At 56.6% G+C, this 57,671-nt stretch carries 52 protein-coding genes (2 of these 52 cut by a window edge); 19 read left to right on the top strand and 33 right to left on the bottom strand.

Annotated elements, in window-relative coordinates; all coding sequences use genetic code 11:
• The 3 genes from iscS to trmJ all read right to left on the bottom strand — a co-directional run.
• A protein-coding gene (iscS, locus tag CWM52_RS06325) for a cysteine desulfurase (RefSeq protein ID WP_100683323.1) crosses the window boundary here: on the bottom strand, window positions 1-440 show its 5' end (the start). Its footprint begins 775 nt before the window's first position; 440 of the gene's 1,215 nt are visible here — the first part of the coding sequence; its start codon is at window positions 438-440; its stop codon lies beyond the left edge, outside the window.
• Between the two features lie 174 nt (window positions 441-614).
• A complete protein-coding gene (gene iscR / locus CWM52_RS06330; protein ID WP_041146727.1) occupies window positions 615-1,106 on the bottom strand; it encodes a Fe-S cluster assembly transcriptional regulator IscR in 492 nt (163 codons plus the stop codon).
• Between the two features lie 229 nt (window positions 1,107-1,335).
• On the bottom strand, window positions 1,336-2,067 hold the full coding sequence (trmJ, locus tag CWM52_RS06335; protein WP_100683324.1) for a tRNA (cytosine(32)/uridine(32)-2'-O)-methyltransferase TrmJ: 732 nt from the start codon (window positions 2,065-2,067) through the stop codon (window positions 1,336-1,338).
• A 120-nt stretch (window positions 2,068-2,187) separates the two neighbouring features.
• Here trmJ and suhB point away from each other — a divergent pair, with 120 nt between their 5' ends.
• Window positions 2,188-2,991, top strand: coding sequence for an inositol-1-monophosphatase (gene suhB, locus CWM52_RS06340; RefSeq protein WP_100683325.1), 804 nt, complete (start codon window positions 2,188-2,190; stop codon window positions 2,989-2,991).
• Between the two features lie 41 nt (window positions 2,992-3,032).
• On the opposite strand, the gene CWM52_RS06345 is transcribed toward suhB, so the two are convergent.
• A complete protein-coding gene (locus CWM52_RS06345; RefSeq protein WP_100683326.1) occupies window positions 3,033-4,013 on the bottom strand; it encodes a nickel/cobalt transporter in 981 nt (326 codons plus the stop codon).
• Complete coding sequence (locus CWM52_RS06350) at window positions 4,004-4,642, bottom strand: DUF1007 family protein (RefSeq protein WP_100683327.1); 639 nt, start codon at window positions 4,640-4,642, stop codon at window positions 4,004-4,006. Before CWM52_RS06350 ends, CWM52_RS06345 begins: the two co-directional genes overlap by 10 nt.
• A gap of 124 nt (window positions 4,643-4,766) precedes the next feature.
• Here CWM52_RS06350 and csiE point away from each other — a divergent pair, with 124 nt between their 5' ends.
• A complete protein-coding gene (gene csiE, locus CWM52_RS06355; protein ID WP_100683328.1) occupies window positions 4,767-6,044 on the top strand; it encodes a stationary phase inducible protein CsiE in 1,278 nt (425 codons plus the stop codon).
• Here the strand turns inward: csiE and CWM52_RS06360 are convergent.
• The 4 genes from CWM52_RS06360 to CWM52_RS06375 all read right to left on the bottom strand — a co-directional run bounded on the left by CWM52_RS06360 (window position 6,041) and on the right by CWM52_RS06375 (window position 12,869).
• Window positions 6,041-7,174, bottom strand: a complete 1,134-nt coding sequence (locus CWM52_RS06360) for a 3-phenylpropionate MFS transporter (protein ID WP_100683329.1) — start codon at window positions 7,172-7,174, stop codon at window positions 6,041-6,043. The genes csiE and CWM52_RS06360 overlap by 4 nt on opposite strands.
• A 66-nt stretch (window positions 7,175-7,240) precedes the next feature.
• The gene (locus CWM52_RS06365; RefSeq protein WP_100683330.1) at window positions 7,241-8,089 is read right to left on the bottom strand and encodes an aldose 1-epimerase; all 849 of its coding nucleotides are present in this window, start codon (window positions 8,087-8,089) and stop codon (window positions 7,241-7,243) included.
• The gene (locus tag CWM52_RS06370; protein ID WP_100683331.1) at window positions 8,089-9,525 is read right to left on the bottom strand and encodes a sugar porter family MFS transporter; all 1,437 of its coding nucleotides are present in this window, start codon (window positions 9,523-9,525) and stop codon (window positions 8,089-8,091) included. The genes CWM52_RS06365 and CWM52_RS06370 overlap by 1 nt, the downstream gene beginning before the upstream one ends.
• 68 nt (window positions 9,526-9,593) lie before the next feature.
• Window positions 9,594-12,869 carry a DUF5107 domain-containing protein gene (locus tag CWM52_RS06375; protein WP_100683332.1) on the bottom strand — a complete coding sequence of 1,092 codons (3,276 nt, stop codon included), beginning with the start codon at window positions 12,867-12,869 and terminating at the stop codon, window positions 9,594-9,596.
• Between the two features lie 113 nt (window positions 12,870-12,982).
• Here CWM52_RS06375 and CWM52_RS06380 point away from each other — a divergent pair, with 113 nt between their 5' ends.
• Entirely contained in the window at window positions 12,983-14,179 is a 1,197-nt protein-coding gene (locus CWM52_RS06380; protein ID WP_100683333.1) for an ROK family transcriptional regulator, read from the top strand.
• 153 nt (window positions 14,180-14,332) lie between these two features.
• Here the strand turns inward: CWM52_RS06380 and hcaR are convergent, their stop codons facing one another.
• A complete protein-coding gene (gene hcaR, locus CWM52_RS06385) occupies window positions 14,333-15,217 on the bottom strand; it encodes a DNA-binding transcriptional regulator HcaR (RefSeq protein ID WP_100683334.1) in 885 nt (294 codons plus the stop codon).
• A 132-nt stretch (window positions 15,218-15,349) separates the two neighbouring features.
• On the opposite strand from hcaR, the gene hcaE reads away from it, so the two are divergent.
• The 6 genes from hcaE to CWM52_RS06415 all read left to right on the top strand — a co-directional run bounded on the left by hcaE (window position 15,350) and on the right by CWM52_RS06415 (window position 20,112).
• A complete protein-coding gene (gene hcaE / locus CWM52_RS06390) occupies window positions 15,350-16,711 on the top strand; it encodes a 3-phenylpropionate/cinnamic acid dioxygenase subunit alpha (RefSeq protein ID WP_100683335.1) in 1,362 nt (453 codons plus the stop codon).
• Window positions 16,708-17,226, top strand: coding sequence for a 3-phenylpropionate/cinnamic acid dioxygenase subunit beta (hcaF, locus tag CWM52_RS06395; RefSeq protein WP_100683336.1), 519 nt, complete (start codon window positions 16,708-16,710; stop codon window positions 17,224-17,226). The genes hcaE and hcaF overlap by 4 nt, the downstream gene beginning before the upstream one ends.
• Window positions 17,226-17,546 (top strand): 3-phenylpropionate/cinnamic acid dioxygenase ferredoxin subunit, encoded by a 321-nt coding sequence (gene hcaC / locus CWM52_RS06400; protein WP_100683337.1) that lies wholly within the window; start codon window positions 17,226-17,228, stop codon window positions 17,544-17,546. Before hcaF ends, hcaC begins: the two co-directional genes overlap by 1 nt.
• Window positions 17,543-18,355 (top strand): 3-phenylpropionate-dihydrodiol/cinnamic acid-dihydrodiol dehydrogenase, encoded by an 813-nt coding sequence (gene hcaB, locus CWM52_RS06405; RefSeq protein WP_100683338.1) that lies wholly within the window; start codon window positions 17,543-17,545, stop codon window positions 18,353-18,355. The genes hcaC and hcaB overlap by 4 nt, the downstream gene beginning before the upstream one ends.
• Window positions 18,356-18,364: 9 nt before the next feature.
• On the top strand, window positions 18,365-19,567 hold the full coding sequence (hcaD, locus tag CWM52_RS06410) for a phenylpropionate dioxygenase ferredoxin reductase subunit (protein ID WP_100683339.1): 1,203 nt from the start codon (window positions 18,365-18,367) through the stop codon (window positions 19,565-19,567).
• Window positions 19,568-19,689: 122 nt separating this feature from the next.
• The gene (locus tag CWM52_RS06415) at window positions 19,690-20,112 is read left to right on the top strand and encodes a DoxX family protein (RefSeq protein ID WP_100683340.1); all 423 of its coding nucleotides are present in this window, start codon (window positions 19,690-19,692) and stop codon (window positions 20,110-20,112) included.
• 68 nt (window positions 20,113-20,180) lie between these two features.
• Here CWM52_RS06415 and glyA read toward each other — a convergent pair whose 3' ends face one another.
• Window positions 20,181-21,434 carry a serine hydroxymethyltransferase gene (gene glyA, locus CWM52_RS06420; RefSeq protein ID WP_100683341.1) on the bottom strand — a complete coding sequence of 418 codons (1,254 nt, stop codon included), beginning with the start codon at window positions 21,432-21,434 and terminating at the stop codon, window positions 20,181-20,183.
• Window positions 21,435-21,756: 322 nt separating this feature from the next.
• On the opposite strand from glyA, the gene hmpA reads away from it, so the two are divergent.
• Complete coding sequence (gene hmpA, locus CWM52_RS06430; protein ID WP_100683342.1) at window positions 21,757-22,947, top strand: NO-inducible flavohemoprotein; 1,191 nt, start codon at window positions 21,757-21,759, stop codon at window positions 22,945-22,947.
• A gap of 47 nt (window positions 22,948-22,994) precedes the next feature.
• Here hmpA and hutG read toward each other — a convergent pair whose 3' ends face one another.
• The 4 genes from hutG to hutU are packed head-to-tail and all read right to left on the bottom strand — an operon-like array spanning window position 22,995 to window position 28,131.
• On the bottom strand, window positions 22,995-23,798 hold the full coding sequence (hutG, locus tag CWM52_RS06435; protein ID WP_100683343.1) for an N-formylglutamate deformylase: 804 nt from the start codon (window positions 23,796-23,798) through the stop codon (window positions 22,995-22,997).
• Window positions 23,791-24,999, bottom strand: coding sequence for an imidazolonepropionase (gene hutI, locus CWM52_RS06440; RefSeq protein ID WP_100683344.1), 1,209 nt, complete (start codon window positions 24,997-24,999; stop codon window positions 23,791-23,793). The genes hutG and hutI overlap by 8 nt, the downstream gene beginning before the upstream one ends.
• Window positions 25,000-25,009: 10 nt before the next feature.
• A complete protein-coding gene (locus tag CWM52_RS06445; RefSeq protein ID WP_100683345.1) occupies window positions 25,010-26,401 on the bottom strand; it encodes a purine-cytosine permease family protein in 1,392 nt (463 codons plus the stop codon).
• Window positions 26,402-26,454: 53 nt separating this feature from the next.
• Window positions 26,455-28,131: a urocanate hydratase gene (gene hutU, locus CWM52_RS06450; RefSeq protein ID WP_100683346.1), complete on the bottom strand. Its 1,677-nt coding sequence runs from the start codon at window positions 28,129-28,131 to the stop codon at window positions 26,455-26,457.
• Between the two features lie 506 nt (window positions 28,132-28,637).
• Between hutU and CWM52_RS06455 the strand changes: the two genes are divergently transcribed.
• The 5 genes from CWM52_RS06455 to CWM52_RS06475 are packed head-to-tail and all read left to right on the top strand — an operon-like array spanning window position 28,638 to window position 33,509.
• The gene (locus CWM52_RS06455) at window positions 28,638-29,735 is read left to right on the top strand and encodes an ABC transporter ATP-binding protein (RefSeq protein ID WP_100683347.1); all 1,098 of its coding nucleotides are present in this window, start codon (window positions 28,638-28,640) and stop codon (window positions 29,733-29,735) included.
• Window positions 29,732-30,376 carry an ABC transporter permease gene (locus tag CWM52_RS06460; protein WP_100683348.1) on the top strand — a complete coding sequence of 215 codons (645 nt, stop codon included), beginning with the start codon at window positions 29,732-29,734 and terminating at the stop codon, window positions 30,374-30,376. The genes CWM52_RS06455 and CWM52_RS06460 overlap by 4 nt, the downstream gene beginning before the upstream one ends.
• A gap of 2 nt (window positions 30,377-30,378) precedes the next feature.
• Window positions 30,379-31,059: an ABC transporter permease gene (locus CWM52_RS06465; RefSeq protein ID WP_100683349.1), complete on the top strand. Its 681-nt coding sequence runs from the start codon at window positions 30,379-30,381 to the stop codon at window positions 31,057-31,059.
• Between the two features lie 31 nt (window positions 31,060-31,090).
• Complete coding sequence (locus CWM52_RS06470; protein ID WP_100683350.1) at window positions 31,091-31,966, top strand: ABC transporter substrate-binding protein; 876 nt, start codon at window positions 31,091-31,093, stop codon at window positions 31,964-31,966.
• 10 nt (window positions 31,967-31,976) lie between these two features.
• Window positions 31,977-33,509, top strand: coding sequence for an HAL/PAL/TAL family ammonia-lyase (locus CWM52_RS06475; protein ID WP_100683351.1), 1,533 nt, complete (start codon window positions 31,977-31,979; stop codon window positions 33,507-33,509).
• A 34-nt stretch (window positions 33,510-33,543) separates the two neighbouring features.
• Here CWM52_RS06475 and CWM52_RS06480 read toward each other — a convergent pair whose 3' ends face one another.
• Window positions 33,544-34,101 (bottom strand): HutD family protein, encoded by a 558-nt coding sequence (locus CWM52_RS06480; protein ID WP_100683352.1) that lies wholly within the window; start codon window positions 34,099-34,101, stop codon window positions 33,544-33,546.
• Entirely contained in the window at window positions 34,098-34,859 is a 762-nt protein-coding gene (gene hutC, locus CWM52_RS06485) for a histidine utilization repressor (RefSeq protein ID WP_100683353.1), read from the bottom strand. Before hutC ends, CWM52_RS06480 begins: the two co-directional genes overlap by 4 nt.
• A 107-nt stretch (window positions 34,860-34,966) precedes the next feature.
• Here hutC and CWM52_RS06490 point away from each other — a divergent pair, with 107 nt between their 5' ends.
• Window positions 34,967-36,334 carry a formimidoylglutamate deiminase gene (locus CWM52_RS06490; RefSeq protein ID WP_100683354.1) on the top strand — a complete coding sequence of 456 codons (1,368 nt, stop codon included), beginning with the start codon at window positions 34,967-34,969 and terminating at the stop codon, window positions 36,332-36,334.
• A gap of 68 nt (window positions 36,335-36,402) precedes the next feature.
• Here the strand turns inward: CWM52_RS06490 and glnB are convergent, their stop codons facing one another.
• The 5 genes from glnB to purL all read right to left on the bottom strand — a co-directional run bounded on the left by glnB (window position 36,403) and on the right by purL (window position 45,058).
• Window positions 36,403-36,741, bottom strand: coding sequence for a nitrogen regulatory protein P-II (gene glnB, locus CWM52_RS06495; RefSeq protein ID WP_041146740.1), 339 nt, complete (start codon window positions 36,739-36,741; stop codon window positions 36,403-36,405).
• Window positions 36,742-36,954: 213 nt separating this feature from the next.
• On the bottom strand, window positions 36,955-38,292 hold the full coding sequence (glrR, locus tag CWM52_RS06500) for a two-component system response regulator GlrR (protein WP_100683355.1): 1,338 nt from the start codon (window positions 38,290-38,292) through the stop codon (window positions 36,955-36,957).
• Window positions 38,279-38,983, bottom strand: a complete 705-nt coding sequence (gene qseG, locus CWM52_RS06505; RefSeq protein ID WP_165785352.1) for a two-component system QseEF-associated lipoprotein QseG — start codon at window positions 38,981-38,983, stop codon at window positions 38,279-38,281. Before qseG ends, glrR begins: the two co-directional genes overlap by 14 nt.
• Before the next feature lie 17 nt (window positions 38,984-39,000).
• Window positions 39,001-40,437, bottom strand: a complete 1,437-nt coding sequence (locus CWM52_RS06510) for a sensor histidine kinase (protein WP_100683386.1) — start codon at window positions 40,435-40,437, stop codon at window positions 39,001-39,003.
• A 733-nt stretch (window positions 40,438-41,170) separates the two neighbouring features.
• Window positions 41,171-45,058, bottom strand: a complete 3,888-nt coding sequence (gene purL / locus CWM52_RS06515; RefSeq protein WP_100683387.1) for a phosphoribosylformylglycinamidine synthase — start codon at window positions 45,056-45,058, stop codon at window positions 41,171-41,173.
• Window positions 45,059-45,313: 255 nt separating this feature from the next.
• Between purL and mltF the strand changes: the two genes are divergently transcribed.
• Window positions 45,314-46,846, top strand: coding sequence for a membrane-bound lytic murein transglycosylase MltF (gene mltF, locus CWM52_RS06520; protein WP_227521265.1), 1,533 nt, complete (start codon window positions 45,314-45,316; stop codon window positions 46,844-46,846).
• On the opposite strand, the gene tadA is transcribed toward mltF, so the two are convergent.
• Both tadA and yfhb read right to left on the bottom strand, forming a co-directional pair.
• Complete coding sequence (gene tadA, locus CWM52_RS06525; RefSeq protein WP_100683358.1) at window positions 46,843-47,382, bottom strand: tRNA adenosine(34) deaminase TadA; 540 nt, start codon at window positions 47,380-47,382, stop codon at window positions 46,843-46,845. The two genes, mltF and tadA, sit on opposite strands and share 4 nt — an antisense overlap.
• A gap of 26 nt (window positions 47,383-47,408) precedes the next feature.
• On the bottom strand, window positions 47,409-48,044 hold the full coding sequence (gene yfhb, locus CWM52_RS06530) for a phosphatidylglycerophosphatase C (RefSeq protein WP_100683359.1): 636 nt from the start codon (window positions 48,042-48,044) through the stop codon (window positions 47,409-47,411).
• Window positions 48,045-48,262: 218 nt separating this feature from the next.
• On the opposite strand from yfhb, the gene CWM52_RS06535 reads away from it, so the two are divergent.
• Both CWM52_RS06535 and CWM52_RS06540 read left to right on the top strand, forming a co-directional pair.
• Window positions 48,263-49,111: a MurR/RpiR family transcriptional regulator gene (locus CWM52_RS06535; RefSeq protein WP_100683360.1), complete on the top strand. Its 849-nt coding sequence runs from the start codon at window positions 48,263-48,265 to the stop codon at window positions 49,109-49,111.
• A 56-nt stretch (window positions 49,112-49,167) separates the two neighbouring features.
• Complete coding sequence (locus CWM52_RS06540) at window positions 49,168-49,428, top strand: YfhL family 4Fe-4S dicluster ferredoxin (RefSeq protein WP_100683361.1); 261 nt, start codon at window positions 49,168-49,170, stop codon at window positions 49,426-49,428.
• An 18-nt stretch (window positions 49,429-49,446) separates the two neighbouring features.
• On the opposite strand, the gene acpS is transcribed toward CWM52_RS06540, so the two are convergent.
• The 9 genes from acpS to rseB all read right to left on the bottom strand — a co-directional run.
• Window positions 49,447-49,827 carry a holo-ACP synthase gene (acpS, locus tag CWM52_RS06545; RefSeq protein WP_100683362.1) on the bottom strand — a complete coding sequence of 127 codons (381 nt, stop codon included), beginning with the start codon at window positions 49,825-49,827 and terminating at the stop codon, window positions 49,447-49,449.
• A complete protein-coding gene (gene pdxJ, locus CWM52_RS06550) occupies window positions 49,827-50,558 on the bottom strand; it encodes a pyridoxine 5'-phosphate synthase (protein WP_100683363.1) in 732 nt (243 codons plus the stop codon). Before pdxJ ends, acpS begins: the two co-directional genes overlap by 1 nt.
• An 8-nt stretch (window positions 50,559-50,566) precedes the next feature.
• Window positions 50,567-51,310 (bottom strand): DNA repair protein RecO, encoded by a 744-nt coding sequence (recO, locus tag CWM52_RS06555; RefSeq protein WP_100683388.1) that lies wholly within the window; start codon window positions 51,308-51,310, stop codon window positions 50,567-50,569.
• A 131-nt stretch (window positions 51,311-51,441) separates the two neighbouring features.
• Window positions 51,442-52,347 (bottom strand): GTPase Era, encoded by a 906-nt coding sequence (gene era, locus CWM52_RS06560; RefSeq protein WP_100683364.1) that lies wholly within the window; start codon window positions 52,345-52,347, stop codon window positions 51,442-51,444.
• Entirely contained in the window at window positions 52,344-53,024 is a 681-nt protein-coding gene (gene rnc / locus CWM52_RS06565; RefSeq protein WP_002914065.1) for a ribonuclease III, read from the bottom strand. Before rnc ends, era begins: the two co-directional genes overlap by 4 nt.
• A 295-nt stretch (window positions 53,025-53,319) precedes the next feature.
• On the bottom strand, window positions 53,320-54,294 hold the full coding sequence (gene lepB / locus CWM52_RS06570) for a signal peptidase I (RefSeq protein WP_100683365.1): 975 nt from the start codon (window positions 54,292-54,294) through the stop codon (window positions 53,320-53,322).
• 16 nt (window positions 54,295-54,310) lie between these two features.
• A complete protein-coding gene (lepA, locus tag CWM52_RS06575) occupies window positions 54,311-56,110 on the bottom strand; it encodes a translation elongation factor 4 (protein ID WP_100683366.1) in 1,800 nt (599 codons plus the stop codon).
• A gap of 187 nt (window positions 56,111-56,297) precedes the next feature.
• Window positions 56,298-56,777, bottom strand: coding sequence for a SoxR-reducing system protein RseC (gene rseC, locus CWM52_RS06580; protein ID WP_100683367.1), 480 nt, complete (start codon window positions 56,775-56,777; stop codon window positions 56,298-56,300).
• Window positions 56,774-57,671, bottom strand: the 3' portion of a protein-coding gene (rseB, locus tag CWM52_RS06585) for a sigma-E factor regulatory protein RseB (protein WP_100683368.1). It continues 59 nt past the right edge of the window; 898 of the gene's 957 nt are visible here — the last part of the coding sequence; its start codon lies beyond the right edge, outside the window; it ends in the stop codon at window positions 56,774-56,776. The genes rseC and rseB overlap by 4 nt, the downstream gene beginning before the upstream one ends.

Genomic DNA, 57,671 nt, shown 5'->3' on the forward strand with positions numbered 1-57,671 from the left:
AGGATGGTGTCGTCACGCATCGTGGCTTCCAGCTCTTTCAGATCGATAATCCCGTTGCGCTGCGGCGCCAGGTAGGTGACGTCGAAACCTTCACGCTCCAGCTGGCGACAGGTATCCAGAACCGCTTTGTGCTCGGTTTTGCTGGTGATAATGTGCTTGCCTTTTTTCTGATAAAAGTTGGCTGCACCTTTAATCGCCAGGTTGTCGGATTCCGTTGCACCGGAGGTAAAGACGATTTCACGCGGATCGGCGCCGACCAGTTCAGCAATCTGATTACGGGCGATATCAACCGCCTCTTCAGCCTGCCAACCGAAACGGTGTGAACGAGAGGCCGGGTTACCAAAGGTCCCGTCCAGGGTCAGGAACTGCATCATTTTCTCGGCAACACGCGGATCCACCGGCGTTGTTGCGGAGTAATCGAGGTAAATCGGTAATTTCATTGCTCTTTAACTCCGTACATCACTCAATGCAAGGAACCAGGCAACCGGCTTGATGTACGACCGGGGACACGGGATGTCGCAACATTCCGGCCTGATTCTGAAATCTCTTTTTTATCGTTTTACTCTGACCCTTTCAGCCTGCCGCAGCGATGCCGCAAGCTGAAACAGGACGAGTTACGCACGCAGCTTGACGTCAATGGCGTCCTGAGTGCGGGTATTGCGCTGGGATTCATGGCTATGCTGACGACCTGAAACATCGAGAATTTCTTGGTTATTCACCAGTTCACCCAGGGTGATATTGTTCAGGAAGCTGGTCAGACGTTCGCTCAGGTCACGCCACAGCGCGTGGGTCAGGCATTTATCGCCGCCCTGGCAGCCGCCTTTACCCTGACAACGGGTCGCGTCAACCGATTCGTCTACTGCGCTGATCACTTCGCCTACGGCGATGCTGCCCGCTTCTTTACCTAACAAATAACCGCCGCCTGGGCCACGTACGCTGGATACCAGACCATTTTTACGCAGACGGGAAAACAGCTGTTCCAGATAGGACAGCGAGATCCCCTGACGTTCAGAAATATCAGCCAACGGAACCGGGCCCGATTCAGAGTTGAGCGCAACGTCCAGCATCGCGGTCACAGCATAACGCCCTTTAGATGTCAGTCTCATGTCTTACTTAACCTCAAACTCGCCCCTGCCCGGGCTTTTTATTAATATGGGTATTGCATAGCAAGGGCAAGTCTGACATTCCCGAGTAATTTGGTCAACTATTTACTTGACTGTTTTAGTCAGGTATTTAACCATCCGTGCGGTCTCTATTTACCCACGGCGCTGCGCTACCCTACCGACAAAACCGCAGGCCCGTACAAGCGCCGCCGCCGGGCAGCAACGCACGCAATTACTCTTTATTGTTCTGCTCAATCGACGCCAGCATACCACGCAGGATATTCAGCTCCTGGCTTTCCGGGCGCGCGCGGGTAAACAGACGACGCAGTTTGTTCATCACCTGCCCCGGGTGGCTGGCGCGAATAAAACCGGTGGCCAGCAGGGTTTGCTCGAGGTGGCCGTAGAAACGTTCTAAATCATCAACCAGCGGATACGGCGTCTCTTCGTGCCCGACTGCCGGTTCTTCCTGTTCCTGGGTAGCCAGCCAGGCCATACGCACTTCGTAGGCGATAACCTGCACCGCCATCGCCAGGTTCAGCGAGCTGTATTCCGGGTTTGCGGCAATAGCCACATGATAGTGACATTTCTGCAGCTCATCGTTGGTCAGCCCAACGCGTTCGCGGCCAAAGACCAACGCAACCGGTGCGTGCTGCCCTTCCGCCACGCTCTTCAGACCGCACTCGCGCGGGTCAAGCATCGGCCACGGCAGAGTACGTGAACGAGCACTGGTTCCCACCACCAGGCTGCAGCCGGCCAGGGCTTCATCCAGGGTATCGACGATCTGCGCATTGCCAATCACGTCACTGGCGCCAGCGGCCAGCGCGATAGCCTGAGAATCCGGTTTAACCAGCGGGTTAACCAGCCACAGATTAGTTAACCCCATGGTTTTCATGGCCCGGGCAACGGAACCCATGTTTCCAGTATGTGATGTTTCTACCAGTACGATTCGAATATTTTGCAGCATTATGGTTCTTCGGCTAAAGATTATTCACGCATGCTATCATAAAACGAAGACATAGGCAGAATTCGCTGTTACTATATGTGCCGTTTTTTCCCGTTCTTTAACATCCAGTGAGAGAGACCGATGCATCCGATGCTGAACATCGCCGTGCGCGCAGCGCGCAAGGCGGGTAATTTAATTGCCAAGCACTACGAAACCCCAGACTCCGTAGAAACCAGCCAGAAAGGCAGCAATGATTTTGTGACCAACGTCGATAAAGCAGCTGAAGCGCTGATTATTGAAATCATTCGCAAATCTTACCCGCAGCACACCATCATCACCGAAGAAAGCGGTGAACACGCAGGTGAAGATCAGGATGTTCAATGGGTTATCGATCCACTGGATGGCACCACCAACTTCGTCAAACGTCTGCCCCACTTCTCTGTTTCCATCGCCGTACGCATCAAAGGCCGTACTGAAGTCGCGGTGGTTTACGATCCAATGCGTAACGAACTGTTCACGGCGACCCGTGGTCAGGGCGCGCAGCTGAACGGCTACCGTCTGCGCGGCAGCAACGCCCGCGATCTCGATGGCACAATCCTGGCGACCGGCTTCCCGTTCAAAGCGAAACAGCACGCAACAGCGTACATGAATATTCTCGGTAAGCTGTTTACCGAGTGTGCTGATTTCCGTCGCACCGGTTCTGCCGCGCTGGATCTGGCTTACGTGGCCGCAGGCCGCGTTGACGGTTATTTTGAAATTGCGCTGAAACCGTGGGATTTTGCCGCAGGCGAGCTGATCGCTCGTGAAGCGGGCGCGCTGGTCTGCGATTTCACCGGCGGTCACAACTACCTGATGAGCGGCAACATCGTGGCGGGCAATCCGCGCGTTGTGAAAGCCATGCTGGCGAATATGCGTGACGAGCTGAGTGAAGCGCTGAAGCGCTAATTCTTCTCCCCTCACCCCGGCACACGGGGTGAGGGTGCTCCTTAAAAGGGTCGTAAGCCCCCGCCGACAGGCGCCGCACTGCTCCACATCACCAGCGCCGCAACCAGTAAAATCACACCGCCGGCCAATGCCAGCGTCGCCCAGGCAACGTGTTGCCACATCGGTGGCGTCTTATTGCCGCTGAGCTTAACGGCCAGTTGCCGGAAACCATGAACCAGCAGCGCCAGCCCGCTAATGGTCAACGACGTGCCTGCCGCCATCGCCAGCGCCGCCGCCATTCCCCAGTTAAACACGCCAATCACTTTACTAAACAGCAGGACCATAATCGCCCCGGAACAGGGCCGCATCCCCATCGAGAGGATAATGACCAGCCGCGCGCGCCAGTCATCGCCGCTTTGGAGTTGTTCCGGTGCCGGCATATGCTGATGCCCGCATCCGCACTGGGCATGATGAACGTGGTGCGGCGTAAAGGCGGTAAATGTCGGTCGCCGCAGCGCGGCCCGCAGCTTTTTCAGCGCCCGCCAGCACAACAGCAGACCCAGCGCCCCTACCAGCAAATAGCTGCCTTTCTCCAGCCAGAAGCTACTGAGATGCAGCTGCCTGGCCGGCAGTTGCAGGAGGGTTAACACCACCACCACCAGCGCAATCGCCACAACGCCCTGCAGGAGCGAAGCCGCCAGGGTCAGCATGATACTGGATTTAAGTTTTGCCGGATGAGTTGCCAGCCAGGTGGTAATCACTATCTTGCCATGCCCTGGCCCCAGGGCGTGCAGCACGCCGTAGATAAAACTGAATGCCAGCAGCGAGAACCCCGCCGCAGAGGGGTTTTCCGCAACGGCTTTCAGCAGACGGCTCAGCTCAAGATTCAACGTCCGCTGCCAGATGGCGCTTTGCAGTAAGACCTGTGGCCAGGCCTGCCACAGCCAGATCCCCGCGGCTGTCGCCAGCAGCAAAAACAGCGCCAGCGGCCACATCTGGCGCAGACGCGAAGTGCGTGCGGCGTGAGAGAAAATTACGGACATGTCAGCGTCACCTTCTGCGCAAAGTAGGTTCCCAGCTCCATATCTTCCGGCGGCGCGTCGGCCTTATCGAGAGACTGGGCAAAGGCCGCCATTTTTTCATTCGGTTCCGGCGTGACCACCTTGACCTTGCATGTCGTGCGCAACGCGGCGGGCAGCGTGACATCGCTCGCTTTGTCATAGTGCATATCGACATAATAGGTCGGATCAAATGTCGACAACGTTAACGTCTGTCCGGCCAGCGGCTGAGGTTTTGCCAGCGGCAGCGTAAACGTCAGCACCGCCTGATGCCCATCGCGTTCAAGACCATAGCCATCAGGCCGATTATCAAACTTCACCCGCTGACCGTTATGCCAGAGCTCGCTGAAGTAATGCTGGCCGAGTACGTTGGCCATCACTTCCGCCGCCAGTTTTTTCCACACTTCATCCCCAGGCTTTGCCTGCCCCGCATCGTAGAGCAGATCTGCCGAAGTGATTTCATCCATCGTCCAGCGCATTTTAAAACCGGTGAGCAGCCCGTTGTCCGCCACGACTTCCGTTTTCAGGCTAATGAAGCTATGCGGGTGCGCCAGCACACTAAATGATAAAACCATGAAAAATGCCGCACTGGTGCATTGTTTCACTCTCTTCATCCGTTCCTCACGCGAAAAATTCTGTGAACTTAGCCAGCAATCCTGACGTAAAGGCGCCGGACTGCCCTGATCTCCATTTATCCATTAGCTATTCTTAGCAAAAACCCTAACTGGAACCCACCAGATGATGACCGTCATTGAACCACCATCTGCGCTTTCCAGTCCACAGCGCCGTAGTCAGGTACTGCTGATGTTTTATCTGCCCGGGCAGCCGGTGACGCCAGAACGGCTTAGCCACATCAACCAGGTTGATGAGTCAACGGCCCGGCAGGATATCGCAGAGACCGCACGCGAAATTCAGCGTTACCACCGGCTGACGCTTTCGTCGCAGGTGGACGGCAGCTACCGGATTGAAGGTGCCGTCATCGATCAACGTCTGTGCCTGCTGCACGGCCTGCGGCGAGCGCTGCGTTTATGTCCGCATTTTATTGCCCACCATTTTACACCGGCATTAAAAACGCAGCTTAAACTACAGGGCATCGCGCGAACGCTGTATGACGACACCAACCTGCGGGCGCTGGTTAACCGCTGCTCGCGGATGCTCAACCGGCAGTTTGACTGTCGGGATATTCATTTCCTGCGCCTGTATCTGCAATATTGCCTGCTGCAACACCATCTTGGGCTCACGCCGGATTTTACCCAGGAGCAGCAGCGCTGGACGCAGCAAGCGGCAGAGTTCGCGCTCGCCCAGGAGATCGTTCGCCACTGGCAACGCCGGGTCGCCAGCACGCCGCACGCCGGCGAACAGCTGTTCCTGACGCTGCTCTTTATGTTGTTGAAAACGCCCGATCCCATCCGCGACGGCCATCGCCAGGACCGGCGGCTGCACCTGGCCATCGACCGCTTAATTCATCGCTTCCAGGATCTGGCAGGACGGCCGTTCAGCGATGACCAGGGACTGAGTGATCAGCTTTATATTCATCTGTCGCAGGCGCTCAACCGCAGCGTTTTCGCTATCGGTATTGATAACGCGCTGCCGGAAGAGATTAGCCGCCTCTACCCGCGTCTGATGCGTACCACCCAGGCCGCGTTGAGCGAGTTTGAAGCGACGTATGAGATAGCCTTTAATCAGGACGAGGTGGGACTGATTGCGGTGATTTTCGGCGCATGGCTGATGCAGAAAAGCGATCTTCATGAGAAACAGGTCGTGCTGCTCACTCACGACAATCCTGTTCTGGAACAGGCGCTGGAACTTCAGCTGCGTGAACTGACGCTGCTGCCGCTCAATATCAAATACCAGAGCGTGCGGGATTTTGAGAAAGAAGGGGCGCCGAAAGGTGTGGCGCTGGTCGTCACGCCGTATGCCACCGCGCTACCGCTGTTTTCGCCGCCGCTGTTTCACGCTGAAGAGATGTTCAGCGTGAAACAGCGGCAGCATATTTGTAAAATGCTGGAGGATTAGGCAACCGCTTTTGGCCGCAGCACCAGTGCCGGGAGGGCCACCAGCGCCATCACCCAGAATACGCCCTGGTGCAGGTGCTGATAGAGGAAGCCAGCGAAAACCGTCATCACCGCGATACTGCCGCCCATCGCCACGGCGGAGTAGACCGCCTGCAGGCGTATCACTTCGCTGCCCTGGCGCGCGGAGATATAGCGCATCGCCGCCAGGTGGCAGACCGTGAAGGTGCCGCAGTGCAAAATCTGGGTGACGATAAGCCACGGTAATGCCGTGGTCGCGCCCATCAGCGTCCAGCGCAGCAGACCGCACACGGCCGAAAGCAGCAGCAGTTCCCGGGCGCTGAAGCGACTGAAGACTTTTTTGCTCAGCGCAAAGATAACCACTTCCGCCACCACGCCCAGTGACCATAAATAGCCCACGGCAGAGGCCGAGTAACCGGCTTCCTGCCAGTAAATCGCGCTGAAGCCGTAGTAGGCGGCGTGCGCCCCCTGGAGCAGACAGACGCAGGCGAGAAAGCGCCAGCTTTGCCGTATCAGCGACAGCCAGGCCGCAACCCCTGCCCCTTCCTGATGGCGAGACGCCCCTTGCGGCATCACCGAGGGTTTCAGCAACATCCCCAGCAGCATAGAAGCGACGCCGAGGCTGAGCAGCAGCAGAATAGCCCGATAGTCAAACAGGCTGACCAGCTTACCGGTGAGCGCCGAACCGATAACAAACGCCACCGAGCCCCACAGGCGCACCCGCCCGTAGTCCATAGTTATCTGTTTTTGCCAGGTGTTGGCCAGCGCATCGGTCAGCGGCACCAGCGGAGAGAAAAAGAGGTTGAACCCCACGATCACCACCGTCAGCCAGGCAACGTGGTTCCCGGCCCAAAAGGCCAGGGCAAACAACAGCACCAGTAGCGCGAGGAGACGCAGAGCGGAAATCAGCCGCGAGGGATCGCTGACCCGCGGCGCGATCAGCAGACTCCCCAGGAAACGGGCCACCAGCCCGGCACCCAATAACATACCGATGGTTTCCGGCGTTAAGCCTGTCCCTGCCAGCCAGACGCTCCAGAAAGGCAGGAAAATGCCGTAGCTGAAAAAATAGGTGAAGTAACTAAGCGCCAACCAGCGCGTGGAGTGCAAGACCATGATTCCCTCCCGAATGGAGGCGATAGTCTGGCGATAAAGCGCCACGGGCGCAAGGCGAGGATTTATCTATGCCCCACCAAAGAGTACCTGATTTACCGCTATTTTCAGCGACCATGAAACGGTATCGCCCGCCCCTAAGACCACCAGACCGGGCTGCCCTTCCATATTATGCGCGTCAACCGGATGGCTCTGCGGCTCAAGGCAGATAAACGGTTCACCCGGCATCCGGAAAAGCATCAACCAGGGAGTTTGCGACAAAATCGTGACAGACATCACATCTCGTTGAATGCTTGCGACGCCGCCCCAGCCGGAGTAACAAACGTTTAACCAACTATCATCACCGTAATTCGCCTGCGAGAAATCGCCTCCTGCTGGCAGCTCTCCGCGCCAGCTTAGCGGTAAATGCAAGTCGCCTTCCGGCCAGTGTCCGCTCGCCTGAAACTGTACCCGGCTGTGCCTGTCGAAGGCGAAGAATGGGTGAAAACCGCCACCGTACAGCATTGGCTCATCCCCACAGTGAACGAGGGTCATAGTGGCGATAAGAGTCTCTTGCTGCAGTTCATAATGTATGAGCGCCAGATAATCGAATCCGCAGGAATGTTTCTGACGCAATTGCAGTACACAATGACAGGAAGATTGCTCTTTGACTTCCCACGGTTGTAACCAGCCATCGCCATGCAAGAAGAAACGTGCATCCGCATGATGACTGGGCAACCTGACTTCACGTCCACGAAACAGAAAACGATTATCTGATACGCGGTTCGCCATAGGTATCATCGGGAACATGCCGCCGGCAGGATTATCATATAAAACTGCAATCTGGCATTGACGGGCAAACAGGCTTTGTACCTTGCCGCCCAGTGGGTTGACGCGCATCCGAAGATGCGCGTTTTCCAGAAGAAAGCTATCCGCCATTAGCGTATCTGCTCCTGTTTCATCGCCTGCCTACCGGCATGACGCTGCGCCAGTTGCTCTTCCAGCGCTTCCAGAGTTACACCTTTGGTTTCCGGAACATTGCGCAAAATGTAGAGATAGCCTGCTGCGCAAATCACGCCATACAGAATGAAGCTACCTGCGGCTCCCAACCCGGCATTGAGCAACGGGAAGGTATAGGTTAACAAGAAACAAGCAATCCATAATGCCAACGTCCCGAGCGACATAGCAAGGCCACGTACGCGATTGGGGAAAATTTCCGATAGCAGCACCCAGGTGACCGGGGCGAGCGTTAATGCATATATAGCAATCGCCGCCAGCACCAGAATAAGTACAGGTAAGCCCAAAATTCCCAGACCATAGGCTGCACCGATTAACGCGTAAATAATAGTCAGACCAGCCGCCCCCAGCAGCATCAGTTTGCGGCGGCCGATTTTATCGACCAGCGGTAACGCCGCGATGGTAAAGACCAGGTTGATAAGTCCGGTAGCAACGATTGATTTCAACGTACTGTTAATATCAAACCCGGCAGAGGCAAAAATCTCCTGCGCGTAGTTGAAAATGACGTTAATCCCACACCACTGCTGGAACATAGCCAGGACGATGCCAATCACGATGATCGGACGTACCTTAGGCTCCAGCAGAGCTGACCAGGAGACTTTTTGCGTATCTTTACTGAGGGTGTGCTCAATATCACGGATAGTTTCATCGGCGTAGCGCTGATTACCGATACGCATCAGCATTTGGTGAGCACGCTGGCTTTTGCCTGCACGTACCAGCCAGCGCGGAGATTCAGGAACAAAAAACATCAGTACCAGAAAGACAACTGCAGGAACGATGCCAGATCCAAACATCCATCGCCAGCCCACCTGCCCGTTCCAGCTGGCACTAATTTCTGCAAGCGTGGCACCGCTCGCTACCGGCTTAGCAATCATCAGATTAACCAACTGAGCCGCCAGCACGCCAATAACAATCGTCAATTGGTTGACCGCCACAAAACGTCCACGCTGTGCTGCGGGGCTTATCTCAGCGATATACATAGGGCTTAGCGCGGATGCCAGACCTATGCCAAGACCGCCGACAATACGCCAGACGACAAACATATCAAAGCTGTGGGCAAGCGCGGTTCCCCAGGCAGACAGCGTAAACAATGTTGCGGCCATAATCAGAGGCAGTTTGCGGCCAAATTTATCGGCGCACCATCCGGAGGCCAGCGCGCCAAACACACAACCCACTAGCGCTGAACTCATTGCCCAGCCGGACTGTGCCGGGTCGGTAATAGAGAAATAAGCTTCGTAAAACGGTTTTGCTCCGCCGATGACCACCCAGTCATAGCCAAACAGTAAACCACCGCAGGCGGCAACCAGACAGATAGTCCAGACGTAGCCCATTTTAAGATGTGTCTGCGCGTTATTCATATCGATTCCTCTTTAAGGGAAACGCAGGGAACAGTAGGGTTGGCGGGACGTACCCGCCAGTTTGAGGTTCAGGAAAAGATGCCGCTTTGCAAGGCATGGTTAATCAGATGCGCCTTATCATGAGCAGGATTGATCGCCAACAGTTGCTGTATTGCATGCTGGTAGTGGGCTATATTCCCCAATCCCAGATGCCCCAACGCTTCAATGAAAAGACAATGCTGTTGATGTTGCTGCTGCGCCGGCATATCCAGGACCACCAGATCAGGTAGCGAAACGGCGAAGAAGTCGGCTTGTGGGACGTCGTTCTGGTGACATTGAGCCCAGGTGATAAAGTTCCGGAAATGCTGCACGGCCTGCGCTTCATTGCCACACTGGCGCATTGCCATTCCCTGCCAGAAGAGATAATCAGCGGGTTGATCGTTATAGTAACGTCCGGCATCCAGCGTAGTACCGCCCTGGAGCGCGCGGTGGTAGTACGCCGTCGCTTGCTGAGTTTCCCCGTTTTGCGTCGCGCAATAACCGAGCAGATACCAGATGTCGTTATCTGTCTGCCCCGGTAGTCTCCCCTCCCCAAGGTTATAGGGGTAGCACAACGCCTCCTCCAGGTGTTGAATAGCCTGCGGCAACATCCGGCTCTCAATTGCCTGTAAGGCACTGTGCAACTGATTAAGTAGATACTGGCCGGTCACTTTGCCCTCCCCACCTTCCCAGGGATGAAACATTCGTGTGCGCAAAATATGTGCGGCATCGGCATAACGCCCGCAACTGTTCCACAAACTAAGTAACTCAGCAGTAAGATCGTCACGCTTCAGGGCGACAGAACGGTTCTCCTCCAGATGACGTAATCGCTCGCGAACGGAGGCGCCGGTCAGCTTACTGAGATAATCGAGTTCGAACCGAAAACGAGCATTTTCAGGTTCGAGAACGACCGCCTGGCGGAGTCGGGCCATTGCCTGCACCGAATCATGTTGTTTGTTCCAGGCATACACACCAAGCAAACGATGCGCTGGCGCATAATTCGGGGCTTGCTCCAGGGTCTCATGCCAGCAAGCAACCGCCTCGTCGTAGCGTCTTTTGCTATACCAGAAGCACCCCAACAGATAACGGGCAAAAGCACTGGCATCCAGTTTCTGCAGCATCTGGACTTCATCGAGCGTATTAGGGAAGCGTACCCGTAACGTGTGGCAGTGCTGGGCCAATGAGATAAAGCGCTGGCGCTCGCTGGCTACCTCGCTTAATGCCGCTCGCCACAACATTGGAATGGCCTCCTGACAATCGAGGATCGCTAACACCGTTTTTGCGATCTGTTTCTGCCCGATAGAAAGCAACCATCCAGCAAGCAGACTGGCATTAATACCTCTACGACCAGTCACCTGCAGCAGGCTATCGCGCGCCTCATCGTCCTGATTGATCATCCAGCGAACACAATGCAACGGGTAGCTTAGTGGATATTGCTCAAGACATACCGATATGTAATTCAGGGCCTCACTGCCGCGTTGTAACTCCGCCAACGCCAGTGCTTTAAGCGCCATTGCCATATGATTACTGCCATTAAACCGGAGGCTAATGTCCACTTTATCTAACGCCTCTGCGATATCACCGCGCTTCATTGCCAGTCGCGCAAGCGACCAGTAGGCCGCATCACGACAATTTCCACTCCACGAAGCCTTGTAATAGTGATCCCATGCATTGGTTTCATCGCCCTGTCTTTCCAGAGCGCTAGCGAGCAACATGCTGGCTTCACCATCCCGAGGGTTTTTATTCAGACGATGGGCGCGCAGCAGCGCAGCCCGGGCACATTGCTCCGCCAACGACCAGTCAGCAGCGTTAAACGCCAACGTGCCGAGGGCAACATTATTGCGATAATCCTGTGGATCAAGCGCTAGCGCCCGGCGATAGTAATCGGCAGCATAGCGGCTGGCATGGTTGTACTGCTCCAGGTGCTGGCCTATGAAATAAAGCTCATCCCCGTTATCGATCGCTTCCGGCATAGCTGGTGCTATTGCAGGATCGGGTAATGGCGTTTGCTGCGCCTGATGCTCCTGATACTTCAGTAATAGTTCGCCTTCCCTGTTTTTTACCTGCAGAGTTAAGCGCGCGGCGTCCTTCTCCTGCAGAGTTTGCAACCAGCTTTCACCGGGTTTTAACGTTAGCTGAGTTTCATAAAGAGGCTGCTCATCCGCACTCAGCTCCACAACAATATTTTCCAGTGGAGCAATCGCATAAATCCCTAATTGCAGCTGTTGAGCTTCACGAACAAGTTTGAGAGCAAGTCGCGTATTCGCATTTTGCACATTTCCCAGCTCACTGTAAGGAAGGAAATTTTGCACAAAAATTTTCTCTTCATACGGGTCAAGCCAGGTGAAATCCGGTTGGTTATCGGTAAATACACCGGTCATCAGTTCAATATAGGGGCCATTATTGTCGGTCAGATTCCGATCCCACGCCTGACCGAAATCACCATGGCCCCAGCTCCACTGTTTTTTGCCTGGCGAGACATGGTGGTCGGCGACATGCAAGAGCCCGCCGCGTTCATCATGATGAAAAGCACCGACAAAGTCGTAATCCGATTTTTCCGCCATATAGGAAGTCGGTACGGGGACATTCTTATAGCGGGAAATATCCACCCCAGCCGAGTAATCAACCTTATAATAAGTGCCCGTGGCAACAGGGAATGCAGAGACATCGCGCTTGCCATGGTCGAAGACGGCGGTCACATCGGGAGGGAACACGCTCTGATGTGCATCGCCGCCTTTGACTGCCGGATTGGCCCACCACAAGAAATGCCGCGGCGTGGCATTACCGTTAAAAACCTTACCTGTAATTTCGATTAGTGCGCGGTCAGGATAAAGGGTAAATCCAGTCATAACCTGCAAACCACGCATAGGTTCCGCCTCCCCCATCCATACGGTTTGCGTACCGTCTTGCCCCTGCTGGATCGTAAAATCAACGGGCATAAACGTTGTCGGCCGATGGTGTTGGGGCCAGTTAAACTCAATACCGCCGGAAATCCATGGCCCAAGTAACCCCACCAGTGCAGGCTTCACAACCTCGTTGTAGTAGACAAAATCACGTTGCTTAACCTTATCGTAGGCACGATGGATACGTCCGCCGAGCTCCGGAAGGAGCATGATGCGAATAAAATCATTCTCCATCCATACCGCATGATAATCACGCAACTCACGCTCACCGGTTAACGTATCAATCACGCCATAGGGGTACACACTACCCGAAGAACCTTGATAGACCCGTTTCTCAAGGAACATCGGGTTAGGATCTTCCGCCCCCGTTGTCCACGTCGGTAATGTAATCGTTTCCTGCCAGACCTTAACCGCGCCGTACATATCGATCTCCACTAAATGAAATGAAGTAAAATATTCAATACGTCGAGTTTATATTCCTGTTTAGCTGTTAAAATGCACAATGCTCACGCAATATAGTTAAGAGAGTTAAGTGTATGCAGCGAACCGGTTTCAATAATGTTCAGGTCAGGCAAGTCAATAAATCTATCTTTCTTGCCCATCTGTGGCGGGAAAAACAGCTTAGCAAATCGCAACTCTCGCAGCTCAGCGGGTTATCCATTCCGGCCGTGAGTAATATTCTCGAAGAACTCCTCGGTGAAGGCTTGATCAGCCACTCCAGCGAAAAAATGAGTCGCAGAGGCGTAAATAGCGGAAGTTTTCAGATTCCATTGCAACGGGCGTGGACGCTTTGCATGAACATCACGCCAACCAGCATTGAGTACCAGCTTGCTGATGCGCGCTTGCTGGCCGTAGACGGCCACCAGCATATACGGATTGATGCCCCCACCCCGCAGGCTCTGCTCATCGCAATTATCGAATGCTGGCGACACATTCATCGTCAATATCCGGAACGCACAATCAATCTCGCGCTGGGTGTTCATGGTCAGGTGGATCCCGTGACCGGCGTCTCTCAAACCATGCCGCAGGCGCGCTGGAAGAGTCCAGTTGAACTAAAATACTTGCTTGAAGAAGAGCTCGGCGTTCAGGTAAGAGTCGATAACGACTGCGTCATGCTGGCGCTGGCGGAAAAATGGCAAAATGAAGGACAGTATCGCGACTTCTGCGTGATCAACGTCGATTACGGTATTGGCTCGTCATTTGTCATCAACGACCAGGTCTGGCGCGGTAGCCTTTATGGCAGCGGCCAGATTGGACACACCATTATCAATCCTGATGGCGTTGCCTGTGACTGCGGGCGCTATGGCTGCCTGGAAACGGTGGCCTCGCTCAGCGCATTGAAAAAACAGGCGCGGATATGGCTTAAAACGCAGCCCGATCTCGCGGATAATCCCGATGCGCTGACCATCGATGCCCTGATCGAAAAATGGCAGCAGGGTGATTCTCGCCTTCATACCTGGGTGGAAGACTCCGCAAACGCCATCGGGCTCAGCCTCTACAACTTCCTGAATATCTTAAATATAAACAATATTTTATTGTACGGCCGCAGCTGCGGATTTGGTGACGCGTGGTTGAATACCATCATCAGGCAGACAGGCTTTAACCCTTTCGATCATCGCGACACGCCGCGCACCAGAGCAACGCAAATTGGCTTCGGACAGCTGAGTCGTCAACAACAGCTGCTTGGCATTGGCTATCTGTATGTGGAAGAGCAACTGCAGACATTACGTTGATAGCGATGGTCAAAGAATCAGCGGCAATTTATAACCATGGCGGCCACATCTGGTCCTGAAAGACAAAACGCCCGATGACGTGCATCGGGCGTTACAACGCTGAAAAGTGCCAACCGGTGACAAACCAGTCAGGATGCCATCAAACAATGGGAGCTATAACCGCTCACAGCGCGTTTTCACAATATCAATAAAATCACGCAGCGCAGGCTTCAGCTCACCTTTTTTCCATACCATCAGCAGAGCAATGGTCGGCACCTCGCCGGCCAGCGGCCGGAAAACGACCTGCCCGGTGTTAAAACTCTGCATATAACCGGGGATCAGGGACACGCCGAGCCCCATGCCAACCATGTTCATGGTGACCAGAATATTGGTCGCCATCTGCACCACGTTGAGCTGGCAGCGCTGCTCTGTAACCCATTTATCTACAATAGCGGCCAGCTCGCCGGAATAAGCGGGGTCGGTGCTGACAAAATTAACCCCGTTTAACTGCTCTGCGGTGATTTCACGTTCCCGCGCCAGCGGGTGTGTGGCAGGCATCACCACGACCAGCGGTTCGTGGAAAAGCGCGAGAGACTCAATTTTCGGGCTATAGACAGGATGACGCATCAACCCCACATCCAGCTCGCCGCTGAGTAGCTTCTCTTCCTGCTGAGTGGTGATCAAACTGACCAGCTCGATGTGGGTTTCCGGCTGGCGCAGACGGAGTAGCGGCATCACCATCGGCAACAGATTGACCTCTGCCGAAGGTACAAAGCCAATGACCAGATGATTGTTCTGTATAGCGGCGCTACGCGCGCGGATTTTCGCCTGTTCGGCCTGATCGAGAATGGCCCGCGCGTCAGCAAGAAAACTCTCGCCTGCGGCGGTCAGGGTCACTGTACGCTTATCTCTTTCCAGCAACGAGACACCCACGCACTGTTCCAGGTCGCGGATCTGGCTGCTGAGGGACGGCTGCGATGTGTGCAGTTTTTCCGCTGCGCGGGTGAAATTCAGTTCCTGAGCAACCGCGACAAAGTAGCGAAGGTGTCTCAGTTCCATCCCCCCTCCTTGTCATAGATAAAACGTCTCAGCTGGTAGAAATTAAGTATTTTACATAACAACAACCAATTAGCAACATAACAAAGACACAAGAACCAGAAGGTCAATACCTCTTACCCACGAGATAATGATATGACCACGAAAACACCTGTAGACATCTACTCACTGATCGACACCCATAACGGTAGCGTGACCCCGCTTATCTATACCGACCCTGATATTTATCAACTGGAGCTTGAGCGTATTTTCGGTCGCTGCTGGCTGTTTCTGGCGCACGAGAGCCAGCTCCCCAAAGCAGGCGACTTTTTTAACACCTACATGGGCGAAGATGCGGTGGTTGTCGTTCGTCAGAAGGATGGCAGCATCAAAGCATTTTTGAACCAATGCCGCCACCGCGCGATGCGCGTAAGTTACGCCGATTGCGGCAACACCAAAGCGTTTACCTGCCCATATCACGGGTGGTCGTACGGTATCAACGGCGAACTGATTGATGTGCCGCTGGAGCCGCGCGCCTACCCGCAAGGGCTGTGTAAATCCCACTGGGGCCTGAACGAAGTGCCCCGCGTTGAGAGTTATAAGGGGTTGATTTTCGCCAACTGGGATACATCTGCCCCCGCGCTGCTGGAATACCTTGGCGATATGAAATGGTATCTGGACGGGATGCTCGATCGCCGCGAAGGCGGCACCGAAATCGTCGGGGGCGTACAGAAATGGCTCATCAACTGCAACTGGAAATTCCCGGCAGAACAGTTCGCCAGCGACCAGTACCACGCCCTCTTCAGCCACGCCTCCGCCGTACAGGTGCTGGGCGTAAAAGATGATGACAGCACCAATCATCTCGGCGCTGGCCAGACCGCGCGCCCGGTGTGGGAAACGGCGAAAGACGCGCTGCAGTTCGGCCAGGATGGTCACGGCAGCGGCTTCTTCTTTACTGAGAAACCGGATGCTAACGTCTGGGTCGATGGCGCAGTCTCCAGCTATTACCGCGATACCTACGAGGAAGCTGAACAGCGGCTGGGCAAGGTGCGCGCCCTGCGTCTGGCGGGTCACAACAATATTTTCCCCACCCTCTCCTGGCTGAACGGCACCGCTACGCTGCGCGTCTGGCATCCGCGCGGGCCAGATCAGGTCGAAGTGTGGGCCTTCTGCATCACCGACAAAGCGGCGTCTGATGAGGTCAAAGCCGCCTTTGAAAACAGCGCTACCCGCGCCTTTGGTCCGGCAGGATTCCTCGAGCAGGACGACTCAGAAAACTGGTGTGAAATTCAAAAACTGCTGAAGGGCAACAAGGCGCGTCACAGCAAGCTCTGTGTGCAAATGGGCCTCGGTCAGGAAAAGCGCCGCGAAGATGGTATTCCGGGCATCACCAACTATATCTTCTCGGAAACCGCCGCGCGCGGGATGTATCAGCGCTGGGCCGATTTGCTCTCCAGCGAAAGCTGGCAGGAAGTGAACGAGAAAACCGCTGCCTGGCAGCAGGAGGTGATGAAATGAGCGCCCCGGTCTCTTTAGAACTGCATCATCGCATCGCCCAGTTTTTGTATCTGGAAGCCTCACTGCTGGACGACTGGCGCTTTCGCGACTGGCTGGCTCAACTCGACGACGAGGTAGTCTATACCATGCGCACGACGGTGAATGCGCAAACCCGCGATCGTCGCAAAGGCAAGCAGCCGCCGACGACCTGGATTTTCAACGACAACAAAGATCAGCTTGAATGTCGCATCGCCCGTCTCGAGACAGGAATGGCGTGGGCGGAGGAACCGCCGTCGCGCACCCGCCATATGGTCAGCAATATTCAAATCACCGAAACTGACCAGGCCGATGTGTTTGCCGTGCGCGTCAACTACCTGCTGTATCGCGCCCAGAAAGAGCGCGACGAAACCTTTTACATTGGAACGCGCATTGACAAAGTGCGACGCCTGGATGGCGAACAGTGGCGTCTGCTGGCACGCGAAATCGTGCTCGACCAGGCAGTGATCACCTCCCACAACCTGAGTGTATTGTTCTGATGAGCCGTGTATTTGCCTGCTCCACCGAGGAGCTGCCGGAGGGTGAAGCGCTCCGGCTGGAAACATCCCCTGTCATTGCCCTGTTTCACGTTGGCGGGGAATTTTATGCCATTAACGATCGTTGCAGCCACGGCAACGCATCAATGTCCGAGGGATATCTGGAAGACGATGCGACCGTGGAGTGCCCGCTGCACGCCGCCAGCTTTTGTCTGAAAACCGGTAAAGCCATGTGCCTGCCCGCCACCGATCCCGTCGCCACTTACCCGGTTTATGTCGAAGGCGGCGAGGTATTTGTTGATATCCCGGAGGAAGCGCAATGAGCGATTTAAAAGATGAAGTGATTTTTATCACCGGCGGCGGCTCCGGTTTGGGGCTGGCGCTGATCGAGCGTTTTATTGAAGAGGGCGCGAACGTGGCCACGCTGGAACTGTCCGCCGCCAAAGTCGCCAGTCTGCGTCAGCGTTTCGGCGAGCATGTGCTGGCGGTGGAAGGTAACGTCACCTGCTACGCCGACTATCAGCGTGCCGTCGAGCAGATCCTGATCCGATTCGGCAAGCTGGACTGTTTCATCGGCAACGCGGGCTTATGGGATCACAACGCCTCGCTGGTCACGACCCCCGCCGATGCCCTGGAGAGCGGCTTCCACGAGTTGTTTAACGTCAACGTATTAGGTTATTTACTGGGCGCGAAAGCCTGCGCACAGGCGCTGATTGCCAGCGAAGGCAGCATGATTTTCACCCTGTCGAATGCAGCATGGTACCCCGGCGGCGGCGGCCCGCTCTACACCGCCAGCAAACATGCCGCCACCGGGTTAATTCGCCAGCTCGCCTACGAACTGGCACCGAAAGTACGCGTGAACGGTGTCGGGCCATGCGGGATGGCAAGCGACCTGCGCGGCCCGCAGGCCCTGGGACAGAGCGACACCTCGATTATGCAGTCGCTAACAGCGGAGAAAATTGCCGCCATTCTACCGCTGCAATTTTTCCCTGCCCCGGCTGACTTCACCGGACCTTACGTCATGCTGGCGTCGCGGCGCAACAATCGGACGTTAAGTGGCGTGATGATCAATGCTGATGCCGGCCTGGCAATTCGTGGCATCCGCCACGTTGCCGCCGGACTGGATCTCTAAGGAGACACCATGAATAATGAAATCATTGCCATTATTGGCGGTGGTCAGGCCGCCGCGATGGCGGCGGCGTCTCTACGCCAGCAGGGGTTCAGCGGCGAACTGCATCTCTTTTCGGATGAGCCGCACTTGCCCTATGAGCGCCCGCCATTGTCGAAAGCAATGCTGCTGGACGATAGCCCGCAGCTTCAGCCGGTGCTTGCCGCCGAGTGGTGGCAGGCGAATAACGTGCAATTACATTCAGGAGTGACGATTCGCCAGCTTGATCGCCAGGCGAAAACGGTGATTCTGGCAGAGGGTCAAACCTACCGCTGGACGAAACTGCTCATCGCAACCGGCGCGGCAGCGCGCCCGCTGCCGTTGCTGGACAAGCTGGGCGACCGTTGCTTCACGCTGCGCCATGCCAACGATGCTGCACGCCTGCGCCCTGTGCTGGAGGCAGGAAAATCGCTGGTGATTGTTGGTGCGGGAACCATTGGCCTGGAGCTGGCCGCCAGCGCCACCCTGCGCGGCTGTCAGGTCACGGTGATTGAACTTGGGCCGACGGTAATGGGTCGCAATGCCCCGCCGCCTGTGCGCGACTACCTGATACATCGCCACCAGCAAGCCGGCGTGCGTTTGCTGCTCAACAGCGCTATTGAACGCATTGAGGCGAGCGACAACCTGACGCTGACGCTACAGAGCGGCGAACAACTTCAGGCCGACGCCGTGATTTACGGTATCGGTATCGTCGCGAACGACGCCCTCGCCCGTGACGCCGGGCTGGAAACGGCCAACGGCATTGTGGTGGACGAACGCTGTAACACCTCCGATCCTGCTATTTTCGCTGCCGGAGATGTGGCCTTGACGCGTCTGGCCGATGGCACCCTGCATCGCGTTGAAAGCTGGGAAAACGCCAACGTTCAGGCGCAAATCGCCGCGGCAGCCATGTTGGGGCAGGAGCTACCTGTCGCGGCGCCGGGCTGGTTCTGGACCGATCAATTCAGCGACAATTTGCAGTTCGTCGGGGATATGCAGGGTGAAAGCTGGTGTTGTCGGGGCGACCCTGAGCAGAAAAAAGCAATTTGGTTGCAGTTACGTGGCGGTAAGTTAGTCGGGGCCGTTGCGCTCAATCAGGGGCGCGAAGTGCGCGTACTGCGCAAGCTGATTCAATCGGGCAAACCGCTTTCGATTGAAGCATTGACCGATGAGAGTATTGCGCTTAAATCTCTGTAAGGCCGGGTTAAAAGGTCGCGCTGCGACCTTTTGCGTATTTGACAAACATAACGGTACATAGCATGGCAGAGTGCCTCATTGTGTATTACGTTTAAATCACGCACCTTCACAACGGATTGATTATGAACACGCTACGCTATTTCGACTTTGGCTCTTCCCGTTCTGTTCTGCTGCTGATCGCCCGTATTGCCGTCGTGCTGCTGTTTATTATATTTGGCTATCCCAAACTGATGGGCTTTAGCGGTACGGTACAATATATGGCCTCCTCCGGCGCTCCGCTTCCGACGCTATCGGCTATTATCGCGATTTTGATGGAGGTTCCGGCGGCGATCCTGATTGTCCTCGGTTTCTTCACCCGCCCGCTGGCGGTTATCTTTATTTTTTACACGCTCGGCACGGCCGTCATTGGCCATCATTACTGGGATATGAGCGGTGATGCCGTACTTCCCAATATGATTAACTTCTACAAAAACATCAGTATCGCTGGAGCCTTCTTGCTTCTGGCCATCACGGGTCCGGGCGCTATCTCCCTCGACCGTCGTTAATCTCTGCACGCCGAACGTAAAAAAGGCCGCACTGGCGGCCTTTTTCTCTACGCTTGCGTCGTTAAACGTTACGCATAAACCGGGAAGCGCGCGCAGATATCCAGCACTTTCCCCTTCACGCTCTCAATGACCGCTTCGTCATTGATGTTGTCCAGCACGTCGCACATCCAGCCGGCCAGCTCTTTTACTTCCGCTTCTTTAAAGCCGCGACGGGTGACCGCCGGAGAACCGATACGGATACCGGAGGTCACAAACGGGCTCTTCGGATCGTTCGGCACGCTGTTTTTATTGACGGTGATGTTAGCACGGCCCAGCGCAGCGTCAGCTTCTTTACCGGTCAGGTTTTTATCGACCAGATCCAGCAGGAACAGGTGGTTTTCAGTCCCGCCGGACACCACTTTGTAGCCGCGGCTCAGGAACACTTCCACCATCGCTTTGGCGTTTTTCGCAACCTGCTGCTGGTAGACTTTGAACTCTGGCTCCATCGCTTCTTTCAGCGCCACCGCTTTACCCGCGATAACGTGCATCAGCGGGCCGCCCTGAGCGCTAGGGAATACGGCAGAGTTCAGTTTTTTGTACAGCTCTTCGCTACCGCCCTTCGCCAGGATCAGGCCGCCGCGCGGACCCGCCAGGGTTTTATGGGTCGTGGTCGTGACAACGTGAGCATGTGGAACCGGGTTCGGGTAAACGCCTGCGGCAATCAGACCCGCAACGTGGGCCATATCAACGAACAGGTATGCGCCGATGCTGTCAGCGATTTCACGCATTTTTGCCCAGTCAACGATACCGGAGTAAGCGGAGAAACCACCGATGATCATTTTCGGTTTGTGTTCCTGAGCCTGCTTCGCCATGTCTGCATAGTCGATTTTACCCGACTCATCGATGCCGTAAGGAATGATGTTGTACAGTTTGCCGGAGAAGTTAACCGGGGAGCCGTGAGTCAGGTGACCGCCTTGCGCCAGGTTCATACCCAGAACGGTATCGCCCGGTTGCAGCAGCGCGGTGTAGACCGCGAAGTTAGCCTGAGAGCCGGAGTGCGGCTGCACGTTCGCGTAGTCAGCACCAAACAGTTCTTTTGCACGGTCAATCGCCAGTTGTTCAACGATATCAACGTATTCGCAACCGCCGTAGTAACGCTTGCCCGGATACCCTTCGGCATATTTATTGGTCAGCTGAGAACCCTGTGCCTGCATAACACGCGGACTGGTGTAGTTCTCGGAGGCGATCAGTTCGATGTGCTCTTCCTGACGTACTTTTTCCTGCTCCATAGCCTGCCACAGTTCGGCATCATAATCGGCAATGTTCATTTCACGCTTTAACATCCGCATCTCCTGCTCAGCTAACAATAAATTACAGCTCTAAAAGGGGGCCTTTTTGGGCGACGGCCCACAGTATAACCGAATCGTTCTGTGATAACAGGTCTTGACAAATGATTTTACGCAAACGATTGGCTACCCATGACACAAGGCTTTGAGCAATAACGACTCAACGATTATCAACGGATTTCTTTTCAGGTTTGTGATGCAAATTGTTCATGTTGTTAGCGCGACGGGGAAAAGCGTTAAGGAACCATTTACAGTGCAGGGTTATTTTTATAAGATGCATATAAAATACATCATTTAAATAACATCAAAGGAAGCTGCTATGCTCGACGCCCAAACCATCGCAACGGTTAAAGCCACTATTCCCCTGCTCGTCGAAACAGGACCTAAGCTGACCGCCCATTTTTACGATCGCATGTTTGCCCATAACCCGGAGCTCAAAGAGATCTTCAACATGGGCAACCAGCGTAACGGCGATCAGCGTGAAGCGCTGTTTAATGCCATTGCCGCTTATGCCAGCAATATCGACAATCTGCCTGTCCTGCTGCCTGCCGTCGAGAAAATCGCGCAGAAACACACCAGCTTCCAGATCAAACCAGAACAGTACAACATTGTCGGCGGCCATCTGCTGGCGACGCTCGACGAGATGTTCAGTCCGGGCCAGGAAGTGCTTGACGCATGGGGCAAAGCCTACGGCGTGTTGGCCAATGTTTTTATTCATCGTGAATCTGAAATCTACCAGGCTAACGCTGGCAAAACCGGCGGCTGGGAAGGCACGCGCGCGTTTCGTATCGTGAAGAAAACCCCGCGTAGCGCCCTGATTACCAGCTTCGATCTGGAGCCGGTAGACGGCCAGCCGGTGGCGGATTACCAGCCGGGCCAGTATCTGGCGATTTGGCTGAAACCGCAGGAGTTTGCATATCAGGAAATTCGCCAGTACTCGTTGACCCGCAAGCCAGACGGCAAAGGCTACCGAATTGCGGTTAAACGCGAAAACGGCGGCCAGGTCTCAAACTGGCTGCACAACGCGTCGCAGGAAGGGGATATCGTGCATCTGGCTGCGCCGGCGGGAGACTTCTTCCTCGCCGTTGAGCCAAAAACGCCGGTGACGCTTATCTCCGGCGGCGTCGGCCAGACGCCGATGCTGGCAATGCTCGACACGCTGGCAAAAACGCAGCATACGGCCCAGGTGAACTGGTTCCATGCGGCGGAAAATGGCGATGTCCATGCGTTTGCCGACGAGGTTGCCACGCTCGGCGCCAGCCTGCCTCAATTCACCTCCCATATCTGGTATCGCACGCCGACCGAAGCCGACCGCCAGGCGGCACGCTTTAACAGCGAAGGTCTGATGATGTTATCGGATCTGGCTGACACGCTGCGCGACCCGCAGATGCAGTTCTATCTGTGCGGCCCGGTAGCCTTTATGCAACATGCGGCGAAACAGCTGGTGGCGCTGGGCGTTAATCGCGACAACATTCACTACGAATGTTTTGGCCCACATAAAGTGATATAACCCGTCCTCCCGATCGGCCGTGCCGATCGGGAGTGGTTCAGCCACGTTCAGGGAGCGCCATACTGCTCTCGTCCCCACTGCAACGCGGTATTAATCAACCGCTCCAGCAACTGCTGCGCCTGCTGCCCTTTCTCCGGAAGATAGGCAAAGCTCTCTTCATCCATATAGCTGCACTGAGCCATTTCCAGCTGTACCGCATGAATATGGTTCGCGGGATCGCCGTAGTGGCGGGTGATATATCCACCTTTAAAGCGGCCGTTAAGTATCCGGCTGTACTGCGGGAACGCCTCGCAGCCTGCCAGCAGCGCCTGACTGAGCTGCGTCGAACAGCTGGCACCGTCCGCCGTACCGAAGTTCAGATCCGGCAGGCGCCCTTCGAACAAGCGCGGTACCACGGATTTAATCGAGTGCGCATCCCACAACAGCGCATAGCCAAATTTCTCACGCAGGCGCGCCAGTTCAGCGGCCAGCGCCTGGTGATAAGGCTGCCAGACGTGTTTTAAGATAGCCTCTTTCGCCGCCGCGTCAGGCGCGCCGCCCGGCACAAACAGGGCTTCGCCGTCAAAAAAGATATCGGTAAACAGTCCGGTCGTCGCCGTGCTGTAGAGCGGTTTATCATCGGCCGGGCGATTGATATCCACCACATAGCGGGAATAACGGGCGCATAGCGTGCTGGCCCCCATGTCGGCGATGGTCTGATAGAGCACAGGAATATGCCAGTCGGTATCTTCCAGACGTTTCGCCCTCGGCGTGAGTCCCTGGGCGACTTCGGGGGTTAATAACGTTCCCGGATGGGGCATACTGACCAGCAGCGGCAGGTTCCCCTGCCGCAAATCAAACGCCTTAATCACAATAAACCTCCTTACCTTGATAAATCACCTGTTTCGAAAGGGAGCCCCCCAGCCAGTAGCTCAGCTCCGCCGGATGGGCAATATCCCACGCCACAAAGCTGGCCTCTTTTCCGGCTTCCAGAGAACCGCAAACCGCATCCAGCCCCAGCGCCTTCGCGCCGTTAAGCGTCACCCCAGCCAACGCCTCTTCCGGCGTCATGCGAAACAGCGTACAGGCCATATTCATCATCAGGCGCAGGGACAATACCGGCGAGGTGCCGGGATTTAAATCGCTGGCGAGGGCAATCGGCACCCGGTACTGGCGCAGCAGATCCAGCGGCGGTAGCTGTTTCTCACGCAGGAAGTAATAGGCGCCCGGCAGCAGTACCGCCACCGTCCCATGGCGAGCCATCGCGGCGATATCTTCTTCGCACAAATATTCCAGATGATCCGCCGACAGCGCGTGGTAGCGAGCGGCCAACGCCGCCCCATGCTGTCGCGTCAACTGCTCGGCATGGAGCTTCACTGGCAGCCCCAGCTCCCGGGCCTTCTGAAAGACCCGTTCCACCTGCGAGGGCGAAAACGCCAGGTGTTCGCAGAACGCATCCACCGCATCCACCAACCCTTCCTGATGCAGGTCCGGCAGCAGTTGTTCGCAAATAGAGTCAATCCAGGCATCTGCCCGATCCTGATACTCGACGGGCACCGCATGGGCCGCCAGACAGGTACTGCGCACGGTCAGCGGCAATGTATCGCCTAAACGGCGGATCACCCGCAGCATTTTACGTTCGTTAGCCAGGTCCAGGCCGTAGCCGGATTTAATTTCCAGCGCCGTTACGCCGTCCCGGCACAACGCCCCGATACGCTGTCTCGCGCTCTCCAGCAACTGGCTTTCGCTGGCCTGTCGCGTGGCGTTGACCGTACTGGCGATACCGCCGCCGGCGGCCGCGATCTCCGCATAGCTCGCCCCGTTAAGACGCATTTCAAATTCCCGGGCCCGGTCGCCGCCAAACACCGCGTGGCTATGACAATCCACCAGCCCCGGCGTGACCACCCGGCCCTGCAAATCCACCCGCTGCGTGACGGGTAGGTCCGGCAGTTCCGCCCGCTTGCCGACCCATAACAGCGCTGCGCCGTCGGTCAGCATCGCGCCATCGTCAAGCAACTGATAATGACCCGCGGCCATGGTGGCAATCCGGCAGTGGTGCCAAAGGGTATACATGGCGTTCTCCTTAACGACTGATGGCGGCACCGGCCGTCGCTGCGGACTGCGTTTTGCGCAGGACATAGTAGAGCGCCGCCGGAAGCGCCAGTCCGATGAGCCAGGAGATATCGATACCGCCCAGCATCTTCACGAACGGGCCGGAATAGAATCCACTATCAATAAACGGCGTCTGTACCGCCACTCCGACGAGATAAACCCCGATCCCCGTCACGTTCCACGCCCGGTATTTCCCGTTCGGATCGTTCAGCGCCTCCATATCTATCGCCTGGTGATTAAAGAAATAGTAATCCACCAGGTTAATCGCGCTCCACGGTGTAAAGAAAGTCAACAGGAATAGCAGGAAGGATTTAAACGCCGACAGGAAAGAGTGCTGCCCAATAATTGCGATACCGGTCGCCAGGGTAATAATCACCGCCAGCACCAGCAGACGCACCGACTGGCTCACGCGCACTCGCTGCTTCCCGCAGCTGTACACCGTCGCCAGGCACATCAGGCTACCGTAGGCATTCAGGGTATTGATAGTCAGTTTACCAAACGCGATGCTCAGATAGAGCAGCGTGGCAATTGCGCCAGTGCCGCCGAGGCCGACGATATAGTCCACCTCATGACCGACCAGTTTTCCCTGCGAGAGCGCGGCAGCCAGCACCCCGACGGTCATGGCGATTTGTGCGCCAATGACCGAACCGCTCCCGACGGCGAAAAAGACCTTCCCGGGAGAGGTGCTGCGCGGCAGATAGCGGGAATAATCGGCAACATAGGGGCCAAAGGTGATCTGCCAGGAGGCCGCAAGGCCGGTGGCGGTTAAAAACGTGCTCCAGCTAAAGGGCCGGACACTCAGCAGCTCGCCAATAGCCGGAAAAGAGCTGATTTTCCACAGCAGATAGAGAAACGCGATAATCCCTACCACGCTCGCCAGCTTACCCAACAGGTGGATCAAGCGATAGCCGACATAAGCGATAACCAGCGTGGCGGCAGCAAAAAGCAGAATGCCGCTGGTTTCCGTGGTATGGAAAACCGCCGAAATCGCCTGACCGGACAGCACCGCCCCGGTGGCGATAAAACCCAGGTACATCAGGCAGACCAGCAGAATCGGCAGGCAGGCGCCGTAGACGCCAAACTGCACCCTACTGCTGATCATCTGCGGTATCCCCAACTGCGGCCCTTGCGCGGCATGCAATGCCATCACAATCCCGCCAGCAATCTGTCCCAGCATCAGACCGGCCAGCGACCAGAAAACATCCCCGCCGAATACAATAGTTAAGGCGCCGGTGACCATGGCGGTGATTTGCAGGTTAGCCCCCAGCCACAGGGTGAACTGGCTAAAAATGCTACCGTGGCGTTCACTGTCAGGGATGGGCTCAATCGAGCGTGTTTCGATGTATGTGGTGTTGTTATTCATAGCAGCACTCCGGTCAGGGCGAAGGGGATACATTGCCCCCTTCGCCGGAGAAATTAATCCGCGATCATTGGCAGGTTGAGTCCTTGCTCTCTGGCGCATTCAATCGCGATGTCGTAACCCGCATCCGCATGGCGCATCACGCCGGTGGCCGGGTCGTTGCTCAGCACCCGGGCGATGCGCTCCGCCGCTGCATCGCTGCCGTCGCAGACAATGACCACGCCGGAGTGCTGGGAGAAGCCCATCCCTACGCCGCCGCCATGGTGCAGAGAAACCCAGGTCGCGCCACTGGCGGTATTCAGCAGCGCGTTCAGCAACGGCCAGTCGGACACTGCGTCGGAGCCGTCCTGCATCGCTTCGGTTTCGCGGTTAGGGCTGGCAACGGAGCCGGAGTCAAGATGATCGCGGCCGATCACTACCGGCGCCGACAGCTCACCGCTGCGGACCATTTCATTAAACGCCAGGCCCAGACGGGCGCGTTGCCCCAGACCGACCCAGCAGATGCGGGCTGGCAGCCCCTGGAAGCTGATGCGCTCTCTGGCCATATCCAGCCAGTGGTGGAGGTGTTCGTCGTCGGGGATCAGCTCTTTGACTTTCGCATCGGTGCGGTAGATATCCTCCGGATCGCCGGAAAGCGCCGCCCAGCGGAACGGGCCAATCCCCCGGCAGAACAGCGGACGAATATAGGCGGGAACAAAGCCTGGGAAGTCAAACGCGTTTTCCACCCCCATCTCTTTCGCCATCTGGCGGATGTTGTTGCCGTAATCGAAGGTGGGAATGCCCTGCTGCTGGAAGGCGAGCATGGCTTTAACGTGTTCAGCCATTGAGGCTTTCGCCGCGTGGATCGTCTCCACCGGGTGGGACTGCGCGCGAGCGCGGTAGTCTTCCCAGCTCATGCCCAGCGGCAGATAGCCGTTAAGGGGATCGTGTGCGCTGGTCTGGTCGGTCACCATGTCCGGGCGCACGCCGCGTCTTACCAGCTCCGGTAAAATTTCCGCCGCGTTGCCATGCAGCGCGATGGATACCGCTTCTCCTTTTGCGGTATAGCGGGCGATACGGGCCAGGGCGTCATCCAGATCGCTGGCCTGCTCATCGACATAGCGGGTACGCAGACGGAAGTCGATACGCGACTGCTGACATTCAATATTCAGCGAACAGGCTCCCGCCAGGGTTGCGGCCAGCGGCTGAGCGCCGCCCATGCCCCCCAGACCCGCGGTCAGCACCCAGCGTCCGCGCAGGCTACCGTTATAGTGTTGGCGCCCGGCTTCCACAAACGTTTCGTAAGTGCCCTGAACAATGCCCTGACTGCCGATGTAGATCCATGAGCCGGCCGTCATTTGCCCGTACATCGCCAGACCTTTTGCATCAAGCTCGTTGAAGTGCTCCCAGTTTGCCCAGTGCGGCACGAGGTTCGAGTTGGCGATCAGCACCCGTGGGGCGTTGTCGTGAGTTTTGAAAACCCCCACCGGTTTACCGGACTGGATCAACAGCGTTTCATCATCATTGAGCTGCTTCAGGGTCTCAACGATCTTGTCGTAGCATTCCCAGTTGCGCGCCGCCCGGCCAATACCGCCGTACACCACCAGCTCTTTGGGATTTTCGGCGACATCGGGATCCAGGTTGTTCATCAGCATGCGCAGCGGCGCCTCTGTGAACCAACTTTTTGCGTTCAGCTTAGTGCCTCGCGGGGCTCTGATTTCAACATCGCGAAAACGGGTTGCTTGTTTACTCATGCGCTTCACCTTCTTATCCGTTGCCTGATTCATGTTACTTGATTGTTAAATTTGTGATTGACACTTTAATTGTATATACATGATAAGCATATTGGATGCCAGGTTAGCAATTAATTTATAAAATCAAATAAATTCAACTAATTAAGATAAAAACATAAAAATATGCTGCGCACAACCTCGTGGATAACATCATGATGATGAGCCATAACGGTGCAAAAAAATGCCTCAACGCATTATTTTTGTGCAACAAAACATCACAAAAAGATAACATCAATGCATTTTCGACCCCGCCATGACCTCTCACCTCGCTAAAAATTGCGCGACCAGAAAGCACCATAAAAAACTAAACATTTGTTTTTAAATGACTAAATAGTCATTCGTTTGCAGCAACTCCTGGTAATGGCACAAGTTTTGCTAGTTGTACATACAAGATTATACATAGCAGCATTTGTCGCATGATTCCCCTGCATACGGGAACACAACACACAACAATCAGAGGCGTGAAGATGATTACCTTCCAGAATGTGACTAAGCACTACGGCAACGGTTCGGTCGTAGTAGACGGCCTTAGCCTGGTAGCGCCGGGAGGCAAAATTACGGTATTTGTCGGCCCTTCGGGCTGTGGAAAAACCACCTCATTGCGGATGATCAACCGCTTAGTGGAGCCGTCATCGGGCCGAATCCTGCTTAACGGCGAAGCCACCGAGCAAATGGATATCGTGCAACTGCGCCGCCGTATTGGCTATGTCATTCAAAACGCTGGTTTATTTCCCCACAAAAACATTATCGATAATATTGCCACCACCGCGATTCTCAACGGCGCCGCCAAAAGTAAAGCCAGAGCCAGAGCCGGGGAATTGCTGGAAGTCGTCGGTCTGGATCCGCAAATCGCCAAACGCTTTCCCTGGCAGCTTTCCGGAGGCCAGCAGCAGCGCGTGGGCGTCGCCCGCGCCCTGGCGGCCGACCCGGAGTTTATGTTGATGGACGAACCGTTCAGCGCGGTCGACCCGGTGGTTCGCGAACAGCTGCAGGAAGAGTTTTTGCGTATTCAGAAAGAGGTGAGCAAAACCATCATTATGGTCACTCACGATATTGATGAGGCGATGAAGCTCGGCGACCTGGTCGCGGTACTCAAACCCGGCGGCAAACTGGCGCAGATGGCCTCCCCAGGCAAACTGCTCAATACGCCGCAAAACGCCTTTGTGGCGGACTTTATTGGCAAAGACAGAGGCTATCGCAAACTGAGTTTCCACTCCGCCAACACCGGAACCGCGTTACGCAACGAGCCCTATGCCGAGCTGGACTGTTCCTTCGAGCAGGCCAAAGAGATGGCCATCGACCGCTGGCTGTTGGTTACCCAAAACGGCAAAGCGTTTGGCTGGTTCGACACCCATCAGCCGGCAACGGCGATTACGCTCGACAACATCAATCTGGGGGCGACGTTCCACCAGCAGGGAAGCCCGTTGCGCCATTTGCTGGACGCTGCGCTGAGTTCTCCCAACCACCGGGCCGTGATCGTCGATGAACGGCAAATCCCGCAGGGGACTATCCACCTCGATCAGGTACTCGATATGTGTAAATCCACGCGCCAGGAGGGAGCATGAGATTCGATTGGCTATGGGCGCAGAGCGATAAAATCTTCAACCTGCTTCTCTGGCACAGCTATCTCTCGATTGTGCCGGTAGTGATAGGGTTAATTCTGGCGATCCCGGTGGGCTGGGGCATTCACAACCTGCCATCGGTCAAGTCGGCGATCATTAACCTGTTTGGCCTGCTGTATACCATTCCGTCCCTGGCGCTGTTTGTGCTGCTGCCCCCGCTGCTCCACACGCAGATTCTGGACCCCATTAATGTGGTGGTCGCTCTGACCATCTACAGCTTTGCGCTGCTGGTTCGCACCGTCTGCGACGGGCTGGACTCCGTATCGGCCGATACCCGTCAGTCCGCGGCGGCACTCGGCTATAAGCCCGCCCAGCAGTTTTTCCAGATTGACCTGCCGCTGGCCGTGCCGGTGATTGGTTCCGGCCTGCGCGTGGCCGTGGTGTCTAACGTCAGTATCGTTTCCGTCGCGGCATTGATCGGCGCGCCGCAGCTCGGCTCGCTGTTTACCCAGGGCTTCCAGCTGCAATTTCTGCCCCCCATCATCGCCGGGATCGTACTCAGCATCATTCTGGCGCTGCTGCTGGATATTCTGGTGGTTTACGCCACTCGTCAACTCAGCCGCTGGCAACCTCAGAGAGGATAATTATGCTTACCTGGTTCCTGGATCCGACCCACTGGTTTGGCGAGGGCGGCATTTTCACCCTTCTGGCGCAGCACATCAGCTATAGCGTTGTCGCGCTGGCGATCGCCTTTATCATCGCGTTTCCCGTCGGCTGTTACACCGGCCATACCGGCAAAGGGGAAGGGCTGCTCATCGGTACCACCAACGCCCTGCGCTCCCTGCCCTCATTTGGGCTGATTATTCTGCTGGTGATTTTACTTTCCGGCGAGTTTGAGTCCGATATGGCGTTTATTCTGCCCTGTATTCTGGTGCTGGTGGCGCTGGCGCTCCCGCCGATTGCCCTGGGCGTGCATGCGGGTATCCGCTCGCTCGATCCCTATGTCCTTGATGCCGCTCGCGGCATGGGGCTGACGCGGCTGCAGATCCTGCTACAGGTAGAGTTGCCCTGCGCGCTTCCGCTGATCCTCTCCGGCGTGCGCAGCGCCACGTTGCAGATTATTTCAACCGCCACCATCGCAGCCTATGTCTCGCTGGGGGGGCTTGGACGTCTGATTATCGACGGACGCGCGGCGAACGATTTCAGCCAGATGACCGCCGGCGCCATGCTGGTGGCGCTGCTGGCTTTACTGATCGACTGCTTGTTCTCTTTCTCGCAAAAAATGGTCGTTTCACCCGGTATTACCCGGCGTATTAAAAACCAATAACCTCACTCCACCGATCAAAAGGGTATTTACGATGAATATGAAAAAAAGTGTTTTGACGCTGTGTTCGGCTCTGCTGCTGTCGGCGACCTCATCGGCCTGGGCCGCGCCGAAAGTCATTGTCGGTTCTGCGGACTTCCCGGAAAGCCAGCTGCTGGGCACCATTTATGCGGGAGCGTTAGAAGCGCAACACATCCCGGTGGAGAAAAAGCTCAATATCGGCAGCCGTGAGGTGTATATCCCGGCGCTGCTGGACGGCTCCATCACGCTAATCCCGGAGTACAGCGGCGCGCTGTTGAGCTATCTGGATGCGAAAAATGAGGCCCACGGCAGCCAGGACGTCGCCAGAGAGCTGGCCGCTAAGCTGCCAGAGAAGGTCAAAATGCTGGAGATCTCCCAGGCTCAGGATATCGACGTTCTGGCCGTGACGCAGAAAACCGCCGATAAATATAAACTGAAAACCATCGCCGATTTACAGCCGGTTGCCAGCCAACTGGTTCTGGGCGGCCCGGCTGAATGGAAAACCCGCCATGAGGGGCTCTCCGGCCTGCGCGAAGTGTACGGGCTGAACTTTAAGAGCTTTAAAGTGCTGGACGTCGGCGGACCGCTGACGCTCAGCGCCATGAAAAATAACCAGGTCCAGGTAGCCGATCTGCTTTCAACCTCGCCCGCAATCAAAAAAGATCGCCTTGTGGTGCTGGAAGACACCAAACATCTGTTCGCGGCGCAAAATATTGTGCCCATCGTCGCCAGCGCGGCGCTGAATGACACCGTGACCACTACCCTGAATAAAGTCTCCGCCCAGCTAACGACGGAAGATCTGATCGACATGAACGAGCAAATTGCCGAATTTGTCAGCATCGACGATATCGCGCATCAGTGGCTGGTAAAACACGGATTTAGCCAATAAGGTCACCGACATGACAACTACCCTGAACGGCAGCATTACCCTCGGGCAGGCGCCAGGCACTGTGGATGAGATAGTGCGGATTGCCGACGGCGCGCCGATCGCGCTGGAGCAGGCCGCACTGGATAATATGGCGCGGGTCAGCAGCCGTATTCAGCGCGCCATTGAACAAGGTCAGGTGATTTACGGGCTGACGACTGGCGTTGGCGATCTGGTCACCACCCGGCTTTCCCCGGACAAGATGACGGATACGCAGTTGAATATGCTGCGCAGCCACGCCTGTGGAGTCGGGCCGGATCTGACGGTACGTGAAGTGCGGGCCATGATGGCGGTGACGTTAAAATCCCTGTTGCAGGGATACAGCGGCGTCACCCCGGCTCTGGCGCAGCGTATCGCCGAGATGCTGAACCGGCAGGTGACGCCGTGGTCACCCGCTAGCGGCTCCGTCGGTTATCTGATAGCCACCGCCCATATCGGCCTTGCGGTCTTCGGCGAAGGCAAATGCTGGTATCAGGGAGAACTGCTCCCGGCGCAACAGGCGCTGACACGGGCGGGTATCCCGCCCTATGTTCCCGGTCCCAGAGAGGGTCATGCGTTGGTTGGCGGCACCTATGAGATAACCGCGCTAGGCTGCCTGGCCGTGGCGGATTTCCAGCGCCTGCTTCCCGTCGCCGATATGGCGGGCGGGATGGGACTGGAGGCCATGCGGGGCAACACGCGCGGCTACGATGCCCGCCTGCACGCCCTGCGACCTCATCCCGGGCAGCAGGAAACCGCGCAAAACCTGCGCCGTCTGCTGAAAGGCAGCGAGATCCTGGAGCGTTATCGCGACCACCGGGTTCAGGACGCGCTGAGTTTACGCTGTATCCCCCAGATCCACGGCGCGGTGCGCGACCAGTTGGCCCACTGTCGGCAGATTATGACCACCGAACTCAATTCGGTGACCGATAATCCGCTGTTTCTGGTTGAAGAAGACCAGCTTATCGTGATGCCCGGAGGCAATGGCCACGGCGCGCCAACGGCGCTGGCGCTGGATGCGCTGGCCGTTGCCATTGTCCAGTTGAGCACCGCTTCTCAGGCCCGCTGCGACCGCATCACCAACGCGCATCTCAGCGGGCTGCCGGCCTTTCTTGTCTCGCCGGGTTCGGGGTATTCCGGGATGATGATCCCACCTTACGTTGCCGCTGCGCTGTCGGGCGATAACCGCAGTCTGGCTGGCCCGGCCAGTATCCACACGGTATCCACCTGCGCCGGTCAGGAAGATCATGTCAGCATGGGGGTTGCCGCCGCGCGTAAAGCGCTTAAAGCGGTGGAGAACGCGGTGGATATCGTCGCCATCGAGCTGCTGTGCGCCTGCCAGGCGCTGGAGTTCCATCGCCCGCTGCGTGCCGCCGTGGGCAGCGAAGCAACGCTGGAGAGAGTGCGTCAGGCGGTGCCGTTCCGGGATAAAGATACGCTGCTCTACCCGGATATACATGCGCTACGCGCCCTGATTAATCAGGGCGAACTCAGCGCGATGCTACTGGCATTGTGCGAAGAGGAGTAACAACAGCACGCCGCGGAAGGAGTCTGCGGCGTGATTAAAGGGGAAGCAGAGCGATGCGGGCCAGACGCGCGCCTGGAGTGTCCTCGATAACCAGCGTCACCGCCTCATCCACCAGCAGGCTGTCGTAATGTTCCAGTAAATAGTGCCGATCGCCGGCGTTCACCCGCAACGCGGGCCCGGCATTAAACAACACCCGCAGTCCGCCCTGATGCGACCACGTTCCCGCTCCGCACCAGCTTACCGTAGCCCGGAGGGCGGCTTCCCGGTAAATCACATTAAAATCCAGCAGCGGCCCGCCGACAATCTCACAGGATACGCCGCTCGCACCGTTAAATCCCAGCGCCTGGAAAGGCGCAATCAATGCGCTGCGCTGCCCATCGATCGTCAGGTACATTCCCTCGCCTTCCAGCACGCTGATATTGCGCAGGTAGCCGGGAAACGCGGAGAACGGGCCAGGCTGGCGAATGGTCGCCAGGGAAATACGCCAGTCGTATTCCCCCTCTTGCGGATAGCGGGCCACTTCGCGCGTTACGCCCTGGCCGTTTTTCCAGGGCATTTCCGTATACTGCCGGGCGGGGAGCAGACGAATCATTTGCGCATGCTCCCTTCCAGGCGGTAACGCGGGCCGGGATAGACCAGGCGCACGCTGGTGACGATTCTCTTCTCCTGGCGGCCGGTCCACGTCCGCCGATTGACCAGCAGACAAGGCGTATGTTCATCGATTTCCAGGTAGACGCACTCGGCCCGTCTGACGTTGACCGCTTCAATCACGTGCTCGCCTTCAACAATCGGCGCAATCGAGGAGAGGTAGGCGTTAGGCGTGATGCGGGTGAAATCCTGCTGCAGATAATCCGGCACCACCTGCATATTCACCAGCCGGTCTTCCAGCATCACCGGTACGCCATTTTCATAATGGCAAATCAGCGAATGGTACAGACCGCATCCCTGCTGCATGCCGAAACTGAACGCCTGCTGAGCATCGGCTTCGATTTCCGTCAGCCTGAAGACTCTGGCGTGGTGGCGATGACCACGGCTGGCTATCTCGTCGGCGATATTGTTAATGTCCAGCAGCGCCGACTGGCCGCGAATTTCGGCGACAAAAGTACCGACCCCCTGCATCCGCACCAGCAGTCCTTCCGCCGTCAGTTCCCGCAGCGCGCGGTTAATCGTCATCCGGCTATAGCCAAACAGATTGACCAGTTCGCTTTCAGAAGGGACACGGTAATTCACGGGCCACGCCCCGCTGTGGATCTTGGTTTTGATCATCGCCTTTACCCTTTCATAAAAGGGGGCAGGATGTTCAGGTAACTCATCCATGAAATCCGGATTTGACAGGTCACTGTGCGCCATTAACCATTCCTCATATGCTGACGTTGTCAGTTTACTCTATGACCTATTAGATGTATATATATGTACATGTATATACATTAACAATACGCTGAAAACAGGGTGATACTATGGCAGTCTGGTTGGCAGAAAAAGCGCTGTTGCCTGATGGCTGGGCAAATAATGTCGGCATAACCGTATCCGAAGAAGGCATCATTACCGCGCTGGAAAAAAACGCGGCGCCGAATCCGCAGGCGACGCGCATCAAAGGGGTCGTCGTGCCGGGTATGCCGAACCTGCACTCCCATGCCTTCCAGCGGGCGATGGCCGGGTTAACGGAGGTGGCGGGAAACCCGTCGGATAGCTTCTGGACCTGGCGGGATCTGATGTACAGGCTGGTAGATAAAATTACGCCAGAACAACTGGAAACCATCGCCAGCTATCTGTACATCGAAATGCTCAAAGCCGGGTACACCTCGGTCGCCGAGTTCCACTATCTGCATCACAGCAGCAGCGGCGCGCCTTATGAAGAGCGAACGGAATTAGCGCTGCGTATCGCCAGCGCAGCCAGACATACCGGCATCGGCCTGACGCTGCTGCCCGTGTTGTACAGTTACGCCGGGTTTGGCGCACAGCCGCCTTCCGCCGGTCAGCGCCGCTTTATCAACGACAGCGACAGCTATCTGACCATGTACGAGTCGCTCACCGCGCGACTCGCCGGCGAGCCGATGCAGCGTACCGGCCTGTGTTTCCACTCCTTGCGGGCCGTTACGCCGGAGCAGATCGGCACTATTCTGGCCTGCCATCCTGGCCAGCAGCCGATTCATATTCATATCGCTGAACAGCAAAAAGAGGTGGATGACTGCCTGGCCTGGTCCGGCGAGCGCCCGGTAGAGTGGCTGTACAACCATCTGCCGGTGGATGCGCGCTGGTGTCTGGTCCACGCCACCCATCTGACGCCTCAGGAAACGATGAAGATCGCCACTTCCGGCGCGGTGGCCGGCCTATGCCTGACCACCGAAGCCAATCTCGGCGACGGCGTGTTCCCTGGCCCCCACTATCTGGAGCATAACGGTGTCTGGGGGATCGGTTCGGACAGCCACATCAGCGTCAGCGTCAGCGAGGATTTACGCTGGTTCGAATACGGGCAGCGCCTGGTCGCCCAGCGCCGCAACCGACTTACCGTTCCGGGCGAGCCTCACGTCGGTAACGTGCTGTATCAAGGGGCGCTCCGCGGCGGCGCCAGAGCGCTGGGCCAGAACATCGGCCAGCTAAGCGTAGGCTACCGGGCCGATCTTCTGGTACTGGATAGCGAGGATCCGTTCATCGCCAGCGCAGAAGACAGGATGCTGCTCAACCGCTGGCTCTTTGCCTGCTCGTCAAACCCTATTCGCGCGGTGATGACCGGCGGGCGCTGGGTGATTGAGGATGGCCATCACCATAAAGAGGAGTCTATCGCTCAGGCGTTTATTCAGGTGATGAAACAGCTGGCGGCCTGACACGAAACAAGCCGCTTCACCAACGGCGAAGCGGCCTGGTCTCTGTACGGGCGGGACGAGCGACGGGCTTAGATTGCCTCGTCGTCTTCTTCCCCGGTACGAATACGAATCACGCGGGCGACGTCAAAGACGAAGATTTTACCGTCACCGATTTTACCGGTCTGCGCCGTGCGGATAATGGTATCCACGCAGGTATCAACGATATCGTCAGTAACCACAATTTCGATTTTCACTTTCGGCAGAAAATCCACCATGTACTCCGCACCGCGGTACAGTTCGGTGTGGCCTTTCTGACGGCCAAAGCCTTTCACTTCCGTAACCGTCATCCCGGTGATGCCGACTTCGGCCAGCGCTTCGCGCACGTCATCCAGTTTGAAAGGTTTAATAATCGCATCAATCTTTTTCATGGTTTTCCTGTCTTAGAGCCTATCCCATTAAGGCTATTTTACTTGCCATTTTGAACCTGGGCAGCGTTCAAAATCCTCACGTACTACGTGTACGCTCCGGTTTTTCCGCGCTGTCCGTGTTCAAACTGCCTGCGACAATAACGCCTACTGGGATAGGCTCTTAGTCGCGTAACCGGTTGCTTACCGTATCATAACTTGCGCCATGCTGCTGAGCTACTCTTTAAAGTCGTTGGCGTCGAGCTCATGGCGCGACAGCAGTTTGTAGAATTCAGTACGGTTGCGCCCCGCCATTCTTGCCGCGTGGGTGACGTTGCCTTTGGTAATTTGCAGCAGCTTGCGCAGATAGTTAAGCTCAAACTGATTGCGCGCTTCGACGAAGGTCGGCAGCGCGGTATTTTCCCCTTCCAGCGCCTGTTCCACCAGCGCATCACCGATGACCGGCGAAGTGGTCAACGCCACGCACTGCTCAATCACGTTCACCAGCTGGCGCACGTTGCCGGGCCATTTGGCGGCCATCAGCCGTTTCATCGCATCGTTTGAAAACGCCCGCACAAACGGCTTATGCCGATCGGCAGACTGGCGCAGCAGATGATTTGCCAGCAGCGGGATATCCTCCGCGCGCTCGGCCAGCGGCGGGATCTTCAGGTTCACCACGTTCAGGCGATAAAACAGATCTTCACGAAACTCGCCGCGCGCCATTGCCTTCGGCAGATCGCGGTGGGTGGCCGAGATGATACGCACATCGATATCGATATCGCGGTTACTACCCAGCGGGCGCACTTTGCGCTCCTGCAATACCCGCAGCAGCTTCACCTGTAGCGCCACCGGCATATCGCCGATCTCATCGAGAAACAGCGTCCCGCCTTCCGCGGCCTGGAACAGCCCCTCCCGGTTGCTGACCGCGCCGGTAAACGCGCCGCGCGCATGGCCAAATAGCTCGGATTCCAGCAGCTGCTCCGGCAGCGCGCCGCAGTTAATGGCGACAAAAGGTTTGTCGTGGCGCGGGCTGGCATGATGAATCGCCTGCGCGACAATCTCTTTCCCGGTCCCGCTCTGGCCGTTAATCAGCACGCTGACGTCCGACTGCGCCACCATCCCGGCCTGTTCCAGCAGACGCAGCATCAGCGGACTACGGGTGACGATAGCCTGACGCCAGCGCTGATCCGTCGCCGGCGCACTGTGTTCCAGCGCGTCATCGATGGCTTTATACAGGGCGTCTTTGTCCACCGGTTTGGTCAGAAAACCAAACACCCCTTGCTGAGTGGCCGCCACCGCGTCGGGAATCGAGCCATGAGCGGTAAGAATAATCACCGGCATCCCCGGATGCACTTTCTGGATTTCGCTGAACAACTGCAGGCCGTCCATCTCATCCATACGTAAATCGCTGACCACCAGTTCGACTTTTTCCCGGGCCAGAATGCGCAGTGCCTCCGGACCGCTTTCAGCGGTCACGACGCTGTAGCCCTCGCTGGTCAAACGCATTCCCAGCAGTTTTAGCAGACCCGGATCGTCATCCACCAGCAGCAAACGCGCTGGTTTACTGATCGTCATGTATGACCTCCGGAACTTTGTCGCTGCCGTGGCTGCCGTCGGAATTAAAATTCCCCCCCGGCTTGCGGCTGGAAAGCTGGCGTTCAATATCGGTGAGGTTTTCCAGCTTGCGGGTGGTTAGCTCAAGCTGGCTGCGCAACTGCTGTTCCTGCAGGCGCAGGGTCTCCAGTTCGCTATCGCTGGACTGCTGCAGCTTCGCGTAACGGGCGCGTTCATCCACCAGCTGCAGTTGACTGTTCTGACCATCACGCCAGAGCTGATACAGCGGACGCACCTGCATGGCTATCTGCGGGCTGAAGGTATCCAGGCGGGATACCAGTGCGCGGCGTTCATCCGGCGTAATCTTCGCATCCGCCAGCAAAATGCCGCGCTTAAAGGCATCCTGCCAGCTGTCATCATCGTGTCGTTTGGCCTCCGCTCGCGCCTGAACCGGCGCCAGACGGTCGGCACAATCGATCCCGCGTAGCCAGTACAGCGGGTTTTTATCACTGGTTTCGCTCTTCAGCGACCAGATATCGGCGCAGTCGACGGAGAGAAAATCCGCCACCTGGTGCTGCGGCAGCGCGGATTGTGCGGTGTCATTTTCCGTGTGCGGCGAAAACGCGGCGGAACACCCCGCCAGCGCCAGACACGAAATGCCGGGCAACAGCCATCCTTTGAAAGCACGGACCATTACGAAAAAGTGGGACATATTCACCCATTGTAGATTCATGTGTTGGTTTTTCCCGACTCAGCGGCGGGTAGCGTTATGCGAAAACAGATAAGCCCGGGTTGACTCTCTTCCAGGCTAAGCTCACCCTGCATTTGTCGGACGCAGTCCCGGGCAATACTCAGCCCCAGACCACTGCCTTTTACCGCCCCTTTACGCTGATGGCTTCCCTGATAAAAAGGCTCGAAAATCATATTTTTTTCCGCCTGCGGGATCGGTTCGCCGCTGTTGATCACGTCGATGCGAACCTGCTCGCCGTACCGGTAGCTATGAATACGAATGTTACCGGATTCAGCCCCATAGTGCACCGCATTGGAATAGAGATTATCCATCACGCTGATTAATAGCGCCGGTTCTGCCAGGCAGGTACGCTCCGCCAGCTGAATCGCGGTATGCATCATTTTTGCGCGCGCGGGCAAGCTGTGAGCGGCCACAACATTATCAACCAGTTCAGCAATATCAACGATTTCACGCGGGACCGGGCCATCGGCCTGTTTACGATTGTAGTCCAGCAGCTGCTCAATCAGTTTTTGTAGATTGCGGCTGCTGCTATCGAGAATTTCGACGATCTCCTGCTGTTCCGTGGTCAACGGTCCGGCCACGCGGTCGGCCAGCAGCTCGGTACCTTCCCGCATGCTGGCGAGCGGCGTTTTCAGCTCGTGTGAAAGGTGGCGTAAAAACTGATGGCGCTGCGATTCAAGCCAGGCCAGACGCTCGCTCAGCCAGATGATGCGCTCACCGACGGAACGCAATTCGCGCGGGCCGGTAAACAGCGCCGCGTTATCCAGCGACTTCCCCTCGCCCAGTCGGTTAATCATTTTCTCGATCCCTTTTACCGGGCCGATAATCATCCGGGTAAACAGCAGAACCAGCGCCAGGCTCAGCAGAAAAAGGACCAGCGCCTGCCAGCCAAAAAACTGCCCGCGTTCGGCAATTTCCTGCTGGAGCTGTTGTCCGCGTGAATAAACCACCGTTCGGGTGGCCTGAACCATCTCGCTGTTGGCGGCGGCAAAGGCTTCAAGGCTGGCTCCCGATTGCGCATCCGGGCTGCTGTTTTTGCACCTGAGCAGCGCAAGGTCGTTCAATTGCTGGCTCAGCGCCTGCCAGATTTTTTCGTCCGGCAACACCCCGGCATGAGCGTCAAGCATCTCGCTGTAGCGTTTACGCTGATTTTGATAGACCTTCGCCAGCGTCGGATCGTCCAGTACGCAGTACTGCCGGTAGCTACGTTCCATTTCCAGCGACGCGTTCACCATCGCCTCGCTGCGCCGGGCGTCGACAAGCGTCGTGCGGTTAATATGCGCGGCCTGCGCGCTCAGCGCATTCAGGCTCTGCCACGCCTGCCAGGCCAGAACCAGCAGCGGCAGCAGAATCAACACAAACGAGAGCGTGACCAGCTGACGCAACGAACGGGGGAAAAGAGAGATTCGCTTCAAGGATAGGGTCTCAATCATTAGCTCATCACGATGCTAACTGAGGACGCCGGAGAGTAACAGGAGCAATCGACCTTTCTGTTGCGCGAAAGGCGAAAAATAGCCCAGACGACGGGTAAGAGCATCCCGTGGCGCTGCAATAACCGGGGCGATATGGCAAGCATGTCGGCCTGAGAATCGGTAAATTGTCACGCCGCGAATAAAACAAAGCCAGGCATCGGCCTGGCTTTGTTATGGAATAAGGCGGTGCCTAACTCGACGTTTCGCCCGATGGTTGATAAAGCAAAGCTGTTATCAGAAGCTGGACGGCAGGCACCTTGTTGTGCGTCATTCGAAGTTTATGTAGCGCGTCCCGAAGGGGCTGACATAAGAAGGTGAATGAGCCACTGCCTGTTATTATGCATTAACTATGCCACATCGCAAAATAAATTATTAACACAATGAAATACAATGGATTTATAGTATTTGACGCGCATTTTCGTCACGATGTTTTTTTAACCACACTGTCGCCGTTTAGCAACACATAGCGCCATGTTTTCTCGCCCCATTAAAAATCAATGAGTTAAGTGTCTCCATTTGGCGACATCTCACACCGGCGTTTGTCGGTAATTCCCGACACCCTCAGGCGACCGCCGTCACAAATGAAAAAGCCCCCGCTCAACGTCGGGGGCCTGATACATTACGGTTCAGCCTGACAGGCTGCGCGAACGCGGCAGATCCTGTACAACTCGCCGGATTAACCCAGCTGTTTACGCGCGTTGCGGAAGATGCGCATCCACGGGCTATCCTCGCCCCAGTTTTCCGGGTGCCAGGAGTTCGCCACCGTGCGGAATACACGTTCCGGATGCGGCATCATGATCGTCGCGCGACCGCTTTCGCTGGTCACGGCGGTGATACCGTTCGGTGAACCGTTCGGGTTAGCCGGATAGCTCTCCGTCACCTTACCGAAGTTATCGACAAAGCGCAGCGCCACCAGACCTTTGCTCTCCAGCTGAGCCAGATGCGCGCTGTCACGCACTTCCACCTGCCCTTCACCGTGAGAAACGGCAATCGGCATCATTGAACCGGCCATGCCCTGCAGCAGCAGAGACGGGCTTTGCGTCACTTCGACCAGGCTGAAGCGCGCTTCAAAACGGTCGGAATAGTTACGCACAAAGCGCGGCCACAGGTCGCTTCCCGGGATCAGCTCACGCAGATTGGACATCATCTGACAACCGTTACACACGCCCAGCGCCAGCGTCTGCGGACGGTGGAAGAAGGTGGCAAACTCATCGCGCACGCGCTCGTTAAACAGAATCGATTTCGCCCAGCCTTCACCCGCTCCCAGCACGTCGCCATAGGAGAAGCCGCCACAGGCTACCAGCGCCTGGAAATCAGCCAGTCCGGTACGTCCCGCCAGCAGGTCGCTCATGTGCACGTCGATCGCATCGAAGCCCGCGCGGTGGAAGGCTGCCGCCATCTCAACGTGGGAGTTAACGCCCTGCTCACGCAGTACCGCGACCTTCGGACGCGCGCCGGTGGCGATGTACGGTGCGGCAATGTCTTCATTGATATCGAAGGAGAGCTTCACGTTCAGGCCCGGATCGTCTTCACGGCGTTTCGCTTCGTGCTCGCTATCGGCGCACTCCGGGTTGTCGCGCAGACGCTGCATCTGCCAGGTGGTTTCTGCCCACCAGATACGCAGCGTGGTGCGGCTTTCGCTGAACACCGGATGCCCTTCGGCGGTGATGACAAAGCGGTCACCTTCCGTCGCCTGGCCCAGGTAGTGGACGCAGTCTGCCAGGCCGTGAGAGGCCAGCAGCGCTTCAACCGCTTGGCGATCCGCGGCACGTACCTGGATAACCGCGCCCAGCTCTTCGTTAAACAACGCCGCCAGACGATCGTCGCCCAGCGCGGCGATATCTGCCGTCAGGCCGCAGTGGCCGGTAAAGGCCATCTCAGCCAGGGTTACCAGCAGGCCGCCGTCAGAGCGGTCGTGGTAAGCCAGCAGCTTACGATCGGCCACCAGCGCCTGCATCGCATCCCAGAAGCCTTTCAGTTGCGCGACGTCACGCACGTCGGCCGGAACATCGCCCAGCTGACGGTAAACCTGCGCCAGCGCGGTGGCGCCGAGCGCGTTACGACCCTTGCCTAAATCAATCAGCAGCAGGGCGTTATCTTCCGTGGAAAGCTGCGGCGTCACGGTATGGCGCACATCTTCCACGCGGGCAAAGGCGGAAATCACCAGCGACAGCGGCGAAGTCATCTCGCGCTGTTCGCTGCCTTCCTGCCAGCGGGTTTTCATCGACATCGAGTCTTTACCCACCGGAATGGTCAGGCCCAGAGCCGGACACAGCTCTTCGCCAACCGCTTTTACCGCTTCATACAGACCGGCATCTTCACCCGGGTGACCCGCTGCGGCCATCCAGTTTGCGGAAAGCTTCACGCGATTCAACGCGCCAATTTGCGTTGCCGCGACGTTGGTCAGCGCTTCACCGACGGCCAGACGAGCAGAGGCGGCAAAGTCCAACAGCGCGACCGGCGCACGTTCACCAATCGCCATCGCTTCACCGTAGTAGCTATCGAGGCTGGCGGTGGTTACCGCACAGTTCGCTACCGGAATCTGCCAGGGACCGACCATCTGATCGCGCGCCACCATCCCGGTGACGGTGCGGTCGCCGATGGTGACAAGGAAGGTTTTCTCGGCAACCGCCGGCAAATGCAGCACGCGATTCACCGCGTCGGCGAGAGTGATATCCTGGCGATCCAGCGCATCGCCTTTCACTTTCAGGGTCTGCACATCGCGGGTCATTTTCGGCGTTTTACCCAGCAGCACATCCAGCGGCAGGTCGATCGGCTGGTCGTTGAAGTGAGCATCGCCCATGTTGAGATGCAGTTCTTCGGTGGCTTCACCGATCACCGCGTACGGCGCACGCTCGCGGCGGCACAGCTCATCAAACAGCGGCAGCTGTTCCGGCGCGACCGCCAGCACATAGCGCTCCTGGGATTCGTTACACCAGATCTCCAGCGGGCTCATCCCCGGCTCATCGCTCAGGATATCGCGCAGCTGGAATTTACCGCCGCGCCCGCCGTCGCTGACCAGTTCCGGCATGGCATTAGACAGACCGCCCGCGCCAACGTCATGGATAAACAGAATCGGGTTCGCATCGCCCAGCTGCCAGCAGCGGTCGATCACTTCCTGGCAACGGCGTTCCATTTCCGGGTTATCGCGCTGTACGGAGGCAAAATCAAGATCCGCGTCGGACTGGCCGGATGCCATTGAAGAGGCTGCCCCGCCGCCCAGGCCGATATTCATCGCCGGGCCGCCAAGGACAATCAGTTTCGCCCCGACGCTAATTTCGCCTTTCTGCACATGCTCGCCGCGGATGTTACCAATACCGCCCGCCAGCATGATCGGTTTGTGGTAACCGCGCAGCTCTTCGCCGTTGTGGCTGGTCACCTTTTCTTCATAGGTACGGAAGTAGCCGTTCAGCGCCGGGCGACCAAATTCGTTGTTAAACGCCGCGCCGCCCAGCGGGCCGTCGGTCATGATATCCAGAGCGGTTACAATACGCTCCGGCTTGCCGAAATCTTCTTCCCACGGCTGTTCAAAGCCAGGGATCCGCAGGTTAGAGACCGAGAAACCGACCAGGCCAGCTTTCGGTTTCGCTCCGCGACCGGTTGCCCCTTCATCGCGGATTTCGCCGCCGGAGCCGGTCGCCGCGCCCGGCCATGGAGAGATGGCCGTCGGGTGGTTGTGCGTTTCCACTTTCATCAGGATATGGGCGTCTTCCTGATGGTAGTCATAGCGGCCTTTTTCGCGATCGGCGAAGAAGCGCCCTACCTGAGAACCTTCCATGACCGCGGCGTTGTCTTTATAGGCGGACAGGACGTAATCCGGCGTCTTTTCGAAGGTGTTTTTGATCATCTTGAACAGCGACTTCGGCTGCTGTTCGCCATCAATGATCCAGTCGGCGTTAAAAATCTTGTGGCGGCAGTGTTCGGAGTTCGCCTGCGCAAACATATACAGTTCGATGTCGTTCGGGTTGCGGCCAAGCTTGTTGAACGCCTCCTGCAGGTAGTCGATTTCGTCTTCCGCCAGCGCCAGCCCCAGACGGAGGTTGGCGTCAATCAGCGCCTGACGTCCCTGCCCCAGCAGATCGACGCTGGTCACCGGCGTCGGTTGATGCTGAGCGAACAGCTTTTCGCCCTCTTCCAGCGTGTCAAAGACGCTTTCCATCATCCGGTCGTGAAGTTCACTCGCGACCGCAGCCCATTGCGCTTCGCTCAGCGTGCTGGCTTCCACATAGTACGCTACACCGCGCTCAAGGCGCACAACCTGCGACAGACCGCAGTTATGGGCAATATCGGTAGCTTTAGAAGACCAGGGGGAGATGGTGCCAGGGCGGGGGGTGACGAGCAGTAATTTACCGGTTGGGGTATGGCTGTTTAAACTTGGGCCATACTTGAGCAGTCGTGCCAGACTCTCACGCTCATCACCGCTTAACGGCGCGTTCAGTTCGGCAAAATGAACATACTCTGCATATATTGTGCTAACCGGCAGGTTGGCCGCCTGGAAACGTGCCAGCAGTTTATTAACACGAAATGCCGACAGTGCAGGTGAACCACGCAAAATTTCCATCATAAGTCTCTCGTCTTCGCAGCTTTCAATATGAGCCAGGGGGGAAACGGGCGCCATTATAGTGAATCCTGAGCCTCGACGAAACCGTTTGCGTGGAAATAAAATCATTCCCCTGGTTTATCAATTAATGTGACCTCCCTCGCGAATAAGTTGCCAACTGACGCATTCTTAAGCAAAATGCCGCTCATTCGAGGACTCTCTTTTTATTTTTCCGCTAATAGCCTGCTGAGGAACACAGAGCTGCAGAAGATTAACTCTCTGAAAAAATTAAAGATTAATTATCTGCTCATCGGCATTGTGACCTTATTGCTGGCGGCCGCCTTGTGGCCGTCGATCCCGTGGTCAGGAAAGTCGGAGAACCGTGTTGCCGGAATTATGGCGCGCGGGGAGCTGCGCATCAGCACCATCAATTCGCAGCTCACCTTCGCGACCATCAATAACAAAACCTACGGGCTGGATTACGAGCTGGCAGAACAGTTTGCCAATTACCTCGGCGTCAGGCTGAAGGTGACCGTTCGCCAGAACATCAGTCAGCTGTTCGATGACCTTGATAACGGTAATGCCGATATGTTAGCTGCCGGGCTGGTTTACAACTCGGAGCGGGTCAAAAACTATCAGTCCGGGCCGGGCTACTATTCGGTATCGCAGCAGCTGGTCTACCGGGTTGGCACACCGCGCCCGCGCAGCCTCGCCAACCTCACGGCAGAACAGCTGGTGATTGCTCCAGGGCACGTCGCCATTAACGACCTGCAGACGCTGAAAGGGAATAAATACCCCGATCTCGGCTGGCGCGTGGATGAAAAGCGCGGGGCGACAGCGCTGATGCAGGCGGTTATCGATGGCGAAGTGGATTATACCATTGCAGATTCGGTGGCGATTAGCCTGTTCCAGCGCGTACATCCGGAACTGGCGGTCGCCCTGGATATCAGCGATGAACAGCCGGTGACCTGGTTTAGCGCCAGGAGCGAAGACAACTCGCTCCCGGCGGCGATGCTGGATTTCTTCAATAATATGAATGAAGACGGCACCCTGGCGCGGCTGGAAGAAAAATACCTCGGACACGGTAACGGTTTCGATTATGTCGACACCCGGACCTTCCTGCGCGCCGTCGAAAATATTCTGCCGGACCTGCAGCCGATGTTTGAGAAATACGCGCGTCAGATCGACTGGCGCCTGCTGGCGGCCATTTCATGGCAGGAGTCGCACTGGGATCCGCAGGCCACCTCGCCTACCGGGGTTCGCGGCATGATGATGCTGACCCGCAATACCGCGCAGAGCCTGGGATTAAGCGATCGTACCGATGTGGAGCAGAGCCTCAGCGGCGGTATGCGCTACCTGCAGGATATGATGAATAAAATCCCGGACACGGTCCCCAAAGATGAGCGAATCTGGTTTGCGCTGGCGGCTTACAATATGGGGTACGCCCATATTCTGGACGCCATCTCGCTGACAAAAAGGCAGAAAGGCAATCCCGACAGTTGGGCGGACGTCAAGCAGCGCCTGCCGCTGCTCAGTCAGAAACCTTATTACAGCCGGCTGAAATATGGCTATGCGCGCGGTCACGAGGCATACGCCTACGTCGAGAACATTCGCAAATACCACATCAGCCTGGTGGGCTACCTGTCGGAGAAAGAGAAAAAGGATGAGCAGCGGCTGGCGCTTGCCGGAGATTATCCGGCGGTCATGCCGGATGAACTGGATAAGGAACAGCGGGCGCTCCCCTTTTTCCTGTTTCGCGCGGAATCGTTAGTCGACAACGCCAGACTGAAGATTCCCGGACTGGGGCACTAAGCGTCCCCGGCCCGACGCGCCTTTTTCAAGGCTTTTTTCTCTTCCCGCCGCCAGCGGAAAAAGTCGCTGAGCATGCCTGAGCACGACTCCGCCAGAATACCTTCACTGATCTCCACCCGATGATTCATTCCCGGATGGTGCAGGACATCAATGAGCGAGCCGGCCGCGCCGGTTTTTGCATCCCGGGCACCAAATACCAGCCGCGAAATCCGGCTATGCACCATCGCCCCCGCACACATAACACAGGGTTCAAGCGTGACATACAGCGTCGCGTCAATCAGGCGATAGTTTTGCAGTACCAGCCCCCCCTGACGCAGCGCCATAATTTCGGCATGCGCCGTAGGATCGTGACGCCCGATAGGCCGGTTCCAACCTTCGCCGATAACCTGATGGTTGTGCACCAGCACGGCGCCAACCGGCACTTCGCCCTCTTCCCAGGCGCGCTTAGCCAGCGTCAGGGCGTGACGCATCCAGTATTCATCGGTCAGTTCATGGTCAGACAAAACGGGCACTCCTGCGGAAAAAGCGGGCCGCATTATACATGGCCGACAGATATTACACACTATTCTAACTGGTGGAGATCTCCCTGCGGGGTGACCCGCCAGCGGTGCTGGCAAAAATGAAGCAACGGATTATCCTGCTCGCTATCGCTATAGCCGCTGTACAGTTGCAGCGGCGCACCGATCTTCTGCTCCAGTTGCGCCACTTTTTCATGGCCCAGACAGCGTAGCGACAGGCCCCAGCCGCCGCAGCGGCGCTCCATCCGACTGGCGATAATGTTCACCCTCGGTAACCAGACGGTATCGCCGTAGACCTGTTCCACCAGCGATTGCGGCGACCCGGTAATCAGCCAGACATCAGCATCGCGCCGGGTCAGGTAGTCCGACAGTCGGGCCTGCACGACCGGGAAAGTGGTGACGCGCTGGCGAAACCAGCGGACAAAACCGGCCTCAAGGCGCTTTAGCGCGCGCTCGCTGCGCCCGAACGTCGATGCCCACAGCAGCAGGCTCATTGGCCAGCGCGCCGCCCGGCCATTTACCGCCAGTCCCGCCAGGATAACCGGCAACAACGGTACCACCAGCAGCAGATTCAGGGGCTGGTGACGCAAGGCGTAGCGTAAGAAGCTGCCGAACATATCCTGTTGATGCAACGTTCCATCGAGATCAAAAAAAACCACTCGCTGCGTGCTGTTCTTCAAACCTGACCTCTTTTTATCCAATGTTGTCTCTGATAGCGCTAGCTTAACAGTCTTGTGCCCTGAACAGAGAAAACATCCGCCGATGTTAAGCCCGGGTTGAGGCAATTCCTCTGCCGTGAATAAATCTCAGCGGTAGAATTTTTAATTCTCCGCAATCCTCTTATAATCGAATACAAAATTCTTTCAGCAGAGGGCGAAGGTTGTCCTGAGGAAAACCGATGAACTGTTTAATCCGCATCCGCCAGCGCTATCCGTCGCTGGCAGCAAGCGATAAGAAGCTGGCAGACTTTATTCTGGCTCAGCCGGACCAGACCCGCCACCTTAGTTCGCAGCAGCTGGCAGGCGAGGCAGGCGTCAGCCAGTCCAGCGTCGTGAAATTCGCGCAGAAGATGGGGTTTAAAGGTTTCCCGGCGCTGAAACTGGCGCTCAGCGAAGCGCTGGCCAGCGCGCCCGATCCTCAGTCGGTGCCGGTCCATAACCAGATCCGCGGCGACGATCCGCTGCGCCTGGTGGGCGAGAAACTGATTAAGGATAACGTGGCCGCCATGCACGCCTCGCTGGATGTGAACAGCGAAGAGAAGCTGCTGGAAGCCGTGGCGCTGCTGCGTCACGCGCGCCGGGTGATTATTACCGGCATTGGCGCATCCGGTCTGGTGGCGCGTAATTTCAGCTGGAAGCTGATGAAGATCGGCATTAACGCCGTTTCCGAACAGGATATGCATGCCCTGCTCGCCACCGTGCAGGCCATGTCGTCAGACGATCTGCTGTTAGCCATCTCCTACTCTGGCGAACGTCGCGAAATCAATATGGCCGCCGGAGAAGCGCTGCGCGTGGGCTGTCGGATCCTGGCGATCACCGGCTTCACCCCCAACGCTCTGCAACAGCAGGCCACGCAGTGCCTGTATACTATCGCCGAAGAGCAGGCGACCCGCAGCGCGGCTATCTCCTCCACCAGCGCGCAGATGATGCTCACCGATCTGCTGTTTATGGCGCTGGTTCAACAGGATCTTGAACATGCGCCGGAGCGTATCCGCCACAGTGAAGCGCTGGTGAAAAAACTGGTGTGAACAGAAAATGGGCGTATAATGCCCGCCCTGTTTGTGTTGTTTCTGAGAATTTCCCGATGGCGCTGTTAATCACCAAAAAATGCATCAACTGCGATATGTGCGAACCGGAATGCCCTAACGAGGCCATTTCGATGGGTCACAGCATTTATGAAATTAACAGCGACCGCTGCACGGAATGCGTGGGCCACTATGAAACGCCCACCTGTCAGAAAGTGTGCCCGATCCCGAATACGATCCTGAAAGACCCGGCACACCTCGAAAATGAAGAACAGCTGTGGGATAAGTTCGTGCTGATGCATCACGCGGACAAAATCTGATACCGCGGGCTGCGGGCGCTAACTCTCTACGATAACCGTGGCACAAGCGTAATGGCGCTCATCGGCCAGCGTCACGTGAATGCTTCTGACGCCCAGACGCTCCGCCAGACTCTTCGCCTCGCCCCATAAACGTAGCTTAGGTTTGCCCAGTTCGTCGTTGTAAACTTCGAACTGATTAAAAGCCAGACCGTTACGGATACCGGTTCCGAGGGCTTTCGCCGCCGCCTCTTTCACCGCAAAACGCTTTGCCAGAAAACGCACCGGCTGCTGGTGCTGCGCCCATATCGCCCACTCGTTGTCGCTGAGCACGCGCCGGGCGAGACGATCGCCGCTGCGGGCGATCACCGCTTCAATACGGGCAATTTCAACAATATCGGTGCCCAGCCCCAGAATAGCCATTACGCGCGAGCTTCCCGCATCAGGCGTTTCATTTCGGCAACCGCCTCTTTCAGGCCGCTCATCACCGCCCGACCGATGATCGCATGACCAATGTTCAGCTCATGCATCTGCGGAATGCGGGCAATTGCCTGCACGTTATGGTAGGTCAGGCCGTGACCGGCGTTAACCTTGAGGCCAAGGCTCGCGGCATAGGCGGCCGCCGTGGCGATACGCTCAAGCTCTTTTGCCTGCTGTGCGTCGGTTTCGGCGTCCGCATAGCAACCGGTATGGATTTCGATATACGGCGCGCCGACGTCCGCCGCAGCTTTAATTTGCTCGGCATCAGCATCAATGAACAGCGAGACCAGAATACCGGCATTGGCAAGACGCGTGCAGGCATCGCGCATTTTGTCGCGCTGACTGGCCACATCCAGACCGCCTTCCGTCGTCACTTCCTGACGTTTTTCCGGAACCAGGCAGCAGAAATGCGGTTTGGTCTCACAGGCGATGGTCAGCATCTCTTCGGTGACCGCCATCTCCAGGTTCATTCGGGTATCCAGCGTCTGGCGCAGAATGCGGACATCGCGGTCGGTAATGTGACGGCGGTCTTCGCGCAGGTGCACGGTAATTCCGTCGGCGCCAGCCTGTTCGGCGATAAAGGCCGCCTGTACCGGATCCGGATAGGCCGTGCCGCGAGCGTTACGCAGTGTCGCAATATGGTCAATATTGACCCCTAACAGTAATTCAGCCATGACAATCCTCATTGATCGTTATTCGTTTTATCTGCTGCTCGCGCCGCGAGGGCGGGCATAAACTGGCGAAACAGCTCCCGGCTCTTCAGCGGTTTACCGCCAAGATAGGGTTTCAGGGCGATACGGGTAAAGCGCTTTGCGGCACGTAGCGCATCGCTATCCGGGAACTCACGGTTAGCCAGCGCCTTCAGATGGTGCCCGGTAAAGGTGTTGTTATCAATAACCACGCTGGCGATGAAGCCTTTTTCTTCACGGTAGCGATAGGTCATGGTGTCATCCACCGCTTCGCCGCTGCCGGCACAGTGGAGGAAATCGACGCCATAGCCCAGATGCCCCAGCAGCGCCAGTTCAAAACGGCGCAATGCCGGCTCCGGCGTACCGCTTGCGCCAGCCAGCGCCTGCAGACAGTGCAGGTAATCGAAAAAGAGTTCGGAGAAGCGCGTTTCATGTTCGAGCACGCGGGAAAGCAGTTCATTGACATACAGGCCGCTGTAAAGCGTGATGCCGCTGAGCGGAAGAGACAATGACACGGCTTCGGCGCTGCGTAGCGTTTTCACTTCGCCACGGCCGCCAAAGCGCAGGAGTAAAGGGGTAAAAGGCTGGAGAGCGCCCTTGAGGTTGGAACGTCTGGAACGTGCGCCTTTTGCTACCAGGCGCACGCGACCCGACTCTTCCGTGAAGACGTCCAGCATCAGGCTGGTTTCGCTCCAGGGACGACTATGCAGAACGAAAGCGCGCTGCCAGCCTTCCATCATACTCGTCGTCTTTCAGGTTGCAGGTGCGTTGGCCGCACTCTTTCACCCCAGTCACTTACTAATGTAAGCTCCCGGGGACTCACGGTCTTGCCGCCTGCCTGCGCCGCGAAAGCCATGGCGTATCAAACTCAGAGATCGTCAACGTAACCGAGGCTGCGCAATGCGCGCTCGTCGTCGGCCCAGCCGGATTTGACCTTCACCCACAGTTCAAGATGCACCGGCGCTTCAAACATATCCTGCATGTCTTTACGCGCTTCAATGCCGATGGTTTTAATTTTGGCGCCTTTGTTGCCAATGACCATCTTCTTCTGACCTTCACGCTCAACCAGAATCAGGCCGTTAATATCATAACCGCCGCGTTCGTTAGCCTGGAAACGCTCGATCTCAACCGTCACCGAATACGGCAGCTCGGCGCCAAGGAAGCGCATCAGCTTTTCACGGATGATTTCGGAGGCCATAAAGCGCTGAGAACGGTCGGTAATATAATCTTCCGGGAAGTGATGAATCGCTTCCGGCAAATGTTTGCGTACGATCCCGGCGATGGTATCGACGTTCATCCCGGTTTCCGCAGAAATCGGTACGATATCGAGGAAGTTCATCTGGCTTGCCAGGAACTGCAGGTGTGGCAGCAAATCTGCCTTCTCCTGCACATTATCCACTTTATTGACCGCCAGGATCACCGGCGTTCTGGCATCGCGTAATTTGCCCAGCACCATTTCATCATCGGCCGTCCAGCGGGTGCCTTCGACAACAAAAATCACCAGTTCAACGTCACCAATAGAGCTGCTCGCCGCTTTGTTCATCAGGCGGTTGATCGCGCGTTTCTCTTCCATGTGCAGGCCCGGGGTATCCACATAAATTGCCTGATACGGCCCTTCGGTATGGATACCGACAATGCGGTGACGCGTGGTCTGCGCTTTACGGGAAGTGATCGAAATCTTCTGCCCAAGCAGATTATTCAACAGCGTGGATTTCCCCACGTTCGGGCGGCCAACAATGGCGACAAACCCACAATAAGTTTTCTCGGTGCTCATTCCAGCTCCAGCTTTTTCAGCGCCTGTTCGGCGGCAGCCTGCTCCGCCTTGCGACGGCTGGAACCTGTGCCTACCACCGGTTCACTCAGGCCACTGACCTGGCAGTGGATAGTAAATTCCTGATCGTGTGCTTCACCGCGCACCTGCACCACCAGATAGGAAGGCAGCGGCAGGTGGCGACCTTGCAGGTACTCCTGCAAACGGGTCTTTGGATCTTTTTGCTTATCGCCAGGACTGATTTCGTCCAGACGAGTCTGGTACCAGCTGAGAATCAGGCGCTCAACGTTCTGGATATCGCTGTCGAGGAAGACCCCGCCAATCAATGCTTCTACGGTATCCGCCAGAATAGACTCGCGACGGAAGCCGCCGCTTTTCAACTCACCCGGACCAAGGCGCAGACACTCACCCAGTTCAAACTCGCGGGCGATCTCCGCCAGCGTGTTACCTCGTACCAGCGTTGCGCGCATGCGGCTCATATCACCTTCGTCCACCCGAGGGAAACGATGATAGAGCGCATTGGCGATCACAAAACTCAGAATTGAGTCACCCAAAAACTCCAGGCGCTCATTGTGTTTGCTGCTGGCACTGCGATGAGTTAATGCCTGTTGCAACAGCTCCTGATGATGAAAAGTGTAGCCCAGCTTCCGTTGAAGCCGATTAATTACGATGGGGTTCATGCGTTACCAATAAATGAATGCGTCAAAAATGCAGCACACGAAACCGACCTGGGCAGCTCTGTCCCTGTTGAGATTGCCTGTGCGCTTGCCTGCCGCCTTTCTGCAACCCAAATTATTCAGAGTAAAATCAACCAACGCGGTTTCGTGTGCAGTGTCACTCTTGCGAGAGACAACCAAAACTTCGGGGGGATATTCTATACGCAACGACAATAGATGTCGTTAGTCTGAAGGGATTTAAATATTAAATAATTCACGCTGCCAATATTGCAGCGGCAGCGTGAATAAGGCAGGGAAATTAATGAATGCTGCCGATACGCGATAAACGCACGCCGGTCGGCCATTCACCTTCCTGTTTTTCAAAGCTCATCCAGATGGCCGTGGCTTTACCCACCAGGTTGGCCTCTGGCACAAAGCCCCAGTAACGGCTGTCGGCGCTGTTATCGCGGTTATCCCCCATCATGAAGTAGTGACCCGGCGGCACTATCCAGGTGGCCAACGGCAGGCCGGACTGGTGGTAGTACATTCCAACCTGATCCTGAGCAATCGGCACGGTCAGAATGCGGTGAGTCACCTCGCCCAGCGTCTCTTTGCGCTCGGTCAGACGAATGCCGTCAGCCTTGCTTTCGCCTTTCGGCAGCTGCCAGAAACCGCTGGTCGCTTCCCCGCCGTTCTGACGAGAGAACGTCTGGACGAAATCGCTGGGCTCAACGTTGGAGTAAGTCACCGGCAGTGCGTTACCACATGCCTGGCCGGAACTGCAGCCCGGCTGGATGGTGACCTGTTTTGCCACCGGATCGTAGGTGATCTTATCGCCCGGCAGGCCAACAGCACGCTTAATGTAGTCCAGACGCGGATCTTCCGGGTATTTAAACACCACGATATCGCCGCGTTTCGGATGACCGGTTTCGATCAGCGTTTTCTGGTAGATAGGATCTTTAATGCCGTAGGCAAACTTCTCCACCAGAATAAAATCGCCAATCAACAGCGTTGGCATCATCGAACCGGACGGAATTTGAAACGGCTCATAAATAAATGAGCGCACCACCAAAACGATCGCCAGCACCGGAAATACCGAGGCTGCCGTTTCCAGCCAGCCCGGTTTCGGGCCGACTTTCTTCAGCGTTTGCTTGTCGAGGCTATCACCGGTCGCTGCCTGAGCAGCGGCCTGACGTTCACGACGTTTTGGTGCAAAGATAAATTTATCCAGGCACCACAAAAGCCCCGTGATCACGGTTGCAATCACCAGGATCAGGGCAAACATGTTCGCCATGCCAACTCCTTAATGGTTATTTTCCGTCTTTACCGACGTGCAGAATAGCGAGGAACGCTTCCTGCGGCAGCTCAACGTTACCCACTTGCTTCATACGTTTCTTACCGTCTTTCTGCTTCTGCAGCAGCTTTTTCTTACGGCTGACGTCGCCGCCGTAGCATTTCGCCAGCACGTTTTTACGCAGTTGTTTAACGGTCGAACGGGCAATAATGTGGTTGCCGATAGCCGCCTGAATCGCGATATCGAACTGCTGGCGGGGGATCAGATCTTTCATCTTTTCCACCAGCTCACGACCACGGTACGGCGCATTATCGTTGTGGGTGATCAGCGCCAGCGCATCAACACGCTCGCCGTTGATCAGCACATCCACGCGAACCATGTTGGATGCCTGGAAACGTTTGAAGTTGTAATCCAGCGACGCGTAGCCACGGGAGGTGGACTTCAGGCGGTCAAAGAAATCGAGAACCACTTCCGCCATCGGAATTTCATAGGTCAGCGCAACTTGTTTACCGTGATAAACCATGTTGGTCTGCACGCCACGCTTTTCAATACACAGCGTGATAACGTTGCCCAGGAACTCCTGCGGCAGCAGCATGTGACACTCCGCGATCGGCTCACGCAGCTCCTGAATGTTATTCAGCGGCGGCAGCTTAGACGGGCTATCGACATAGATGACTTCTTTCGACGTGGTCTCCACTTCGTAGACTACCGTCGGCGCGGTGGTAATCAGATCCAGGTCGTATTCGCGTTCCAGACGCTCCTGGATGATTTCCATGTGCAGCAGGCCGAGGAAGCCGCAGCGGAAGCCGAAGCCCAGCGCCGTTGAACTTTCCGGCTCATAGAACAGAGAGGCATCGTTCAGGCTCAGCTTGCCCAGCGCATCGCGGAAGGCTTCATAGTCATCGGAACTCACCGGGAACAGACCGGCATACACCTGCGGTTTCACTTTCTTAAAGCCTGGCAGGGCCTTATCCGCCGGGTTACGCGACGTCGTCAGGGTATCGCCAACCGGAGCGCCGAGGATATCTTTAATGGCGCACACCAGCCAGCCTACCTCGCCGCATTTCAGCTCGGTACGATCAACCTGTTTTGGCGTGAAGATACCCAGACGGTCGGCGTTATAGACCTGACCGGTGCTCATAACTTTGATTTTGTCGCCTTTACGCATCGTGCCGTTTTTGATACGCACCAGCGAAACAACGCCAAGATAGTTATCGAACCAGGAGTCGATAATCAGCGCCTGCAGCGGGGCATCGGCATCACCTTCCGGCGGCGGAATATCACGCACCAGACGTTCCAGAACATCGGGAACGCCGACGCCGGTTTTCGCCGAACAGCGGACCGCATCGGCCGCATCGATACCGACGATGTCTTCGATTTCATCGGCTACGCGCTCCGGATCGGCAGCAGGCAGGTCGATTTTGTTGAGAACCGGCACCACTTCCAGATCCATTTCCATGGCGGTATAGCAGTTGGCCAGGGTCTGAGCTTCCACCCCCTGACCCGCATCGACCACCAGCAGCGCGCCTTCACATGCGGCGAGCGAACGTGACACCTCATAAGAGAAGTCGACGTGCCCCGGGGTATCGATAAAGTTCAGCTGGTAGGTTTCGCCGTTGGTCGCCTTGTAATCCAGGGTGACGCTTTGCGCCTTAATGGTGATACCACGCTCACGTTCAAGATCCATGGAGTCCAGTACCTGGGCTTCCATTTCACGATCGGAAAGGCCACCGCAAATCTGGATGATACGGTCAGACAACGTCGATTTACCGTGGTCGATATGAGCGATGATTGAAAAGTTACGTATATTCTTCATATGTTAGAGTTAATTATGCCTTACGCGTATCATGAGGCCACTGTTCTGTGCCTGACGTTTTTTAATCCGAAAACGCCGCATTCTACACTACATCCGCGAAACCAGGAAATGCTCTTACCAGCAGCAGAACCGTAGCAAATGATGTGTTCTGGCGGGGGTAATAAATCAAAAATAAAGGCCAGTGGAATCACTGGCCTGGTTCTGAAGAGGGTGTCTCTACGCGCACCAAATCTGGCGGCAGGCCAACGCTAATAATAACGGGCTGCCACGACTGGCGGGCGGCTAATCCGGGCGAAAGCCCGCGCGCCACCAGAAATCCACCGACGCCGCCGAGTAGCGCGCCACACAGCGAAGCGAAATCATTTGCAAACAGGGCCTGAAAAACAGACGCCATTGCAAACAGCCCAACCAGCGGCGCCATGTAGACCAAAACCGCCGAGCCCAGCAGGCTGCTTTCAGCAATCCCCAGCTCGACTTTTTGCCCGGCGGACAGCGGCTGTTCGCTGGCAACGCTGATCGTGTGGCTGGTTTGCGGCCCCAGCTTGTTGAGCACCCGACTGCCGCAGCCAGCGCGCGAGGCGCAACTGCTGCACGAGGCTTTAACGTCACAGTGCACCTGCGCCATGCCGTTATGCCAGGAGACGACCGTGGCCCATTCTTTAATCATTGTACTGCCCTGAATTTGATGCTGTCGGAGATGCGTTTAGCCGTTTGCGGCGGCAGCTCGCCAACCACGGTTATCTCGGCGTTATCACGTACCGTCGTGCTCACAGTGCGACGCCCGGTACGCAGCAGCTGATCGCTACTGTTTGCCGAGGCGCGGTTCACGTTTATCGAGAAGCTAAACAGCCCATCTGAGTACAGGCGAGATTCAACCGGACCATCAAACGTCGGCAGACGACGCTGACTGCTGGAGACTTCTGAGACGCCCTGCGGCAGCCAGGTTGGCGCCCAGTTGAAGTTGGCTTTATCGCCCCCTTCCGGCACCGACAGCAGGGGTGGCAGACTGGCTTTCGCCAGGGTCTCCATACTGCTGCTGACCTTATCGCCGACGTTAAAGGACACCACCCGGAACTGTTCCAGCGTTTCCCCGTCGCGGTCGAGCAAATCAACGCGCAGCGGCAGCCTGGTTTCCGCATCCAGCCAGACAATGTAGCTATAGCGCGTACCGTCCCGCGCAACAACGCGAATCACTTCACATAGCCGGTCGGCAATACGAGTGCGTCCGACAGAGATAAAGTCGTAGTAGGCAGCCAGTCGCTTAAAATCGGTATAGGCCAGCGAAGGCAATGAATCGACGATATAGTCGCCATTCAGCGTGAATGGATCGAGCCCCGGTTCAAAATAGCTGATTTCATTACCGCGCAGTACAACCTCCCGGCGTGGGCCGTCGAGTTGTAAAAGCTGGGCAAGAGGTTGATTGTTCAGCCGCGCGTGACGATAACGCAGCGACTCAACGCCCTGTTTGTTGATGCTGATGAAAGACAGCTCATAATTGAGGGACTGGCTGGCCAGGTTCATTTGCTGCAACAACGCCCCGGACGATGTATCAGCCGAGGCG

The organism is Raoultella sp. T31 (assembly GCF_002806725.1).
Classification (GTDB): Bacteria; Pseudomonadota; Gammaproteobacteria; order Enterobacterales; family Enterobacteriaceae; genus Klebsiella; species Klebsiella electrica.

What these genes read in the sequence shown, in the direction of transcription:
- hcaD (WP_100683339.1), top strand. Translation starts at nt 18,365, where the DNA reads ATGAATAATGAAATCATTGCCATTATTGGCGGTGGTCAGGCCGCCGCG.
- recO (WP_100683388.1), bottom strand. Translation starts at nt 51,310, where the DNA reads ATGGAAGGCTGGCAGCGCGCTTTCGTTCTGCATAGTCGTCCCTGGAGC.
- rnc (WP_002914065.1), bottom strand. Translation starts at nt 53,024, where the DNA reads ATGAACCCCATCGTAATTAATCGGCTTCAACGGAAGCTGGGCTACACT.
- hcaE (WP_100683335.1), top strand. Translation starts at nt 15,350, where the DNA reads ATGACCACGAAAACACCTGTAGACATCTACTCACTGATCGACACCCAT.
- era (WP_100683364.1), bottom strand. Translation starts at nt 52,347, where the DNA reads ATGAGCACCGAGAAAACTTATTGTGGGTTTGTCGCCATTGTTGGCCGC.
- hcaC (WP_100683337.1), top strand. Translation starts at nt 17,226, where the DNA reads ATGAGCCGTGTATTTGCCTGCTCCACCGAGGAGCTGCCGGAGGGTGAA.
- tadA (WP_100683358.1), bottom strand. Translation starts at nt 47,382, where the DNA reads ATGCGGCCCGCTTTTTCCGCAGGAGTGCCCGTTTTGTCTGACCATGAA.
- CWM52_RS06360 (WP_100683329.1), bottom strand. Translation starts at nt 7,174, where the DNA reads ATGGTCTTGCACTCCACGCGCTGGTTGGCGCTTAGTTACTTCACCTAT.
- CWM52_RS06480 (WP_100683352.1), bottom strand. Translation starts at nt 34,101, where the DNA reads ATGATTCGTCTGCTCCCCGCCCGGCAGTATACGGAAATGCCCTGGAAA.
- CWM52_RS06380 (WP_100683333.1), top strand. Translation starts at nt 12,983, where the DNA reads ATGCAGCGAACCGGTTTCAATAATGTTCAGGTCAGGCAAGTCAATAAA.
- csiE (WP_100683328.1), top strand. Translation starts at nt 4,767, where the DNA reads ATGATGACCGTCATTGAACCACCATCTGCGCTTTCCAGTCCACAGCGC.
- lepB (WP_100683365.1), bottom strand. Translation starts at nt 54,294, where the DNA reads ATGGCGAACATGTTTGCCCTGATCCTGGTGATTGCAACCGTGATCACG.
- CWM52_RS06445 (WP_100683345.1), bottom strand. Translation starts at nt 26,401, where the DNA reads ATGAATAACAACACCACATACATCGAAACACGCTCGATTGAGCCCATC.
- CWM52_RS06415 (WP_100683340.1), top strand. Translation starts at nt 19,690, where the DNA reads ATGAACACGCTACGCTATTTCGACTTTGGCTCTTCCCGTTCTGTTCTG.
- CWM52_RS06535 (WP_100683360.1), top strand. Translation starts at nt 48,263, where the DNA reads ATGAACTGTTTAATCCGCATCCGCCAGCGCTATCCGTCGCTGGCAGCA.
- glnB (WP_041146740.1), bottom strand. Translation starts at nt 36,741, where the DNA reads ATGAAAAAGATTGATGCGATTATTAAACCTTTCAAACTGGATGACGTG.
- CWM52_RS06470 (WP_100683350.1), top strand. Translation starts at nt 31,091, where the DNA reads ATGAATATGAAAAAAAGTGTTTTGACGCTGTGTTCGGCTCTGCTGCTG.
- CWM52_RS06475 (WP_100683351.1), top strand. Translation starts at nt 31,977, where the DNA reads ATGACAACTACCCTGAACGGCAGCATTACCCTCGGGCAGGCGCCAGGC.
- purL (WP_100683387.1), bottom strand. Translation starts at nt 45,058, where the DNA reads ATGATGGAAATTTTGCGTGGTTCACCTGCACTGTCGGCATTTCGTGTT.
- hmpA (WP_100683342.1), top strand. Translation starts at nt 21,757, where the DNA reads ATGCTCGACGCCCAAACCATCGCAACGGTTAAAGCCACTATTCCCCTG.
- acpS (WP_100683362.1), bottom strand. Translation starts at nt 49,827, where the DNA reads ATGGCTATTCTGGGGCTGGGCACCGATATTGTTGAAATTGCCCGTATT.
- hcaR (WP_100683334.1), bottom strand. Translation starts at nt 15,217, where the DNA reads ATGGAACTGAGACACCTTCGCTACTTTGTCGCGGTTGCTCAGGAACTG.
- CWM52_RS06455 (WP_100683347.1), top strand. Translation starts at nt 28,638, where the DNA reads ATGATTACCTTCCAGAATGTGACTAAGCACTACGGCAACGGTTCGGTC.
- hutU (WP_100683346.1), bottom strand. Translation starts at nt 28,131, where the DNA reads ATGAGTAAACAAGCAACCCGTTTTCGCGATGTTGAAATCAGAGCCCCG.
- CWM52_RS06490 (WP_100683354.1), top strand. Translation starts at nt 34,967, where the DNA reads ATGGCAGTCTGGTTGGCAGAAAAAGCGCTGTTGCCTGATGGCTGGGCA.
- lepA (WP_100683366.1), bottom strand. Translation starts at nt 56,110, where the DNA reads ATGAAGAATATACGTAACTTTTCAATCATCGCTCATATCGACCACGGT.
- pdxJ (WP_100683363.1), bottom strand. Translation starts at nt 50,558, where the DNA reads ATGGCTGAATTACTGTTAGGGGTCAATATTGACCATATTGCGACACTG.
- CWM52_RS06540 (WP_100683361.1), top strand. Translation starts at nt 49,168, where the DNA reads ATGGCGCTGTTAATCACCAAAAAATGCATCAACTGCGATATGTGCGAA.
- CWM52_RS06375 (WP_100683332.1), bottom strand. Translation starts at nt 12,869, where the DNA reads ATGTACGGCGCGGTTAAGGTCTGGCAGGAAACGATTACATTACCGACG.
- rseC (WP_100683367.1), bottom strand. Translation starts at nt 56,777, where the DNA reads ATGATTAAAGAATGGGCCACGGTCGTCTCCTGGCATAACGGCATGGCG.
- hutC (WP_100683353.1), bottom strand. Translation starts at nt 34,859, where the DNA reads ATGGCGCACAGTGACCTGTCAAATCCGGATTTCATGGATGAGTTACCT.
- CWM52_RS06365 (WP_100683330.1), bottom strand. Translation starts at nt 8,089, where the DNA reads ATGGCGGATAGCTTTCTTCTGGAAAACGCGCATCTTCGGATGCGCGTC.
- glyA (WP_100683341.1), bottom strand. Translation starts at nt 21,434, where the DNA reads ATGTTAAAGCGTGAAATGAACATTGCCGATTATGATGCCGAACTGTGG.
- qseG (WP_165785352.1), bottom strand. Translation starts at nt 38,983, where the DNA reads ATGTCCCACTTTTTCGTAATGGTCCGTGCTTTCAAAGGATGGCTGTTG.
- iscR (WP_041146727.1), bottom strand. Translation starts at nt 1,106, where the DNA reads ATGAGACTGACATCTAAAGGGCGTTATGCTGTGACCGCGATGCTGGAC.
- CWM52_RS06465 (WP_100683349.1), top strand. Translation starts at nt 30,379, where the DNA reads ATGCTTACCTGGTTCCTGGATCCGACCCACTGGTTTGGCGAGGGCGGC.
- CWM52_RS06460 (WP_100683348.1), top strand. Translation starts at nt 29,732, where the DNA reads ATGAGATTCGATTGGCTATGGGCGCAGAGCGATAAAATCTTCAACCTG.
- hcaB (WP_100683338.1), top strand. Translation starts at nt 17,543, where the DNA reads ATGAGCGATTTAAAAGATGAAGTGATTTTTATCACCGGCGGCGGCTCC.
- suhB (WP_100683325.1), top strand. Translation starts at nt 2,188, where the DNA reads ATGCATCCGATGCTGAACATCGCCGTGCGCGCAGCGCGCAAGGCGGGT.
- glrR (WP_100683355.1), bottom strand. Translation starts at nt 38,292, where the DNA reads ATGACGATCAGTAAACCAGCGCGTTTGCTGCTGGTGGATGACGATCCG.
- CWM52_RS06350 (WP_100683327.1), bottom strand. Translation starts at nt 4,642, where the DNA reads ATGAAGAGAGTGAAACAATGCACCAGTGCGGCATTTTTCATGGTTTTA.
- hutI (WP_100683344.1), bottom strand. Translation starts at nt 24,999, where the DNA reads ATGTATACCCTTTGGCACCACTGCCGGATTGCCACCATGGCCGCGGGT.
- trmJ (WP_100683324.1), bottom strand. Translation starts at nt 2,067, where the DNA reads ATGCTGCAAAATATTCGAATCGTACTGGTAGAAACATCACATACTGGA.
- hcaF (WP_100683336.1), top strand. Translation starts at nt 16,708, where the DNA reads ATGAGCGCCCCGGTCTCTTTAGAACTGCATCATCGCATCGCCCAGTTT.
- CWM52_RS06345 (WP_100683326.1), bottom strand. Translation starts at nt 4,013, where the DNA reads ATGTCCGTAATTTTCTCTCACGCCGCACGCACTTCGCGTCTGCGCCAG.
- CWM52_RS06370 (WP_100683331.1), bottom strand. Translation starts at nt 9,525, where the DNA reads ATGAATAACGCGCAGACACATCTTAAAATGGGCTACGTCTGGACTATC.